The sequence below is a fragment of the Psychrobacter sp. CX21 genome, assembly GCF_057396255.1.
The window spans coordinates 1-57,671 of record NZ_JBXYJG010000006.1 but is presented as its reverse complement, the minus strand read 5'-3'; the positions used below and the strand labels follow the sequence as shown (position 1 = coordinate 57,671).

Annotated in this window: 46 protein-coding genes; 19 read left to right on the top strand and 27 right to left on the bottom strand. The window is 40.5% G+C overall.

Features of this window, described 5'->3' with window-relative positions:
* Positions 1-221 precede the first annotated feature (221 nt).
* Together AC2SLP_RS05220 and AC2SLP_RS05215 are read left to right on the top strand one after the other, a co-directional pair.
* Positions 222-1,082: a TatD family hydrolase gene (locus AC2SLP_RS05220; RefSeq protein ID WP_486535583.1), complete on the top strand. Its 861-nt coding sequence runs from the start codon at positions 222-224 to the stop codon at positions 1,080-1,082.
* An 81-nt stretch (positions 1,083-1,163) separates the two neighbouring features.
* Positions 1,164-2,084 (top strand): tRNA threonylcarbamoyladenosine dehydratase, encoded by a 921-nt coding sequence (locus tag AC2SLP_RS05215; protein WP_486535582.1) that lies wholly within the window; start codon positions 1,164-1,166, stop codon positions 2,082-2,084.
* Positions 2,085-2,123: 39 nt separating this feature from the next.
* On the opposite strand, the gene mnmC2 is transcribed toward AC2SLP_RS05215, so the two are convergent.
* The 4 genes from mnmC2 to AC2SLP_RS05195 all read right to left on the bottom strand — a co-directional run bounded on the left by mnmC2 (position 2,124) and on the right by AC2SLP_RS05195 (position 6,144).
* On the bottom strand, positions 2,124-4,295 hold the full coding sequence (gene mnmC2, locus AC2SLP_RS05210; protein WP_486535581.1) for a tRNA (5-methylaminomethyl-2-thiouridine)(34)-methyltransferase MnmC2: 2,172 nt from the start codon (positions 4,293-4,295) through the stop codon (positions 2,124-2,126).
* A 208-nt stretch (positions 4,296-4,503) separates the two neighbouring features.
* Positions 4,504-5,133 (bottom strand): hypothetical protein, encoded by a 630-nt coding sequence (locus AC2SLP_RS05205; RefSeq protein ID WP_486535580.1) that lies wholly within the window; start codon positions 5,131-5,133, stop codon positions 4,504-4,506.
* A complete protein-coding gene (locus AC2SLP_RS05200) occupies positions 5,090-5,386 on the bottom strand; it encodes a YciI family protein (RefSeq protein ID WP_486535579.1) in 297 nt (98 codons plus the stop codon). The genes AC2SLP_RS05205 and AC2SLP_RS05200 overlap by 44 nt, the downstream gene beginning before the upstream one ends.
* 194 nt (positions 5,387-5,580) lie before the next feature.
* Complete coding sequence (locus tag AC2SLP_RS05195; RefSeq protein WP_486535578.1) at positions 5,581-6,144, bottom strand: inner membrane-spanning protein YciB; 564 nt, start codon at positions 6,142-6,144, stop codon at positions 5,581-5,583.
* Positions 6,145-6,691: 547 nt separating this feature from the next.
* Here AC2SLP_RS05195 and AC2SLP_RS05190 point away from each other — a divergent pair.
* Positions 6,692-7,594: a PHP domain-containing protein gene (locus tag AC2SLP_RS05190; protein WP_486535647.1), complete on the top strand. Its 903-nt coding sequence runs from the start codon at positions 6,692-6,694 to the stop codon at positions 7,592-7,594.
* A 142-nt stretch (positions 7,595-7,736) separates the two neighbouring features.
* Here AC2SLP_RS05190 and truD read toward each other — a convergent pair whose 3' ends face one another.
* The gene (gene truD / locus AC2SLP_RS05185) at positions 7,737-9,002 is read right to left on the bottom strand and encodes a tRNA pseudouridine(13) synthase TruD (RefSeq protein WP_486535577.1); all 1,266 of its coding nucleotides are present in this window, start codon (positions 9,000-9,002) and stop codon (positions 7,737-7,739) included.
* 207 nt (positions 9,003-9,209) lie between these two features.
* Here truD and AC2SLP_RS05180 point away from each other — a divergent pair, with 207 nt between their 5' ends.
* Entirely contained in the window at positions 9,210-9,800 is a 591-nt protein-coding gene (locus tag AC2SLP_RS05180; RefSeq protein ID WP_486535576.1) for a GNAT family N-acetyltransferase, read from the top strand.
* Positions 9,801-9,834: 34 nt separating this feature from the next.
* Here AC2SLP_RS05180 and AC2SLP_RS05175 read toward each other — a convergent pair whose 3' ends face one another.
* The 5 genes from AC2SLP_RS05175 to lon form a co-directional block, all read right to left on the bottom strand.
* A complete protein-coding gene (locus AC2SLP_RS05175; RefSeq protein ID WP_486535575.1) occupies positions 9,835-11,220 on the bottom strand; it encodes a hypothetical protein in 1,386 nt (461 codons plus the stop codon).
* A gap of 422 nt (positions 11,221-11,642) precedes the next feature.
* Positions 11,643-12,692: a regulatory protein RecX gene (locus tag AC2SLP_RS05170; RefSeq protein ID WP_486535574.1), complete on the bottom strand. Its 1,050-nt coding sequence runs from the start codon at positions 12,690-12,692 to the stop codon at positions 11,643-11,645.
* A 28-nt stretch (positions 12,693-12,720) separates the two neighbouring features.
* Positions 12,721-13,770, bottom strand: coding sequence for a recombinase RecA (gene recA / locus AC2SLP_RS05165; protein ID WP_486535573.1), 1,050 nt, complete (start codon positions 13,768-13,770; stop codon positions 12,721-12,723).
* Between the two features lie 786 nt (positions 13,771-14,556).
* Positions 14,557-15,123: a superoxide dismutase family protein gene (locus AC2SLP_RS05160; protein ID WP_486535572.1), complete on the bottom strand. Its 567-nt coding sequence runs from the start codon at positions 15,121-15,123 to the stop codon at positions 14,557-14,559.
* Between the two features lie 604 nt (positions 15,124-15,727).
* Entirely contained in the window at positions 15,728-18,100 is a 2,373-nt protein-coding gene (gene lon, locus AC2SLP_RS05155; RefSeq protein WP_486535646.1) for an endopeptidase La, read from the bottom strand.
* Between the two features lie 440 nt (positions 18,101-18,540).
* Here lon and AC2SLP_RS05150 point away from each other — a divergent pair, with 440 nt between their 5' ends.
* The gene (locus AC2SLP_RS05150; RefSeq protein WP_486535571.1) at positions 18,541-19,977 is read left to right on the top strand and encodes a Na+/H+ antiporter family protein; all 1,437 of its coding nucleotides are present in this window, start codon (positions 18,541-18,543) and stop codon (positions 19,975-19,977) included.
* Positions 19,978-20,076: 99 nt separating this feature from the next.
* Here the strand turns inward: AC2SLP_RS05150 and AC2SLP_RS05145 are convergent, their stop codons facing one another.
* The 3 genes from AC2SLP_RS05145 to AC2SLP_RS05135 are packed head-to-tail and all read right to left on the bottom strand — an operon-like array spanning position 20,077 to position 21,432.
* The gene (locus AC2SLP_RS05145) at positions 20,077-20,508 is read right to left on the bottom strand and encodes a hypothetical protein (protein WP_486535570.1); all 432 of its coding nucleotides are present in this window, start codon (positions 20,506-20,508) and stop codon (positions 20,077-20,079) included.
* 25 nt (positions 20,509-20,533) lie between these two features.
* Entirely contained in the window at positions 20,534-20,821 is a 288-nt protein-coding gene (locus tag AC2SLP_RS05140) for a hypothetical protein (RefSeq protein ID WP_486535569.1), read from the bottom strand.
* A complete protein-coding gene (locus tag AC2SLP_RS05135; RefSeq protein ID WP_486535568.1) occupies positions 20,818-21,432 on the bottom strand; it encodes a 5-formyltetrahydrofolate cyclo-ligase in 615 nt (204 codons plus the stop codon). Before AC2SLP_RS05135 ends, AC2SLP_RS05140 begins: the two co-directional genes overlap by 4 nt.
* Before the next feature lie 246 nt (positions 21,433-21,678).
* Here AC2SLP_RS05135 and fumC point away from each other — a divergent pair, with 246 nt between their 5' ends.
* Positions 21,679-23,067: a class II fumarate hydratase gene (fumC, locus tag AC2SLP_RS05130; RefSeq protein WP_486535567.1), complete on the top strand. Its 1,389-nt coding sequence runs from the start codon at positions 21,679-21,681 to the stop codon at positions 23,065-23,067.
* Between the two features lie 92 nt (positions 23,068-23,159).
* On the opposite strand, the gene AC2SLP_RS05125 is transcribed toward fumC, so the two are convergent.
* The 3 genes from AC2SLP_RS05125 to AC2SLP_RS05115 form a co-directional block, all read right to left on the bottom strand.
* A complete protein-coding gene (locus tag AC2SLP_RS05125) occupies positions 23,160-23,519 on the bottom strand; it encodes a hypothetical protein (RefSeq protein WP_486535566.1) in 360 nt (119 codons plus the stop codon).
* A 204-nt stretch (positions 23,520-23,723) separates the two neighbouring features.
* On the bottom strand, positions 23,724-24,272 hold the full coding sequence (gene ybeY, locus AC2SLP_RS05120) for an rRNA maturation RNase YbeY (RefSeq protein WP_486535565.1): 549 nt from the start codon (positions 24,270-24,272) through the stop codon (positions 23,724-23,726).
* A gap of 122 nt (positions 24,273-24,394) precedes the next feature.
* Complete coding sequence (locus AC2SLP_RS05115) at positions 24,395-25,498, bottom strand: PhoH family protein (protein WP_486535564.1); 1,104 nt, start codon at positions 25,496-25,498, stop codon at positions 24,395-24,397.
* A 417-nt stretch (positions 25,499-25,915) separates the two neighbouring features.
* Here AC2SLP_RS05115 and AC2SLP_RS05110 point away from each other — a divergent pair, with 417 nt between their 5' ends.
* Both AC2SLP_RS05110 and AC2SLP_RS05105 read left to right on the top strand, forming a co-directional pair.
* The gene (locus AC2SLP_RS05110) at positions 25,916-27,274 is read left to right on the top strand and encodes a UbiH/UbiF/VisC/COQ6 family ubiquinone biosynthesis hydroxylase (RefSeq protein ID WP_486535563.1); all 1,359 of its coding nucleotides are present in this window, start codon (positions 25,916-25,918) and stop codon (positions 27,272-27,274) included.
* A gap of 65 nt (positions 27,275-27,339) precedes the next feature.
* Complete coding sequence (locus tag AC2SLP_RS05105; RefSeq protein ID WP_486535562.1) at positions 27,340-28,605, top strand: FAD-dependent oxidoreductase; 1,266 nt, start codon at positions 27,340-27,342, stop codon at positions 28,603-28,605.
* 55 nt (positions 28,606-28,660) lie between these two features.
* On the opposite strand, the gene AC2SLP_RS05100 is transcribed toward AC2SLP_RS05105, so the two are convergent.
* From AC2SLP_RS05100 to nadA, 3 genes are all read right to left on the bottom strand, one after another.
* Positions 28,661-29,587, bottom strand: coding sequence for a LysO family transporter (locus AC2SLP_RS05100; RefSeq protein ID WP_486535561.1), 927 nt, complete (start codon positions 29,585-29,587; stop codon positions 28,661-28,663).
* A gap of 167 nt (positions 29,588-29,754) precedes the next feature.
* Complete coding sequence (locus AC2SLP_RS05095; protein WP_486535560.1) at positions 29,755-31,809, bottom strand: L-aspartate oxidase; 2,055 nt, start codon at positions 31,807-31,809, stop codon at positions 29,755-29,757.
* Positions 31,810-31,900: 91 nt separating this feature from the next.
* Positions 31,901-33,103 carry a quinolinate synthase NadA gene (gene nadA, locus AC2SLP_RS05090; RefSeq protein WP_486535559.1) on the bottom strand — a complete coding sequence of 401 codons (1,203 nt, stop codon included), beginning with the start codon at positions 33,101-33,103 and terminating at the stop codon, positions 31,901-31,903.
* 298 nt (positions 33,104-33,401) lie between these two features.
* Between nadA and AC2SLP_RS05085 the strand changes: the two genes are divergently transcribed.
* From AC2SLP_RS05085 to AC2SLP_RS05075, 3 genes are all read left to right on the top strand, one after another.
* A complete protein-coding gene (locus AC2SLP_RS05085) occupies positions 33,402-34,514 on the top strand; it encodes an NUDIX hydrolase (RefSeq protein WP_486535558.1) in 1,113 nt (370 codons plus the stop codon).
* Between the two features lie 360 nt (positions 34,515-34,874).
* The gene (gene nadC, locus AC2SLP_RS05080; protein ID WP_486535557.1) at positions 34,875-35,789 is read left to right on the top strand and encodes a carboxylating nicotinate-nucleotide diphosphorylase; all 915 of its coding nucleotides are present in this window, start codon (positions 34,875-34,877) and stop codon (positions 35,787-35,789) included.
* Positions 35,790-36,017: 228 nt separating this feature from the next.
* The gene (locus AC2SLP_RS05075; RefSeq protein ID WP_486535556.1) at positions 36,018-36,668 is read left to right on the top strand and encodes a MarC family protein; all 651 of its coding nucleotides are present in this window, start codon (positions 36,018-36,020) and stop codon (positions 36,666-36,668) included.
* A gap of 261 nt (positions 36,669-36,929) precedes the next feature.
* Here the strand turns inward: AC2SLP_RS05075 and AC2SLP_RS05070 are convergent, their stop codons facing one another.
* The gene (locus AC2SLP_RS05070) at positions 36,930-37,523 is read right to left on the bottom strand and encodes a LysE/ArgO family amino acid transporter (RefSeq protein ID WP_486535555.1); all 594 of its coding nucleotides are present in this window, start codon (positions 37,521-37,523) and stop codon (positions 36,930-36,932) included.
* Positions 37,524-37,669: 146 nt separating this feature from the next.
* Here AC2SLP_RS05070 and AC2SLP_RS05065 point away from each other — a divergent pair, with 146 nt between their 5' ends.
* Entirely contained in the window at positions 37,670-38,257 is a 588-nt protein-coding gene (locus tag AC2SLP_RS05065; protein ID WP_486535554.1) for a hypothetical protein, read from the top strand.
* A gap of 117 nt (positions 38,258-38,374) precedes the next feature.
* Complete coding sequence (locus AC2SLP_RS05060; RefSeq protein ID WP_486535553.1) at positions 38,375-39,001, top strand: hypothetical protein; 627 nt, start codon at positions 38,375-38,377, stop codon at positions 38,999-39,001.
* 97 nt (positions 39,002-39,098) lie between these two features.
* On the opposite strand, the gene rluB is transcribed toward AC2SLP_RS05060, so the two are convergent.
* From rluB to trpS, 5 genes are all read right to left on the bottom strand, one after another.
* Complete coding sequence (gene rluB / locus AC2SLP_RS05055; RefSeq protein WP_486535552.1) at positions 39,099-40,061, bottom strand: 23S rRNA pseudouridine(2605) synthase RluB; 963 nt, start codon at positions 40,059-40,061, stop codon at positions 39,099-39,101.
* Positions 40,062-40,215: 154 nt separating this feature from the next.
* Positions 40,216-41,199 (bottom strand): alpha/beta fold hydrolase, encoded by a 984-nt coding sequence (locus AC2SLP_RS05050; protein WP_486535551.1) that lies wholly within the window; start codon positions 41,197-41,199, stop codon positions 40,216-40,218.
* Positions 41,200-41,285: 86 nt separating this feature from the next.
* On the bottom strand, positions 41,286-41,957 hold the full coding sequence (gene scpB / locus AC2SLP_RS05045; RefSeq protein WP_486535550.1) for an SMC-Scp complex subunit ScpB: 672 nt from the start codon (positions 41,955-41,957) through the stop codon (positions 41,286-41,288).
* An 88-nt stretch (positions 41,958-42,045) separates the two neighbouring features.
* Positions 42,046-42,915, bottom strand: coding sequence for a segregation and condensation protein A (locus AC2SLP_RS05040; protein ID WP_486535645.1), 870 nt, complete (start codon positions 42,913-42,915; stop codon positions 42,046-42,048).
* Between the two features lie 95 nt (positions 42,916-43,010).
* A complete protein-coding gene (gene trpS, locus AC2SLP_RS05035; protein ID WP_486535549.1) occupies positions 43,011-44,105 on the bottom strand; it encodes a tryptophan--tRNA ligase in 1,095 nt (364 codons plus the stop codon).
* A gap of 386 nt (positions 44,106-44,491) precedes the next feature.
* Between trpS and AC2SLP_RS05030 the strand changes: the two genes are divergently transcribed.
* Positions 44,492-46,366, top strand: coding sequence for a calcium-binding protein (locus tag AC2SLP_RS05030; RefSeq protein WP_486535548.1), 1,875 nt, complete (start codon positions 44,492-44,494; stop codon positions 46,364-46,366).
* Positions 46,367-46,644: 278 nt separating this feature from the next.
* Here the strand turns inward: AC2SLP_RS05030 and AC2SLP_RS05025 are convergent, their stop codons facing one another.
* Complete coding sequence (locus AC2SLP_RS05025; protein WP_486535644.1) at positions 46,645-47,634, bottom strand: LpxL/LpxP family acyltransferase; 990 nt, start codon at positions 47,632-47,634, stop codon at positions 46,645-46,647.
* Between the two features lie 294 nt (positions 47,635-47,928).
* A complete protein-coding gene (locus AC2SLP_RS05020; RefSeq protein ID WP_486535547.1) occupies positions 47,929-49,869 on the bottom strand; it encodes an ATP-binding cassette domain-containing protein in 1,941 nt (646 codons plus the stop codon).
* A gap of 340 nt (positions 49,870-50,209) precedes the next feature.
* Here AC2SLP_RS05020 and AC2SLP_RS05015 point away from each other — a divergent pair, with 340 nt between their 5' ends.
* From AC2SLP_RS05015 to AC2SLP_RS04995, 5 genes are all read left to right on the top strand, one after another.
* Complete coding sequence (locus AC2SLP_RS05015; RefSeq protein WP_486535546.1) at positions 50,210-50,488, top strand: SlyX family protein; 279 nt, start codon at positions 50,210-50,212, stop codon at positions 50,486-50,488.
* 245 nt (positions 50,489-50,733) lie between these two features.
* Positions 50,734-52,110: a hypothetical protein gene (locus AC2SLP_RS05010; protein WP_486535545.1), complete on the top strand. Its 1,377-nt coding sequence runs from the start codon at positions 50,734-50,736 to the stop codon at positions 52,108-52,110.
* 699 nt (positions 52,111-52,809) lie between these two features.
* Positions 52,810-53,172, top strand: a complete 363-nt coding sequence (locus AC2SLP_RS05005) for a hypothetical protein (protein ID WP_486535544.1) — start codon at positions 52,810-52,812, stop codon at positions 53,170-53,172.
* A 350-nt stretch (positions 53,173-53,522) separates the two neighbouring features.
* Positions 53,523-54,899, top strand: coding sequence for a hypothetical protein (locus tag AC2SLP_RS05000; RefSeq protein WP_486535543.1), 1,377 nt, complete (start codon positions 53,523-53,525; stop codon positions 54,897-54,899).
* Between the two features lie 381 nt (positions 54,900-55,280).
* Positions 55,281-57,671, top strand: a 2,391-nt coding sequence (locus AC2SLP_RS04995; protein ID WP_486535542.1) for a transferrin-binding protein-like solute binding protein, incomplete at its 3' end; no start/stop codon positions are given.

Genomic DNA, 57,671 nt, shown 5'->3' with positions numbered 1-57,671 from the left:
AAAACCATATCTAAGTTGAGCCAACAGTGTGATTTAACCAAATACGAATGAGGTGCTAATTTACCATTATCTTAATGTGCACCTGCTTGAATACTCAACTACCCGAATGTAAACAACAGCTTTTAAAATTGCAATTTTACAACCCCTTTATTTGCTTTACTCAATATTTTATTTTGTCGATAAATGACACCCAAACATATTAAGTTATAGGAGATGCACACGTGTATTATCCTCTCATAGATACTCACACTCATTTTGATGACTTTGTATTCGATCAAGACAGACTTGAACAAGCTAAAGCTGCCTATCAGTCTGGCGTTAAGCATTTATTGCTTATCGGATATCTAGCAAAATACTTTGATAGACTCAACCAAACGCAGCAGCAGTTAGAAGCGTATGAACAGTTGCATAAAGTACCTAAAGCTCATTTGGCATCAGGGTTGCATCCAGCTTATATTCACGATCATACCGAAGCAGATTTAGAGTACTTAACTGAATTTGTTAATGAACATCAGCAAATTGCGATTGGTGAAATTGGACTTGATACGTATACCGATGAGCTCAAAACGGAGGCGTCTGTTGAAAAGCAAAAGTATTTTTTCACCAAGCAATTAGATTTGGCAGTGAAGCATCAATTACCAGTGCTATTGCATATCAGAAAAGCGCATGCGGAGTGTTTGGCATTACTCAAGTCACATGATTATGATGCTCATAAATTTGGCGGTATTGCACATAGCTTTAGTGGCGGTGAGCAAGAAGCCAAAGCATTTGTGAAGCTGGGATTTAAACTTGGTATTACTGGACAGGTAACCAATCCGAACGCTAAAAAGCTGCGCCGTGCGTTAACAGAAGCTGTTAAAGAATATGGTATTGAGTGCTTGGTGCTTGAAACAGATTGCCCTGATATGACACCTGTATGTTGTCAAAAGGGGGATGAGCCAATGCGTAATGTGCCTGCTAATTTAAGCGCCGTACTGGATTGTTTAAGCAGTTTACTAGACATTGAAAAATCGAGTCTGGCAAAACAGTTATGGCAAAATAGCTGCGATGCCCTAAACGTAGATTGGCCTTATCCAGTTTAAATAGGATTAATACCTAACTTTTCCAAATAAACGCTATTATCATTATCTTGCTGTCAGGCAGTTATTAGGATGCCAACTTATATGTCAACACTTAATCAAGCTCAGCCCTTTGAACTACATCCCGATCCTAACTCAGACCAGATTTTAGACCAAAACCTAGATCAAAATTCAGACCCAAACTTAGATCAAAATTCAGACCTTAACTCTCCCCTAAATTCAGCTCAATACGATCGACGTTATCAAGGCACAATAACCTTATATGGTAAAAATAGCTTTGATAAATTTGAGCAGGCGCATGTCATCGTTATTGGTATAGGTGGCGTTGGTACATGGGTGGTAGAGGGTTTGGTGCGTACAGGTGTCGGTAAGATGACGTTAGTGGATTTGGACGTATTAGTGGCGTCAAACGTCAATCGGCAACTACCTGCGATGGACAGTACATTCGGACGTAGCAAGATTGAAGTAATGGCTGAGCGTGCCAAACAAATCAATCCCCATATTAGCTTAACATTAGTAGATGACTTTTTGACGCCCCAAAATGTGGCGACCTTATTACCTAATCGTCAACAAGCCAAGCAAAGATTGGCAGAGGGTGAACGCACGATTGTGCTTGATTGTACCGATGACATGAATGCCAAAGTCGCTATCGCATTGCATTGCCGATTTAATAAATTAAAGCTGATATGTGCAGGCGGCGCAGGTGGCAAAACTGATCCATTACAAATAACGGTCAGCGACCTAAAAGAGACGTATCAAGATCCCTTATTGGCCCGTCTACGTAGTAAATTACGGCACGAAATGGGTATTAATACAGACATGAAAGAAAAGTTCGGTATCAAATGCGTGTATTCAACCCAGCCTCCAATCGTTAATAAGTCAGCGGATGCAAGTTGCCATACTGGAGGATTGCATTGTGGAGGTTATGGTTCTGCAGTCGTGATTACATCTGTGGTGGGTATGATTATGGTCAGTGAGACGCTAACGCTGCTTAGCAAAAGTTGAAACAGTTTAACTATCCTGCTTTATTAAGTGCACAGTTTACTAAGAGCATGGCTTACTAAGTGGCTTTTTTAATACTTTACGATGAGGGGACAATTTGGCCAGTAATGCAGCGGGTAGGGGCGCAAACTGTCCTGTCATCATATCTGCCAGCACTTCAGCACATAAGGGCGCAAATGCATAACCCTTTGACCCCATGCCACTTAGTGTCCATATCTTTGCGCCCTCATCAATGTTACCTACCAGTGGGTGGTAGTCTGGCGTTTGAGCACGAATGCCTACTCGGGCCTGCCAGTTTTTGAATCCATTCTCTTTATCTGTTTCAAGCGTGCTTAAAAGCTCTGGTATGGCAGTCGTAAGCTTTTCATAATTTATAGCATGTTCAGTTTGGCGGATACCGGTATCAGTTTGATTACGCACAAAGCTTGCCCCCAACAAAAATGTAGGGGTATTGAATGACACAGGATTTACTTTATGATCATCATGCTGTGGTCTAAATATACTACAGTATCCGCCATATTTAAGCGGTAGCTTTGGTAAGTTCATAAGCTGAGCGGCGGTAGGTTCAAACCAAGACAGTTGCCCACGTATTTTACGATATTCAAAGATACGCGGGTCTAAATTTTGACTTTCATAAGCCGCTGCAATCACTACGGCATCGCAATGTATCATGCCAGTCGATGTGTTCAATTTAACAGTGCTTCTTTCTAAGTCACCGCGGGCACCGTTATTCGTTTCAATTCGCTCTACTGTTGATTGTTGAAATGAGATATTGGGATGCGCCAATATATAATCTGATAACGCTTTGGGATTTACTAAGCCTGCTTGAGGTAAATATAGATTATGCTTTAAATCATGATACGCCAATCCACTTATACGGTTAGCTTCCGCCCCTATCAGTGAGGTCGCCATCTCATTAGGGTAGGCTGCAATTTGTGCCTGATCCACATTGGTTTTTAGTAGCAAATCGAGTGTACCCGTCTCTTCAAATATCTTGATGTTTCTACTGATAATATGTTCGCCCTCTTCGCTATCTAAGCTGTCTCGTTTGGCATCGAATTGCTTATAGCGTCGTTGACTATATAAATAGCTCATGGTGTGTAAATGCTCAGCCACATGAGGCAGCGGCGTCATTTTTGGCGCAAGCAGCGCACGAGGATTGCCTGATGCGCCCGCCAACGGGGCTACTTTATCAATTATGGTCACTTTAATACTGCGCATGGCTAATGACCAAGCCGCCATCAATCCTGAGATGCCGCAGCCAATTACCGCAACATGAGCAATAGGGTATTTTACCGCATAATGATGTGTTGAAGTGCCACTAGGTTTGACAGCAGTGAGCATCTCTCTTTTTTTTCCAAATCCCTTTACTTTGGTAACTTCAAACCCTGCGTTTTTTAAACCCCGTTTTACAATACCGGCACTACTAAAAGTAGCCACCGTAGTACCAGGTTTGGACAAGCGCTCCATGTTTTCGAACACTTGCTGCGCCCACAATGCTTCATTGCATGAGGGAGCAAACCCATCAAGATACCATGCATCAACATATGGAGGGTTTAAACCACACGAGTCATTTTCATACGTTTGAATCAAATTTTGCAAACTTAAGACGGCATCGCCAAGCCACAAATCTAACGTCACATCATCGGCAAGTATTAAACGATTACAGCCATTAATTAGTACAGGATAATGTGCTAAGAATTCATCAATATAAGGACTCAAGCGTACGTCTTGAATTTTCCAACTTTCCAGACTGCGGTGCATATCTTCATGAATTAAAGGGAATTTTTCGGTACTAATAAAGTGTAGTCGAGGCAGGCTGGTTGTAGATGTTTTTGACGTATAATTATCACCAAACGCGCGATGTTTAACCTCATCCCATAGCTGCCATGTAGCTAACAAATTAAGACCTGTACCAAATCCTAACTCTATAATCGTGAAATTCTGTGTAGAATGATCGGCGCGCTCTTCTGCAGCAACAAATAAATCTTCAAAGCGTCTAGGAAGATTATTATTATCAATAAACACATGACGAGATTCAGCTAAGCCGTCTTTTAACGAATAGTAAACATCGCCAAACGTATTTGAAAATGGCACCATATTGCCCTGCTCATCTTCACGCCATACTAATGTTGCAGGTGATATGGTGTCATCGATATCTTTGAGGTTTAGCGAGGGAGGTAATTTGGGAGTGGAAGCAGGAGTGGGTGACATAATATTTAGTACTTAAATATAAAGGCATAGTGATTAGAGCGGGGTTTCAATTCATCAGAACATCAGTCTTACAACTGTCTTTAAATAGGTAAAATATATGTAAATCTTGATATACGGCCACTAATAATTTATCAACTAGTGCCTACTATCAAATATCAATTAACATTTATCAATTACAATTTATCAATTACCATTTATAAATTAAGTGTTACCAGCGATCACGGCGACTAAATACAAATACGCCCAATAAGAAGCCCAATAGTAGAGAGACGGCTACCGTTACCGCACCGTACATAAACAATTGACCACTATGTTCATTAACCAATACGTTGACACGGGTTTGTAACTCATTTACATCACGCTGAAGCTGCGCATTACGGCCCAACAACTCCTGATTGGCAGCGGTTAGCTCAGCTTCCGTAGGCTGCATGCTACTGGCTAAACTGTCAGGATTAGTGAGTGGGTTTGAGTTATTAAGCGCACCTTGATTGGATATTACCGAACTAGATTGTTCCGTATTTTCAACAAATGGCGTGTTTGGCTGCGGAGCGACTTGAGGATCTGTAGACTGCTGTCCATTTTGTTGCTGATTGTCTTGATTATGAACAATCACAGTAGGTTCATTTGCAGCCATCGCCGGTAATACATGCAATAACAAACCGTAGGCCAATGCAATATGCAGGGCCCGTCTGCGAGCCATTGGTAGTACTACAGAGTTATCGTTTTTAGATTGTGAAGCTGCAAAGAACATGACAGTCATTTCCAATAAATAGGGTATCTGGTTAACCAGTGAACTAATGGCTCGGTAGCGTCTTAATAAACGGCCTAATGTCCACATGGCTATATACGCCAGCTTTTAGATAGGGTTCTTCATTCGCCCACTGTTGTACCGCTTCTAAATCCTCAAATTCAGCCACAATAAGACTACCACACATGTCGTTGCTACCATGCTCTATAGGGCATGGACCTGCCAATAACAAACGATCTTCGGCTTCAAGAAGCTTTAACCTTGCAACATGATCATCACGAGTTTGCTTTCTAAGCTCCGTAGAATTTGCCACATCGTGACCCACTATCATAAATAACGACATGATAAATCCTTATAAAGTTTGGCTAACCGCTAATAACCGCTAATAACTGTAAATAAACGAAAGTATCGAGGAACGCTTTTAGTACCATTTGCTTTGAGTACTCTAGACTTTAGACTTAGGTGAATTAAGTATTAAATAAGATCAACAGGGTAAAGACGAGTATAAGACTTTTTAAAATAAAAACGTTATAACTATTACTGTTTGTCTTTGGTTGTGCTGTCTTCAGTAAGCTTGGGGTTTAAATGGTTTTTTAGTACCACAAATTGACCTATCATAAATACTAACATGAATGGAATCCAGCCGTAGGTTTTAAAGTCAATCCATGTTTGATCGCTGGTATAAAAAGCAAAGTAGTATTGCAATCCTGCCATTAATATAAAATATCCTGCCCACGTCAATGTTAATTTATTCCAGCCTGATTGCTTAAGTAAAAATACATTTTTCATCGCCATTTTTAGTAAAGGCTTTTTAATAATTACGCTAAATATAAGCGCAAAAGCGAAAATACCGTTAATAACCGTAGATTTCCATTTAAGATATATATCATCATTAAGCAATAAAGTGAGACCACACAACACAATAGTTAATATTAAGGTTATAGATTGCTGCTTATCGAGTTTACCCCGCTGGGTAACCATATGAACAATAGCCACCGCTACTGTCGCAATCAGAATGGCACCTGCACCCGCCAAAATACCATATTTTTTGGCAACATAGAAAAATGCAATCAAAGGAATAAAATCAAGCAATGCTTTCATAGATACCACTAAAGTTAGTTAAAAGTCGGTTAATAATTAATTTAATAAGTTGAAAAATATAAGATGCCATAGTTTACACGCCCTGACACTTAAAAAAAAGCGCTACGATTAAAAGCTCAGCTTATATTATAAGCTACACATAATTTTGTTAATCTCAAAACATTTAGTGAAGACCTAAACAGTGATGTTACTATAAACAGTGATGTCACTATAATGTATTCATTCAATTCTCTTATTAATAAATCAACCTTCAAACTAATTAACCTTTATAATAGTGCATATATAATAGGGCTTAGATTCTCATCATAGGTGCAATTACAGTTCTGTTATTTAATAGATTTTAATGCCTTCACTCGCACAAGACAATTTGCATATGACACAATCAAGTACAGCAGTATCTTCTACATCACGCTCCAAACATTTCAAACCAAATGCGTTTAACCATGTTAAAAATGCTAACAAAACTTCTAATGCTAACAGCGCTAACAGTGCTAACAACGCTAATACTGTCACTAATGCCACCAATCCTGATGCAGCAGTTAACGATATGAAGCCGTCTCGTACACTCGCCTATAAAAAGATTGACTTACACAGCCACAGTACCTATTCAGACGGTAGTAATGACCCCGAGCAATTGTTACAAAAGGCAAGCGATGCAGGTATCGATGTGTTCGCCTTAACTGATCACGATACGCTGTTAGGCATTGCAGAAGCTCGAGCGTTTGCCCAAAAGCACGGTATTACACTGATAAATGGCGTAGAAATTAGCTGCCAGCATACCTTAACTGGAGGGTATGGGAAAAATAAAAGCCAAGACAAAGTCATACATGTATTAGGGCTTGGTTTTGATAATTTTGAAGAAATGAATGAGAAATTAATTTATATCCAAGCAAGCCGCGGTGACAGAGGTCGAAAAATCGTTGAGAAAGTTTCAGAGCTCACCGGACAAGATTTTGAAAAGTTATGGGCCTCAGTGTTAGACAAAGCCAATGGCAATGTTGAGGCGGTAGGACGTGCGCACATTGCTAAAGTATTGGTTGAGCAAGATATTGTACCGACAATGCAAAAAGCCTTCGATAAATTTTTAGCAGATAACAAACCTGCATACGTGGCTATTGAGACTTTAAGTATGCAGCAAACAATCGAATTGATTCATCGCTGCGGTGGTAAAGCGGTATTGGCGCATCCTACTCGCTATAACCTATCTGCCACTCGGGTTAGAAAGCTCATTGCCGAATTTGCTCAACTTGGTGGTGATGGCTGCGAATTACCCAGTAATGATGAGCCTATTAGTAAACGTCGTATGATTGATCGCACAATTGCTGAGCATGGTTTACAAGTGTCGATAGGAAGCGATTTTCATGGTAGCAGTATGCCGTGGCGCAAGCTGGGTGATGTGCCAAGCTTAGCAGAGGGTCAGATGCTTGTGATAGAGGCGATAATTAACTAGTTAAATAGCCGTTTATATTTTATTGACCAATGACTAAGCGCGACCAATGACTAAGCGATTGATTGTCGGTTGAGTAATACTATTATCAAGCGCCTTTTTTACAGCCACTTTTATGATAATTTACCCTATTTATAATCTAGTCCTAGTTTTCCAATTGTTTTACCAAGCTTGCAAGTACGCTGGTGGCAAAGCTACCTGTTGTTAATTTAAAGTCTAATACCAATGTCGTGTCGTCTTTCCATGACCATGACAGGTTGGCAACTGGTAATCTGAGCGATCGGCGCATGGTTTTAATTTTCTTATCTTCAAGACCAGTCGCCAATCTACTTAATATCTGATCTTCCTTAATAGTATCCTGCTCGATACGTTTGGCCTCTGCTGCTACTTTATCATTCTTTATACCCCAAAGCGGACCAGTAGGGTGGATATCGCCAGAATCTAAACGCTGTTTTATCTCATCATCAATGGTTTCGGTAGTAAATACCGACCCCGAGCCATCTAAATTAAAGACATCGCCTTCTAGCCCTGTGTTCCAGTTAGTGGCTTTAACACGCTTATTGAGGATTTGATTAAATATGGCACTACGGGCAGCTGATAAATATATCGACTGAGTATCTCTCCCCTTTTTTGGATGAGGTCTGCGTCCATGAATAGTACCTTGTTCTAACCATTCAAGCGCCGTGATAATATTACTACCTTGATTGCCAAAGCGCTGTGAACCGAAATAATTGGGTACGCCTGCGGTTTTAATATGATGTAGTGTCGCATCCACTTCATCTATTGCTTCTTCGCGCTCTGGATTGAACTGAACATCTCGTAAGGTAATGATAAAGTGATTGGCTTTGTGGGCGCCTTTATGTAGTTTCTTGCTGTGCCACATTGAATCAAGTACTTCTAATTTCTCATAAGACTTAACCGAAAAGACTGTAGAGTCAGTAGAAGTAGGTCCAGATTTAGACTTAGATATTGGTGCAGCTATAGTATGAGACGATTGTGATTGTGATTGTGATTGTGAAGTAGTGGATTGATTATTAGTCACGAAATCTGCAAAGCTCATTTCTGGTAATTGACGTTTAGGTAATCTTAAGCTAAACCACTGGGTTGTGATCGCGTGTCGGTCTTTTAAACCCGAATACCCCACATCTCGATTTGAAATATCCGCCCACTTAGCCAATAGCTGCGCAACAAAAATCGTATTCATACCTGTTTTTCTTATCAGCATCCATAAATGCTCACCTTCTGCGCTTAGCTTAATATCAAGCACTTCATTAACTTCAAAATCTTCTGGGGCGTTTTTAAAGCCTGCACTTAATATGGGAGCAAGATAAGGTTGATTAAGTCGTTCGACTTGAGTTAATTTGGCAATGTGTTCTGATGTGATGTCTGTGTCAGTCAATAAGGCTGTCATATAAGGCTCATACAAAGAAAGAAACGACAAGGTAATTAAACCTCATCAATTATGTATTTGATAGTAACATGTTTTATCCAAGCTTTAATAAGCGGATGCCATATACTGAATAAAACATACCCTTTAATAACAGTTCGTTTAAAAAAGAATATTAATAAAAATGGTTAAAAACTATGGCTAAAACATAACGATGTATGGAGAACCTTTATGACCACGCCTACTAGAACTAAGCCTACTACGACTAAGCCTATTGTCACATTGCGTCAAGCCACCTTAGATGATATATCAGCATTATTAAGTTTATTGAACCTCTGCTATCGCGACGATGTAGGCTGGACAAATGAATCTGAATTGATAGGCGGGATACGTACAACGGAAGCTGAATTAAAAAAAGTAGTTGATGATAAGCGCCATTATTTATTCGTTTATCCTGAGCGAATCGATTCGATAGAGACTGGAAAGATATTGGGCAGTATTGCGGTGCAAATTCAAACCAAAATAAATACCGCCTACATAGGTATGTTTGCGGTACATCCCGATTTGCAGGGTCTAGGTGTTGGCAATAAGATGCTAGAAGCGGTAGAGACGTTTGCTAATCGTCATTTAAAATCTAATAATGCTAGCAAACCCATTCGGCTATCCATGAGTGTATTAAGCCACCGTCCAGAATTACTCGCTTATTACCAGCGGCGCGGATATGCTTTAACTGGCGCAAGCTTACCTTTTCCTGACGATGGTAACAATGGGGAACCCAAGCGCTCAGACTTAGAGCTGCTTGAGTTAGAAAAACGGGTATAAGAGCGTACCATTTCTATTAGCTATAACGTCATAATTACTCTTCTACAACCTTCAAACTGTAACTGCCAGTTTGTTCAGGCTCATACGTAGTTACTATAAGGATTTGTTGACCAGTACGATCCAAAATGACGGATAGCTTCGAATCTATGTCGTCAACTGATGCAATTTCTTCTACATAAGCTTCAGATGTCTCATAACTTTCAGAAGTCGTTTCATCGATATAGATATCTTCGTAAGCTTCTTCTGTTGCATAGATTTCATCAGCACTTACGTCATCGCTTGCATCATCATTTTCTTGATCAATGAGAAAGTTTCCGTTAACCATGCGGCCCCACAACAGTCGCGTGTCTAAATCATCGGAGGTTGTAGTAATACTATAACGTTGTCCTGGTGTTCCATTTATTTTATATGTATGGGCGTAATAATCACCTTGATACAAAGGATCAAGGGTTGTTAGCTGAGTTTTAGCAATTCGATTGGCTTCTAATTCATATACAGGCTTATAATCTGTCATAACGTTTAAAGAGGTATTTGCAATCAAATATTCACCCAAATCCCAGACTCTATCAGAGGACACTTTAGCCACAGCTCGACCCGTACTATCTAGCTTAAATGTCTTACGTTTATTGCCATCACTTAGGCTTAATGACCTTGAATCAGCGTCTTCAATTGAAACAAATTTTCCGTTTTTCATCTCACCAAGCCCAATAATGGCATCTAAATCTTCTGAGATGACCTCAAGTCTAACAACTTCACCCGGTTTCCCTTGCAGGCGGTAAAGATTGTAAAAATATCCTGAGTCATCTATCGTAGTAGTGGTCGAAAATACATTTGAAACAATGCCGTTTTTTGGCAGGTCAATCACTTGGGATGTTGAAGTTTTTGGAAGATAGTTAGCACTTATAATATAAGGGCCCAGCTCTTCTTCATAAGATCTGGCTTGAATATAAACGTTACCGCTATTTGGGACTTTATAAATGACTCGGCTATTTGTATCAATGCCACTGTCATCATCTTCTATACACTCGTTACAGTAGGAATTGAACTGTGCTAGAGATTCTCCTACCAATAGTTGTGGGTCAATGTGATTAGATATCATATCGATTTTTAGGTATCTGCCAGGACTACCTTTTAAGGTATATAAATTATGCAACTTTCCACTATACTCATCTACCATACTACTTTCTGTGAGCTCACCAGCATAAGATTGCTGAGGCTGTATAACTTGTTGGGCGTAAGCGGATAAGGTTAGTGTTGATGCTACAGTAAGCGTAAGCGCTTTGAGGGCGAATGTAGACTTGTTTGCTATTGTAGAAAGATACTGATTAACGATTTTATCTTTGTTGAAAGATGAAAGCGCATTGCGTCTCATAGATGTTGTTTTAGAGGCTTGATGAGTATTAGATGAGAAAAGTTCCATATTTAAAATATTCGTTAAGTTAATGTGTAAGATCAAAGTTATCAGGTTAGGTGTAGTAAAACTTACGACATTATATAGTTTATATTAAATTAATAAATTTAATCCATATGTCATTATAATTAATAGTGACTATTCAGATTGATAAAAAGACAGCCCCTACTTATTTAATAAAAATCACATTTGAATAGGGACTATTAGGATTAAAAATAAGGTTTAAACTCTGAATACGTTTATTAAAGCAAAAAAAGAAAATAGATGCGCGACTTTAGTGCGTAAAAAATAAGAATTTTGTATGAAAAATTTTAACACCTATAAATAGTTTATGATTCATAAGTATTCCACGATTTATAATTGTTCTACGGTTTATAAGTATCTTACAAAAATACTTTAGAATATAGTTAAACAGACTCTATTATCAGGACCTATTTCCAATATCTATTATCAATAGTATCAAGGTTGTAGTTAATAGCTTGAAAGCAAATGTCTGGTTTAAAGCCACGATATTGTAAAAATCTTAGCTGGCGCGCCTTGATTTTGGGATCTGTAGGAATGTCTTTACCATATTTTTTTACCCGAGCCTCTACCGCTAAGCGTAGCCAATCTACACCATCAACCATATCATTGTCTGATATCACGTCCACAAACTCTTCGTTGTCCTCCGTCGCCATATCAATTAATTCATCGATATTTGCAGGGACTTCTACCTTACGTTTATAAAAGTCATTCTTAATACGAACGCGGCCACGCCTTTTACGTATACCTTCACGAATCAGCATGAGTGCAGTACGGTAATCACTTTGATAGCCTTTTTCCGCAAACTCTTGTAGCAACGCATCAATTTTCTGCGGGTCTTGATCTTTATCAATTAGCTTTTGACGCAGCTCTCCTGCAGAGTGTTCACGGCGAGATAAGTAATAAAAGGCCAACCAACGCAAGCGACTGTTTGCCTTGATTTCTTCCTTTTCCGCTTGGCGCTGCTCAGGAGTTTTTAAATAAGCTTTTAGCGCAGTTGGCAAGTTATCTAGGTAAGTTAAGGACTCAAAAGTTTGATTGTTTACTTCTTCTGATGAATTATTAATGTCTGAATTGCGCTCATCAGTGACTTCTTCTTTGATTTGAGCCAATATACTTTTAATACTATTAGGATTAACTTCGTTTATCGGCTCGTTGATATGAGTTTTTGGTTGATAGGGAGAGGCCGGATGGAAGGTTTTTTTCTTTTTGCGTTTTTTAGTTGTTCTTTTTGGTGGCTCTCTAGTAGGTTCTCTAGTAGGTTTTATAGTTAATGATGCTTCTGATTTTTCATGATCTTCAGACACGTCAAAATCACGGGCAAAGCGATCCTTTACCCGCGATTGTTTTTTTTGGACGTAAGTTTGCTGATTTAAAGTTTTGCGTTTCGTCGAACGCTTTGAGGGGTTATCATCCTTGCTCGTTTCAGCAAGGATTTCAGCAAGTGTTTTTATCTGCATAAGATATCGTTTGCAAATCTATATAAGGTTAGGCATCTGCGCTTGGCAACTCTTCTTCAGAAGCTTTTTCTTTCCCTTCAGGATTAGCGACCGCTAGCTTTTCAGCACGAATTTTAGCTTCAATCTCTTCGGCAATAGCAGAATTGTCCTTTAAGAACAACACTGAATTGGCTTTACCTTGACCAATCTTTTCATCGCCATAGCTATACCAAGCACCCGCTTTACCCACGACACCAATATCCACACCAAGATCGATAACTTCGGCTAGATGGTTGGTGCCTTCGCCGTAAGTAATTTCAAATTCAGCTTGACGGAAAGGCGGTGCCATTTTGTTTTTAATAACTTTAACTCTTGTTTGGTTACCAATGATCTCATCACCGCTTTTTACTGCACCGATACGGCGGATGTCTAGTCGAACTGACGCGTAGAATTTAAGGGCGTTACCACCAGTAGTGGTTTCAGGAGAGCCAAACATCACCCCAATCTTCATACGAATCTGGTTAATAAAGATAACCATACAGTTTGAACGTTTGGCGTTACCTGTAATTTTACGCAGCGCCTGACTCATTAATCGTGCTTGCAGACCCATGTGACTGTCACCCATTTCGCCTTCGATTTCAGCGCGCGGGGTAAGAGCAGCTACCGAGTCAATAACGATCATATCAAGAGCACCTGAGCGTACCAACATGTCAGTAATCTCTAAGGCTTGTTCGCCATTATCAGGTTGAGAGACCAAAAGATCATCGGTATTCACACCCAGTTTGCGTGCATAAATTGGGTCAAGAGCGTGCTCGGCGTCGATAAATGCACAGGTACCGCCTTGCTTTTGACATTCAGCAATTGCTTGAAGTGTAAGCGTTGTTTTACCTGAGCTTTCAGGGCCGTAAATCTCTACGATACGACCTTTAGGCAGGCCGCCTATTCCTAACGCAATGTCTAAACCTAATGAGCCTGTAGAAACCACATCGACATCTAAAGTGGCTGAATTATCGCCAAGATGCATGATGGTGTTTTTACCGAATTGCTTTTCGATTTGACCTAGTGCCGCTTTTAACGCTTTGGCTTTGTTGTCATCCATAATGATGTCCTAATAATATATAATTGAAAAGTGTTTTAGATTATAAAGCTAAAATGAAAGTTTAGTAATGATAAATGATGGATTTAATCCATAATTATCTATTACGCGATAATTTATATTACTTAAATTGTGTTATTTAAATTGTGTTATTTAAATTGAATTTATAAAATGCTGTACATTGATCTGTAAGTAGTCATTCATTAATAAGATACGTTGTCGATACAATGATAATTAGATAAAGTGTCGTCTACAAATCTGTAAATAATGAAGAGAGTAAAGTTGATAGTCTGAGTATAAGGTTTAAATTAACAGTGTTGGAAAGAAAATATATAATTGGTAAGTCGTTAAAACGATCCTGATAGCTAATAATAAGATTTTGAAACTGGATATATTTAGTTTGTCTGTGCTTATTATAACAAATAGCTACCTAATGAATAGGGTAACGATGACAGTAAACGACACGTACTGTCGTTAGGTGTTCATGCTTTTATAAGGCTATATATAACGTTCATATCGTAGTCACTTAAATGATTTAAAGACTTAAAACCCTAAACATTTGAAGGTTTACAGATTTAAAACCTATAGACTTAAAGACTAAAGAAAATAAAGACCAATTTCTAATGATAGAAATTGGTCTTAAAATAGCCTAAGTGTTTTAGATAGAACTATTTAGCTAAATCTAACTTAGTAGTTTTGACTTAAATAGCTTACTTATATATATCATCACTAGGGTCTATTTAGCATTCTTAAAAAAACTACTCAAGTATATACTGACATAGCAATGGACTAGCGCGCCATAGCATAAGGTTCGATAATGCCACACGCTATACGGCTACCAGCATCACCTGACGGCTGGCTGCGGTAATCGTCTTGTCCTTCATGAACGATAAAGGCACGCTTGTAAACACTGTTAACGCCATTAGAAGATAGCGAAATACCTTGTTTAACAAAGTTCAAAGATGCCACACCATTCGCATTAGCTGTAATGTTTGGCAGGTCTCCTGCATGACTCTGTGCTAAATTTGGAATACCGTGTGGTTGGTTTGTAGGATTATAATGACCACCTGCATTTTTGCCCTTATTACCACAATTACCAAATTCGTGGATATGAATAGCCACAGTTTCACCCGGTGTTAATCCTGTAATGTCACCATATATTTGCACGCCGCTTTGAACAGGGCGTAAGTACATGTTGCCAATATGCGTTTGGTTTTGATCAGTAGTATGAATACTGGACGTGAGGACAGGGCTTATTGCGACAGGTGTCGGGGTAGGCGTTTGAGGTGTACTCTGACAGGCACTTAGAGTTAAGGCAGTCGCTAATGCTGCGGTAGTCGTAAATAGCTTTTTCATGAGTTACTCCTTATTATTTATAATAGATAGTTCAAGAGAAAATAAAAACTAGTAAAATAATATAAAATTCTTATTGGTGGTTCGCTCTATTGAGCATCTACTATTGACCTAAAGACAAAAAAAGAGTGAGGCCAATACTTCTAGCCAATACTCATTGCTAAGACTTCTTGCCAATACTTCTTGGGAAGTGACACTATTCAATATTCTTTGGATTGATCAATAATTTATTGTACTTCTATTAAATTATAATCAAACTTACAGTAAAGCCATTAGCCTATACGTTTCTATAGGTTATAAATTGTAAATTGACTAGTGTCTGTTTAATATTTATACCTATATTATAGTCAGCGAACTACTAAACAGTTACGGCGTTAACCTCGCTAAGCCCAAATGAGTAATACTTGCACTCGGCCGCCTAGTAACCATTTTAGACTTATTTGACTATAATTAGCCATTTAAGTTCAATGAAAATTTTATTTCTTGTGAAAACGAGCTAATTTTTGCCTAAGAAGATGAATGTTCAATGATCCCTTAGATATAAAAAAGGGCTACTCATTGAGCAGCCCAAATTCATTAAAAATAATTTACATGCGGTCTTTGAATATTAGCTTCGTAATACCTTTTTTGAATTTGTGGTATCAACCGTTACTTTAGAGGGCTTCAAAGGTTTTGGCATTTTTATCAATGCCACCTTTAAAACCTCATCTATACTTGAAACAGGCTGAATGGACAGTCCTTCTTTAACATTGTCAGGTATCTCATCCAAATCGCGCTCGTTTGACTCTGGAATCAGTACATGTTTGATACCACCACGATGTGCCGCCAGTAATTTCTCTTTAAGACCACCAATACGCAGCACCTTACCACGTAGCGTAACCTCACCTGTCATGGCAATATCTGGACGTATTGCAATACCAGTTAATGCTGAAACTAAGGCAGTGGTTAAGGCAATACCTGCAGAAGGACCATCTTTAGGCGTTGCCCCTTCAGGCATATGGACGTGTATGTCTTGTGACTTAATGCTTTCATAATCAATGCCTAATAGCTCTCCGCGGGCTCGTACTACGCTCAATGCTGCTCGGATAGACTCCTTCATCACATCACCTAACGATCCAGTATAGACAAATTCGCCTTTGCCTGGCATGGTGATGGCTTCGATGGTCAATAGCTCACCACCCACACTGGTCCACGCCAGTCCAGTCACACGGCCAACTTCTGGCTCTTCTTCAGCTAACCCATAATCGTACTGATGAACGCCTAGGTAATCACTGATGTTCTTATCGTCAACCACCACTGTTTCGATTTTGGTTTTCTTCGATGGGCGAATACCGTACTTCTCAATGGACTCACGGACTACTTTACGGCAAATTTTATTAACCTCTCGCTCAAGGTTACGCACGCCAGCTTCACGTGTATAGCGCTGTACAATACTATGTAGCGCTTCTGGTACGATTTCAATCTCATGGTTTTTTAAGCCATTTTGCTTAATGGCTTTAGGAACTAAGTACTTCTCAGCAATGTTGATTTTTTCATCTTCGGTATAGCCCGGTAGACGAATCACTTCCATACGGTCAAGAAGTGCAGGTGGAATGTCCATACTGTTAGCCGTACAGATAAACATCACTTGCGATAAGTCCAAATCCATATCTAGATAATGGTCGTTAAACTTATCATTTTGTGACGGGTCCAAAACCTCTAGTAGCGCAGAAGCAGGGTCACCACGGAAGTCTTGTGCTATCTTGTCAATTTCATCTAACAAGAACAGCGGGTTTTTGACTTCAACTTTCGCCAATGACTGAACAATTTTACCCGGCATCGCACCAATATAAGTACGGCGGTGACCACGGATTTCCGCCTCATCACGCACACCGCCTAATGCCATGCGCACAAATTTACGGCCTGTCGCACGCGCGATTGACTCACCCAGTGAAGTTTTACCCACACCTGGAGGACCGACCAAACATAGAATAGGACCACGTATTTTTTTAACCCGTGACTGCACCGCTAAATATTCTAAGATACGGTCTTTCACATCTTTTAACCCATAATGGTCAGCGTCCAATACTTCCTGCGCTTTGTCGAGCTTGATAGATACTTTGCTGGTCTTTTTCCAAGGCGTATCTAAGATCCACTCGATATAATTGCGCACCACAGAAGATTCACTAGAGGCCGGTGGCATCATTTTAAGCTTTTTAAATTCTTGTTCCGCTTTTTTACGTACCTCATCAGGCAAGTCCGCTTCTTTTAAACGTTTTTCAAGCTCCTCAATGTCATCATCTGCATCAAAAGCACCATCGCTTACTTCAGACAGCTCATTCTTAATGGCTTTGAGCTTTTCATTCAAGAAGTATTCACGCTGGTTACTCTCCATTTGACTGCGAACCGCGTCTTGAATGTCTTGCTCAATTGACTGCTCGGCACTTTGTCTTGCTAAGTATTCTGTCAGCGTATTGATATGCTCATTGATATCGTCTTTCTCAAGAAGCATCTGTTTGGTAGATAGCTCCATAGATACTCGAGTGGCAATAAAATAAACCAATTCAAGTAAGTCATCAATGCGTTCAGACACACGAATAAGCTCACGGCTATTGCGTAGACGCGCTTCAGCATATTGAGCAAATAGGCTACGTAACGCCTGCATGGTGTTTTCGAGTTGGTTGTCACTCATATCAATGGACATATCGCGACGGGTGAAAGTCGCGGTGAATACATTATCACGGCTGATGGTGTCGACCTCATCCATATGGGCGCGATATTCACCTTCAATTAGAACTTTGATACAGTTGTCATCGCTGTCATGCGGCATAGTGCTCACAATACGACAAACGGTACCATATCTATATAAGTTCTCTTCATAAATCTCTTCGGTAATAGAGTCTTTTTGCGCCACAACAAATACTTTGTCACCATACTCAGCTTGAGCCAACTCAATAGCGTTGACTGAATTTAACCGGCCTACAAATAATGCAATCTGCATGTGCGGATAAACCACCACATCTCGCAGAGCAAGTAGAGGTAGCTCAGTTGGCTCATCAATAACAGAAGCTGAGTCATCATCAGACTCTAAGATGGGATCGTTATCAGAGTCATCAGCAGATTGCGCACTGGCTTTAATTGTGTCAAAAGCGAATTGCTCAAGCTCACCTCGATCAAGCTCAGTTGGGGTAACGTCATCAATCTGCTCAGCGTCACTATTGTAGTTTTTATCTGATTTACTCATATATTTTCCTATTATCATGTGACATAAATCTTCTTTAGTCGAAGTTTTTTATGTTATGACTATCTAAATGGTGGTGAGTAGTGATAATTACAAGCGCATTTAGTAGTGATTTACGCTCAATTATAGTCTTAGCTTACTAAAATCGGTAAAATATACCTTTTGCGACTTTTTCATTGATCTTATTAATAGGGCATACAATGGTTAATGCGGTATTATTGGCAGTTATAGTCATGTTAGGTCTATCACTGGCTCGCGTGCATGTGGTATTAAGCTTGCTGATAGGGGCGATGGTCGGAGGGTTGGTAGGCGGACTAGGGGTCGATGCTACCCTTACTGCGTTCCAAGATGGTATAAAAAACGGTGCGCTGATTGCCTTATCTTACGCCTTGCTTGGGGCTTTTGCCGTGGCTATTGCTCATTCAGGATTACCGCAGACTTTATCAAATAAGGTCATTAACCAAATTAATAATCAACAAGGCTCTGGACTTGGTTCAACTAAGTGGGTGTTGTTTTTTGGTTTGGTGCTAATGAGTGTATTTAGTCAAAACCTAATCCCCATTCATATTGCGTTCATACCTTTGATTATACCGCCTTTGTTGATGGTATTTAATCGTATGCAAATCGACAGACGTGTCTTAACTTGCTTGATGACTTTTGGGCTAGTCACTACTTATATGTTTATCCCTTACGGCTTTGGTGAGATTTATTTAAAGCAGATCATGCTAAAAAATGTCGGTGAAGCGGGGTTGAATATCGAAAATATATCTGTGATGAAAGCGATGGCTATTCCTGCATTAGGTATGTTAGTTGGTTTGTTTACAGCGGTGTTTTTTAGCTATCGAAAGCCGCGTCAATATACTCTGACGGTGGAGGTTGCTGATTCTCAAACCCACGCTAATCAAAACCACGCTAATCAAAGCCACGCTAATCACGCTAATCAAAACCAATCTTCTCAATTACAAGCTACGAATACCCAGGAGATATTCTCCAATACCGCAACCAATATTCAATTACCGAGTACAGGGAAAACGATTGTAGCGCTGATGGCCATTATTACAGCCTTTGTAGTGCAGTTATACACGGATTCATTATTATTAGGCTCGTTATTTGGGTTTGGTATATTCATGGCAACCGGAGTAGTGAAATGGAATGAAGCTGACAGCGTGTTTAATGAAGGTATTAAATTGATGGCGATGATTGGCTTTATTATGATTACCGCCCAAGGCTTTGCAGAGGTTATGAAAGCAACAGATCAGATTGCACCTTTAATCGATGGGGCGACCAATTTATTTGCAGGTAATAAAGCAATTGCTGCGTTCGTGATGTTATCGATTGGATTGATCGTTACGATGGGCATTGGGTCTTCGTTCTCGACCATTCCCATCATTGCGGCAATTTATGTGCCCCTTTGTATATCTATGGGGTTTTCTCCTTTAGCAACGGTGGCGATTATTGGTACAGCGGGAGCATTAGGGGATGCCGGCTCGCCTGCTTCAGACTCAACGCTGGGACCTACTGCTGGTTTAAATGTAGATGGTCAACATGATCATATTAAAGACAGTGTGATTCCAACCTTTTTACACTTTAATATTCCCTTGTTAATCTTTGGCTGGATTGCGGCAATGGTATTGTAACCTGCTGTTTATGTAGTAAATTTTAAAATAAAAAAGCGAGTGTCAACTATTTGGCACTCGCTTTTTTGTGGATTGAGATTAGACGTGCTAGTGATGAAACTAATTATAAAAATAGCGACACACTTGCCAAATGCAGGTTAATAACAGATAAGCAAAAGAGAGTAATAGCCAAAATACAAGGTTAGCCAGTGGTGGCGATGCGTGCATAATAAAGAGTATAAAGAAGCTGAGTAGCAACAAAGTGATGGCTAACATCAGCAGGAACTTCCAGCGACTTTTTATATAATAATCAATCACCCCCAATACAGTTATATGAAAAAACATCACCGCATTCATATTGATAATTAAGTCGATAGGATAGCTGTTTGAATCAGAATCTTTTGAATAAAGTAAAGCGAATGGGTCAGGCGTATATCCCGCCATAATAATTTTATAAACGAACACTGCCCACAAAATGACAAAGACAACCTTAAACGGATGGGCTTTGATATAACCGATAACTGAAGGTAGATACTGCCTTGTATTTTTCATATTAGCCTTTATTTAAACGTTTTCCTCAGTCTTCAAACTTATCAATCTCAGCAGTTAGATAGCCCACTAAGTCATCCCCACTTTCCATTAGCAATTTAAGTTTATCAGGATTAACCAGGCGAGCAAGCTCCTCTTCGGTAAACAATTGCTCTTCTGGGGATAATTGGCGTTGAGGATTACCCATGGTATTGTTTTCAATCTGCTCCAAATGCTGATCGACATTTTCTGCACTTGAAACTGTGTGGTTTGAATCTGTCTGCATGGTATTGATTTTGGTAGCGTCTTTAATTTTATCTGATGAGTCGTTACTCATAAAAACCACCTAATTTTGGTAGGGGTAATTAATGCATTTAAAGGCACATCCCAAGGTCGAGTGTCAAGTTGCTTGACCACTTGAAACTCATAACACCAACCTACCCGAAGCGGATGTCTGCGTAGATTTTTAGAACTGCTGTATTGATAGGATTTAGTAAATGTCGTGTCATAAAAACCGCCGCCCATTCCCATTCTATTGCCATTTTCATCTGCGGCTACTAACGGAAAAAAAACCACATCCAAATCATCTGAGCGTACTAAATGACGCTGTTTAGGCTCCTTCATGCCAAATGCATGGCGTACCGTACGTACGTTTGTTAAATGAGTGTGCTTGATGCGAATAAAGCGCATCTGCCTACTATCTTTGCCGAGCGTATAGATAACAGGTAGGTAGGCATCAAATTTCATTCGCCTACACCAATCTAAAATGGGCTGTGTGGGCAGTTCACCAAAATCATCAATGTATAAGGCAACTTTAGCGTGCTTTGGCAGACGTGTATTAAGGCGATTTAAAAAAGGTTTGGCTTGGTTAGCGGCCGTCCGTCTTTGCGAGTCTGATAATGCTCGACGTTGACGGTTAATGGTACGTCTATCAACTTTTTGAGTCATCTTATTGTGGCCTTAAGGCTGTTTCATTCAATAAATTCGATGCGTATTTTGTGAATATTTAACTTTACACACCAAGTTCAAGGCAGCCTCATACATTAACATAAATGCGATTGCTCGCAACTCGTGCTATTATAATCGCACCATATTTATTAGAGTTTTTATAATAAAGACAAATCGAAACAAAGTATAAATCTCAATTATTTATACCATAATAAACTTCAAATTTTATAAAAAACAGGAGACATCATGTCAACTCGCATAGAAAAAGACACCATGGGTAACGTAGAAGTACCTGCTGACGCATATTGGGGCGCCCAAACCCAGCGTAGTCGTGAAAACTTCAAAATCGGCGGCGAAACCCTACCACGCCCAATGATTGAAGCGATAGCAATGGTTAAAAAAGCCGCCGCTATTACTAATGCAAACTTAGATCGTATTGACGCGGCGCAGCGCGACCTTATTGTACAAGCCGCTGACGAAGTGATTAATGGCGGTCTTACCGACCAGTTTCCGCTTGTAGTATGGCAAACGGGTTCAGGTACGCAGTCAAACATGAACATGAACGAAGTGCTTGCCAACCGTGCCAACGAAATCGCCGGTAGCGAGCGTGGCACATATAAGCCGGTACATCCAAATGACCATGTAAACCATGCCCAGTCTACCAATGACAGCTTCCCAACTGCCATTCGTGTTGCCGCTGCCCGCCAAATCAACAGCTTGCTTATCCCAGCGGTAAAAGCCCTGCGAGAAACGCTTAATGCCAAAGCCAAAGAGTTCGACAGCATTGTTAAAATTGGGCGTACTCACTTGCAAGATGCCACCCCGCTAACCTTGGGTCAAGAATTTAGTGGCTATGTTGCCCAGTTAGACCTCGCCCTAGTACGCATTGATAACGCCCTACAAGGGTTGTATCAACTGCCACTAGGCGGTACTGCGGTAGGTACGGGTCTTAACTCACATCCAGACTATGCGGTAAAAGCAGCAGAGCAGTTATCTGAGCTTACCGGTCTACCTTTTGTGACTTCTCCAAATAAATTTGAAGCCCTAGCGGCTCGTGACGCCGAAGTATTCGCATCAGGCGCACTAAAAACCCTAGCGGCCAGCTTAAATAAAATTGCGAACGACGTGCGCTGGTTAGCTTCTGGACCTCGTTGCGGTTTGGGCGAGCTAGAAATTCCAGCCAATGAGCCAGGCTCATCTATCATGCCGGGCAAGGTTAACCCAACTCAATCAGAAGCGATGACCATGGTCGTGGCACAAGTGATGGGTAACGATACCACCATCAGCATGGCAGGTGCTTCTGGCAACTTTGAGCTAAACGTTTATAAGCCTGTGATTGCTTACAACTTACTGCAATCTATCAAGCTGCTGGGCGATGCGTGCAACAGCTTTAACGAAAACTGTGCAAGCGGCATTCAGCCTGTGAAAGAGAAGATTGATGACTTCCTTCATAACTCTTTAATGCTCGTAACTGCCTTAAACCGCCATGTAGGTTATGAGAATGCAGCGAAGATTGCCAAGACTGCTTATAAAGAAGACAAAACTTTGAAGCAAGTTGCCGTTGAGCTTGAATTAATGACTGAAACGCAGTTTGATGAGTGGGTGAAACCTGAAGACATGGTGCATCCATCTTAAGCCTATAAGGATTTTTTAAAGTTCAGATTAGTTTAATCAATAATAAATTTAAACATCCTGTCATTATAATGGCAGGGTGTTTTTTTAATTAATTATTTAACACAGTATTCACTTAAGCCTTCTTTATGTTTGATATAAAGTATAGGTATAAGGTCAATTCTCATTTCACGTTTTATTATCTCTAAAGTTTGCCATTGCGTTTGATTTGGTAGTAATAAGTCTATTTTATTATCTTTCAAAAGACATTCGGTTGTTGCATTACAAGAGAATAAAGTATCACCGAGACCTACAGCGCCATTACAATACTTAATATGAGCATGATTCAGTATCCAATCATCATTGTGCAGCTGTAAATAGCGGATACTAAACAGAATGCCATAAGCGATAAGTGGAAATAAAAGTATCCCAATAATCAATGTATTAACTAAGTAGCCCTGTTTCGATTGAGTCATAATGCGTTTTCTTTTCTATTAAAATTTTTTGAAGCGTTGACTGGTTAGGGTACTATTAATCACAATCAACGTTTTGATATTATTCAACTTCTATCCTGACTTATTTAATTGTGTAAAGGTAGAGTCCTAATAAGTCCTAAAAAGTAGTAATACAGCCATGAAAACGTTGAGACCTTAGGTTTAATAAGCTGTTTATTTTGCACGTTATACGTAAGGATTGTTAATACCAAACTCAGTTAAAATGTCAATTTCAAACTTTTCCATCTCATCTTGTTCAGCTTGTCCAAGCTCATGATCAAAACCTAGTAAATGCAAAATACCATGTACCAGCAGATGGGTGACATGATCGGCAATGGTCTTATACTGCTCTTTAGCTTGTTGGGCTACCACTTCATGACAAATGATTAATTCACCAAGGGGTATTTCAGGTATCTCTAATAATATAAACCCAGGTAATTCGCTTGGATAGGAGAGGATGTTAGTCGCATAGTCTTTACCGCGAGCTTCTAAATTAAGTGCTCGACCTTCATTGCTGTCCGTCAGATATACCCCGAGTTGCTTGGGTTTTGATAGCCAAGTTGACTCATTAAGCTCTGCAAAATAGGGCAGGGTTACTAACTGTGTTTGTATATATTGCAAAGTGGTGTTTAGTACGGTTTGCAGGTGAGACTGAGGGTAGAACTTCTCCACCACCTCATTCTTAACAGCGTCAGAAGTGCTCACGTCTATGATGTGCGAAACAGAGTCAGTCATGATCAGTTTAATCCAATAAAAATAAGAGGGATAAGTTTATAGAAAATAAAAAGCCGGATAATGCTATCCGACTGGTTATAAAATTAAACCAAATTTAAAATTAAACCTAACCAAAAAAACAGTTAAGAGTTGCTATTAGCTTCAGCTAGTTTACGTTCATGTTCTGCTCTACGTGCCTGCTTACGAGATTCTTTAAGTACTTCTTGCTCTTCGTCCCAAACTCCATAAGCCTCAACAATTTTTTGTACTAATTGATGGCGGACCACATCTTTAGACTCAAATTTTGTGATGTGGATTTCATCAATTTTACCTAAAATTTGAATGGCTTGAGCCAATCCTGACTTGTGTCCACGCGGTAAGTCGACCTGGGTGACGTCACCGGTAATAACTGCTCGAGAACCAAAGCCTAATCGAGTTAAGAACATTTTCATCTGTTCAGGTGTGGTGTTTTGAGCTTCATCTAAAATAACAAATGAATTGTTCAAAGTACGACCACGCATATAGGCTAATGGTGCAATTTCAATGATCTGCTTCTCGATTAATTTACCTACTTTCTCAAAGCCAAGCATTTCATAAAGTGCGTCATATAAAGGCCGTAAGTAGGGATCAATTTTCTGGGTTAAATCACCGGGTAAAAATCCAAGCTTCTCGCCAGCTTCAACCGCTGGACGTACTAATAAAATACGCTCGATTTCATTACGCTCTAACATATCGACAGCGCAAGCTACTGCTAGATAAGTTTTACCCGTACCGGCAGGACCGACACCAAAAGACACATCAGAGGTCAAGATACGCTGCACATAGCGCTGCTGATTGCCACCGCGTGGGATGATTTTACCTTTTCGAGTCTTAAGTGCAATTGAATCATAATTGGCTTGTTCATCGTACTCATAATCATCTGAATCTTGTTTTTCTTCAGTCTTTTTAGGACTAGCAAAAGTATCAAAATCACGTGACATGCTGGCTTGGATAACCAAATGCAATTCTTGAGGGGTAATGTCTTTTTCAGACTGAGCCTCATCAGCAAGCTTATTAAGGATGAAATCCCCGCGCTCTACAGCAGTTAAATCTCCGGCTAAGATGAACTTGTGTTGACGTTGATTGATATGGATGCCAAGACGCTCTTCTATGTACTTAAGGTTGTTATTGTATTCACCAACCAGAATCTTTAGCTGAGAAGAAGTCAGAAAATCAAGATTAATTTTACGAGTGACGGTATCAGTCAAGTTAGAATCCTTTTGTAATGTATATTTTAAGCAATATATTTATTTTGGTTGCTTAATTATTATGGATGTTTAATAGGGAAATTCAAGCGAATGCGGCCACAGTGTTAGACGATTTTTGTAAATTATAAGTTTAGATGGCTTTTAATTTTGAAAAGCTGAACTTAAATTATAGATATGAGTAACCGTTAAATAAATCAGTTATCTTACGTAGAGTAGGCCAAACAAACTATACTATTTAAAGCCAGTGATAATAAAGCCAAACCTTAGGGTATCATGTTAAGATACTAATAAGACTAGCATAGAATAGTGCAATGAATCGTCCTTAAAAATTAAAGAAATTTAATAAAAATTAAATATAAGTCTTTCTTATTTATAAAAGCAAAAATTATTTAAGTGGAAAAATTCTAAGAGTAAATTATGACAAACCAATCACATAGTAATGCTATTACTCAATCAGCAAATAATAATCAAACCTTAAAGCAGCCTGAATCTACTTTAGATCATAAAAATGACACTGCTGTTAATAAAAATACCATAACTGAGCAAAAAGTGATTATCGCGGGTGGTGGGCATGTGGGCTTATCATTCGCTTTATTATTATCCAATCAAGGCATAGCCAGTACGATTGTTGAGCGTAATACGTATCCCAAGATCAGTCCCAACGAAGATGCTAAAAGAACCCATTACCTAGACAGTCGCAATACGGCTTTGTCCAGACGTACGGTACAAATTTATAATGAAATAGGACTTTGGGATGAGCTGCAAAGCCATGCTTGCCGTATTGACTCAGTGCAAGTAAGCGAGCAAGGTAGCTTTGGTTATGCTCAGCTCAATAAAGAAGAAGAAAACGTAGAGTCTTTTGGGCAAGTGATGGAAAACGCATGGCTTGGGCGCAAGTTACTATTAGCGGTACAACAAAACCCCTTAATAGTATTAATCGATGGTGCCACAGTAACTCAAGTTAAACAGTCATCAAAATCAGCAACCATCACTTATGATACAGACGATGAAAAACAACAGACCTTAACCGCTGAGCTGATAGTAGCTTGCGATGGACGTGATTCAACAGTACGTAACTTATTAGGCATTTCTACTAAGGATTATGATTATGGTCAGTCTGCTATTGTTGGGGTAGTTCAGACCGATAAGCCGCACGAGCATATTGCCATTGAACGCTTTAGTCCGGCAGGTCCATTGGCAGTATTGCCATTAACCGATGCGGATGGCGATGGTAATAATCCCGTTCAAGCGGGCTATCGTCGTTCAGTAGTGTGGGTCTGTCCTAGAGGTGAAGAGCAACAATATTTGGACGATGATCAGCTCTTTATGAAGACCCTACAGCAAGCCTTTGGTCAACGTGCTGGTACTTTTGTAGAAACGGGAAGACGTGGTGCTTATCCGTTGACTCGAGTATTGGCAGAGCGTCAGGTAGAGGGCCGTGTGGTGATTATGGGTAATGCCGCCCATACCTTACATCCTGTTGCTGGGCAAGGGTTTAACTTATGTATGCGTGACGCTCACGTGCTGGCAAAGATGCTAGGTAATCAAGTCATGCGCGGCGAAGACATTGGCGATAACCAAACGTTAAAAGCTTATGAGCAGGCGCGTCAAAAAGATCAAAAACGGGTGATTCGTTTTTGTGATGCGGTAGTGCATGGCTTTACCCATCCTAATCCAGCAGTAAAACTGGCAAGAAATGTGGCATTGATTGCCTTTGATAAGCTACCCAATGTAAAACCTTTGGTAGCGAATTATGCAATGGGGCTTAAGTCCTAAATTATGCAGATTTGGATGGCAGCAATTTTGATTTTAACTGATTGATAAAAACTCTGGACTGCTTTATGGCAACACCTACTTCAACACAAACTCTAATAATTGGTGGTGGCATTGTCGGTGCCACTTTGGCTTTAAAATTAGCCTTACAGCAACACAAAGTTATTTTGATTGATGCGCGTCCCAAACTTACTGCGGCTCAATGGCAACAAAAACTGCAGCAACGGGATGCTCGTGTATTTGCTTTAAGTTTGGCCAGTATTGAGCTATTAAAGCAGGTCGGTGCTTGGCAGATTATTGCTCAGTCTAAACGCAAAGCAGATTACACCCAAATGCAAGTCTGGCAGCAAGATGGTAAAGGTGAGCTGAATTTTGGCGATGAAAAAGTGCCACAATTATTGGGTTCAATGGTCGAACCTTTTGTGATTGAACAAGCCCTATATCAAAGGTTAGGCGAAGAAGATGTGGCTAAATACTTAAACTTAGTAGCAGGTCATAAAGTGACTATGCTGGATTGGTTAGGCAGCGAACAAGGCTATCAAGTTCACTTAGATAATGGCGATAAGTTACAAGGTAAGTTGTTGGTTGGCGCGGATGGTCGTGGATCCCTGGTCAGACGAGAGGCGGGTATCGGTCTAGACACTTTTGATTACCATCAAACGGCTATATGTTGTGCGATTAAGACTCAAAAGCCACATCGTGCTACAGCTCGTCAATTGATGTTGCCTACTGGGACTTTGGCCTTATTGCCATTGGCAGATGTTAATGAGGAAGATAAAAGCAATCCACAACACTGGCAGTCGGTGGTTTGGAGTTTACCGCGTAATAGAGCCATTGAATTACTACAGCTTAATGAACAAGATAGCGATACTTTACACAGAGAGTTGGCAGCGGCGAGCCAATATGCTTTAGGCGATATCGATCAGCTTGAATCCATTGCAAGCTTTCCATTAAACGCTCAGCAAGCCAAACACTACGTGAAATATAATTTAGTGCTGATTGGAGATGCCGCACATGGGGTACACCCTTTAGCCGGTCAAGGTCTGAATTTGGGTATGCTCGATGTGGCAGCTTTGGTTGAGATATTAGGTGAGGATTATCAGCGTAGTGGCGGTAGATGTTGGGGCGAGCATGCGACCTTGCGTCGGTATGAGCGTACGCGCCGCCCTCATAATAGTGTAATGATGCACAGTTTCTCAGCTATTAACGGATTGTTCGCTGGTGACTTTGCGACTTTGCGTCCGGTACAGCAGTTGCGAAGTGAAGGCATGTATCAAGTTGGTAAAATTAAGCCGTTAATGCGGTTTTTTACTCAGAAGGCGAGTGGGATATAAAAGAACTAATTTTTGGGAAACATTAAACTATAATCTTTGTAGTATAGATGTACCATTATCCAAAAGAGGCGAAAATCACCATCAACACCGGCGCTACTATATTAATAATAAAACCAAAGCTAATCGCTAAAGGGACAATACCTAAGCCGCCAGATTGTTGAATAACCGGTAACGTAAAGTCTAAGCTTGTGGCGCCGCCTAGCCCAACAGCGGCTGAGGGATAACGTCTCATAAAAAAAGGAATAAATAATAAAGCGAAAAATTCACGAACCAAATCATTAAATAAAGCGATACTACCCCAGACAGCACCATAAGCATCGGTCATTACAATGGCTGATAAAGAATACCAACCAAAACCAGACGCTAAAGCCAGACTTTGAGTTAAGCTTACTTCATCGATGAGTAACCAAAATAAAACGCCGCCTACCAATACCGACAGGGTGAAAATGATACTGGTCTGCATACCGCGTTTACTAAGTAAGACTTCTTTTAATGTAATGCCTGAGCCTTTAAGACCGATACCTACTAGCAAGATCAGTAACATCAAAAGACCGGTCATGGTGGTCTCTGGAGGGGTCATGCTTTGTGGTAATATTCCGCCAATCAGAAATCCAAATAACACACAAAATACTTGAATCAGACTACCACGGATACTAATTTTATGCTCAGTGGTAGTAGTCTTAGATGAGGGGTGCCAAGGTATCAATCGATCAAATAGCATCAAGCCAGCTAGACCGCAACCAATAGTGAGTACTGATAAAACCCCAACATAAAAAATAATATCGCTAATCTGACTGCCCAAACCTTCCACCTGTGCCAACTCTATACCGATTAAAGTTAGGATAATATAGACCAGATAGCCGAGCATTTTTTCTGAATAATGGACCAAGGTTTTATTTAACGGTAAGGCGAATCCGATAAATAATGGGGTTAATACCAGAATTAAGGTGATCAAATTGTCTATATTATGGGGTGTTTGCATGAGGGGTAATATTCAGGCACAGTAGAGTAGATTACGTCTTGGCTGCTCGATTCAAAGTAGTTAACAAACTAGCCTTTGAGTCACGCAAGCCAAGACAAACAGACAGCGATTTTACCATAGCTATATGGATTAGGGGCAATCCTATTCCTATATAGTTGTTAAGGATTCTAGGAAGCTTGAACTATTGAATCATAAGGGTATGGTTTAAATTTCTTTGTAGTCGCTGATTGCTCATTATCATCATCATTATTAGATGATGTTTTGGTATGTTCCTTGTTTTTATAGCGGTTTTTAATGTAGTTTTCATTGGACTTTTCACTGTATCTTTCACTGTATCTTTCATTGTATTTTTCAACAGTTAAAGGCGCGATAATACTGGTACTAGCAGTTTCGTTAAGAGTGGGAAAGTCCTCTCTATAATGACCACCACGACTTTCAGTACGAGTAAGGGCAGATTGCAACATGAGCGATGCTAAAGTTAGTAGCCGTCGTAAGCGGAATAGCTCTAAATGACTAGGCTTCGATAATTGGTTGGTTGAAGGTAGATACTGCAACTGCTGCTTAGACATCATAACTTCACGCAAGGCATGCTGTAAATCGCTTTTATTGCGTTGTATGCCCATATTAGAGGTCATTAATTGCTTTGTGTCAGTTAATAGGGACCTTAAGTTCAGGGGAGTAGGGTGCTGTTTATTAGAAGCTGACTCCTCACTATTGAAATTGGATTGAGTCAAATAGTCTAAAGAGACATTAAAGTGTGGCAGTTGCAAGGACTCTGTCTTCAACTCAACTAACGCATCAGAGTCAGATATATTTGATTTAAAGCGTGTAGCCAGTTGCGAAGCTATGGCGCGACCAACGACCACACACTCTAGTAGTGAGTTACTGGCCAAACGATTGGCACCATGCAAACCGGTATTGGCAACTTCCCCTGCTGCATACAAACCTTGGACATCCGTTTGTCCCCGAGCATTGGTTAATACCCCACCACAGGTATAGTGGGCGGTGGGTGCTACAGGTATTGGATGCTTAGTTATATCTATACCTAGACTTAAACACTGAGCATAAATATCAGGAAAATGTTGTTTGATAAATTGAGCTGGTTTGTGCGAGATGTCTAAATGCACATAACCTAAGCCATTTTTTGCTATCTCATTAGCAATGGCTCTTGCCACGATATCTCGTGGGGCCAACTCTTCACGAGCATCATAGTTTGGCATAAAGCGTTCATGAGTTAATGGACAGCTGAGTAGACCGCCTTCCCCCCGAACAGCTTCGGAAATTAGAAAATTACTGCTGCCATTTTTATCCTCATAGAACAAGCCTGTCGGATGGAACTGAATAAATTCTAGATTGGCCAAACGACAACCCGCTTCCCAAGCCATCATTATGCCATCACCGACGCAGACATTAGGGGCGGTAGCTCGTCTGAATAACTGGCCCAAACCACCGCTGGCTAGGACGACGGTTTTACTGATAATACTTAATAATTCATTGGTCTGGGTATTTATAACTTCTGCGCCTACACACTTTTTAACCTCGTTGACATGACCTTCAAGACATTCATGACCTTCTAAGTTGCTAGCACTACTATCAAAATCACTCTTAATATTAACGTCGTCCTTAGTAGTAACAGTAATTAATTGTAGCGCTTCAGTGTATGGCAATAGATTAATGTTTTCAGCAGCTTGGGCTTGCTGATGTAACTGAGTCATAATATGTCTGCCAGTTGCATCATCGGCATGGGCTACGCGGCGGCACCCATGTCCCCCTTCTTGAGTCAGATGTAAATCTGCTAAAGTAGCGTTATTTGATAAATCTGAATTATTATTCCTGGAGCATGAGTCAGAAAGTACATGAGCATTGGTAGTAAAAGCTACGTCGCGTTCGAGTAACCACTCAATGGCATAGGCGCCCTGGGTTAAAATTTGTGTGGTTGCATCAGCTTCACACAAGCCATCCCCAGCGATTAAAGTATCGCTTACATGATCGCAGACCTTATCATCACTATCAATCACTGCGGCTATACCGCCTTGAGCATAATAGCTTGAGCAGTCGCTGAGTGCTTCTTTAGCCAATACCGTCACTTTTAAATGCTTCGGTAGTGATAAAGCGGTTGCCAAACCTGCCAAACCTGCCCCAATAACCAACACATCACAGTGTGAATCCGATTGTGCATTATACGATGGGTTATCTATTTTAGCTGTTTGACATATTGTCATAACTTTTATCTCGTAAAGGTTTAAATTAGATCTGCTATAAACTGAATCAGTAGTATCTTAGGCAAATTTATAAATTAAGCGGTATGTACAATTACGCTGCGCCTACATTTTTAAATAGCTCACGATCCTTAATAAAATCTCCACTAGCAGCCACTCGGCGTTTTTGTTCAGCAGCGAAATCGAGCATACGCTGCAAAGGTCTTAAGGCAGCTTCTGCTAATTTGGGATCTAGATGAATTTCACCTGTGCCTTCTTCTAAGCATTGTTCAATACCTTTTAGACCATTCATTGCCATCCACGGGCAGAAAGCACAGCTTTTACATGTAGCGCTCTCACCAGCAGTCGGTGCTGCCAAAAATAGCTTATCCGGTGACTGCTTTTGCATTTCGTGCAATATCCCAAGGTCAGTACCGACGATAAAGGTTTTAGCGTCCATTTCTTTGGTAGCATTTAATAATTTACTGGTTGAGCCAACCACATCTGCCAATTGCACCACACTGTCAGGTGACTCTGGGTGTACCAAGACTATCGCATCGGGGTAATCGGCTTTTAATTGATGTAACTCTTTAGCTTTAAACTCATTGTGAACAATACATGAGCCTTGCCATAGCAACATATCAGCGCCGGTTTCTTTTTGGATGTACTTACCTAAGTGGCGGTCAGGACCCCAAATAATTTTTTCACCACGTTCATGCAGATGAGTGACAATCTCTAAACCAACTGATGATGTTACGACCCAATCAGCACGCGCCTTAACTTCAGCACTGGTATTGGCATAGACCACCACAGTGCGGTCGGGATGTTGATCACAAAATGCACTAAATTCATCAATCGGGCAGCCTAAATCGAGCGAACATTCTGCCTCTAAATCAGCCATAAGTACTGTCTTTTCCATACTTAAAATTTTTGCCGATTCGCCCATAAAGCGAACGCCAGCAACTACTAAGGTATCGGCTTCATGCTCTTTACCGAAACGGGCCATCTCTAAGGAATCACCAACGCAGCCACCAGTCTCAAGGGCTAAATCTTGAATATAAGGATCGACATAATAATGCGCTACTAGTACCGCATTGTGTTGTTTTAATAAACGTTTGATATTAGCGACAACTTGTTGACGTTCACTACGAGAAAGCTCTGCGGGTATCTTAGCTTGCGCATACTCGATTGCTATATTATTAGCCTTAGACGGATGGTTACTTTGCGAAATAGTAGGGGCGTCATAGGCAAAGAGCTCTACTTTTTCTGCTGTTCTTACTTTATCTATGAAGACTGGACTGGCTTGAGAGGCTGTCATAATAATCCCTATTACACGGTTAAAATTTAATAGATAGCTATTTCCAAAAGGTGTACTCTAATTATGCTCATCTTGAGCATAATTACAAGAATTTTTTTATCTAGAGTTTAAGGTGATGTTTATCAAGTAGTGTTTAAGTTAGTCGTAGTGTAATTGTAAAGATTAAACGATATACTAATAGATTAGGTTTTATGAACTGCAAAACCCTCAAAATAGCAGCACTAAAATAGCATCATCTAAATTGTCAGCAACGCTTTATTTAGATTAATAATAAATATTATTTAGATTAATAATAAATATGACTTTGTCTTTTTCACACGCCCACAGCGAAGGTAGTGGTACCACCGAGGTGGTAGCGGTACTTATTGCAATAACCAATAATCGGGCCCGAGTTCTTACCGTAGATGGGGGTAAGTTATTGCCTAATGGGCCGCTTATGCCATTGCACCGTTCATTGCAAGCAGGGGTGCGTCAATGGGTAGAAGAACAGACACAACAACCTTTAGGATATATTGAACAGCTTTATACCTTCGTCGATACCAACCGTCGTAACAAAGACGGTCATGCTTTAGTGTATGTCAGTTACATGGGCCTAGTACAAGAGGCCGTACAAGAAGCAAGACAAGAAGCAGTTCAAAAAGCTACGTCTAAAAACAGCGATGACTATCGCTCAAATGCTACTCAATATTCCTCTCAATTGAGTTCTGAAAATGGGGCGCGCTGGCGAGATTGGTACGATTACTTTCCTTGGGAAAACCATCTACAACCACAAAATAATAATACTCAAATCATCCAAAAGCTTAAAAAATGGGCGGAATCAGCAAAAATCAGTACAGAGCGAACCAAGCGGTTACAGCGTATTTATTTATGTTGGGGTGGTGATTGGGAGCAAGATTCAGATTTTAAAGAGGTGATGGCTAGTAAAGACAGTCATAGCAGCTCGGCCAAAGAGATGTTTAATAAATGGGTGGCCGAACACGCGCTTCTGCGTTATGAGATGTTATATGAAGCTGGGTTATTGCCAGAGTCTCCAGAATATAATGCCACCAAGCTTCCTAATAATTGGCAACAAGTCATCGGCGAACCTATGTACTATGATCACCGACGGGTGATTGCCACTGCGATTTCAAGATTACGAGCAAAGATTGAGTATCGTCCTCTGATTTTCGGGTTAATGCCCGAAGAGTTCACCCTGTTACAGCTACAGCAAAGTGTCGAAGCTTTGTCTGGCGTCCCGTTACATAAACAAAACTTTAGACGGCTGCTTGAAAGCCAAGATCTACTACAGCCCACAGGTAATAGTAGCCAAACAGGTCGAGGAAGACCCGCTAAACTGTATCGTTTCCGTTTTGATATAGGTTTACAGAGTTTACTGATGGACAGTAAGCTGCCTAATAGTAGCTATCGTTAAATAAATAGGCATTAAATAAATAGGTCTTAAATAAATAGGTCTTAAATTATTATGCCCTCAATAGGTAGGGATATTAATATATATAGCTATTGCAATGATAATTTGCAATGCAAAATGGGCTGCAACTAAGTATGTATAAACGGCTTTAATCGACCTTTGCAGTAATTAATAAAAGATAATATATTGCTAATCTCTTTTATCTCCGTTATATTTATGCTCATAATGAGTATTATTAAAACAAGTTTAAATATGATATGTGAGTTTAAAGTTTATTTGTTTTTAGTATTTTTAGGTTATATTTAAAACTGACTACCATAATAATCTATATATACCAATCTATATAACTGCTAAGGACCACCTATGCCTGCTTCTATTGATAACATCGCTAAACTTGACAATAAAGGTAAGAATACCATTGAGCCCCCTTTAAATGATGTCATATTAGCGCCTTTAGTTGAAGCTGCACTCATAGAGGATTTAGGTCGTAGAGGAGATGTCACTTCACAAGCGACTATTCCAGCAGTTAAGCAAGCAACGCTGACATTGACTGTCCGCGATGAAGGTGTAGTGTGCGGTATAGATCTAGCAAGACTGGCATTTGCTCAAGTGGATGCCTCTATCGAATTTACAGCACACACTCAGGATGGTGCTTGGGTTACAGCCGGTCAGACTCTGGCAACCATTAGTGGTAATGCCCGCAATTTATTAACCGCTGAGCGTACGGCGTTGAATTTTATGACCCATTTAAGCGGTATTGCTACGGCAACTAAAAAAGTAGTAGATTTGGTTGCCGATTATCCGGCACAAATAACTTGTACTCGTAAAACCATACCTGGTTTAAGAACAGTGCAAAAGTATGCGGTGCGCTGCGGTGGTGGCCGTAATCATCGTTTAGGATTAGATGATGCCATCTTAATTAAAGACAACCACATTGCGATAGCCGGTAACATTGCTAATGCTATCGCTCAGTCAAAACAATTGGCAGGTCATTTAATACCTATTGAGATTGAGGTTGATACTCTAGAGCAGTTGCAACAAGCTATTGATGCCGGTGCAGAGCTGGTACTATTGGACAATATGAGTCCTGAAACATTAAGTAAAGCGGTAGCAATATGCAAAAATCATCCAAGTGGTCGCATTAAGACCGAAGCTTCAGGGGGCATCACCCCAGATAAAGTGGTAGAAGTCGCCAAAGCTGGGGTTGATTTTATAGCTATGGGATATTTAACTCATAGTACTAAAGCGCTAGATATTGGTATGGACTTTTCTGCATAAAGTACTAATTAATATCTATTTTTGGGTACAATGTTGTATTTTATTTATGCGATTTGAATATTCGATATTAATTATATGATATTACCTATGCGATAAGGTCTCACTTGGTTTATGCTGCAATATGATACATTGAAGATACACAATTGGCTGATAACCTTATAAGCTAGGGTTTTTACAATTTAATGTATGTGTTAAAATCGCCACTTTTTGTAGGCTGAGGCGCCCATTATGGACACCGAAATTGTCAAAATAATTTTGGCATTTGTGGTACTAATTAATCCATTTAGTGCCTTGACTTTATTCCTAGATTCTACTCGTGGGTTTAAACCCGACGATAGACGTAGCTTCGCTAGAGTTGCGGTAGCTACTGTGTTCATTACCATCACCTTTTTTACTATAGCCGGTGAATTGCTTCTTCGTGCCTTAGGGATTTCGATAGGGTCTTTCCAAGTAGCGGGCGGTATCTTGGTATTTTTAATTGCCATTAACATGATGAATGGTGAGGGTAACCCGGTTAAACCGGATCAAGATAATGTGGAATGGGATGAGTGGACGGACTGGACGCCTATGGAGGGTAATATCGCTGCTGCAGTTGTTCCTCTAGCTATACCTATGATTATCGGACCTGGGGGTATTTCTACGGTAATTATTTATTCTTCTCAAGTGACATCTTGGAAACAAAAACTTGCTATTATCGTATCTGGTCTTATTATCGCTATATTTTGTTATATTTCTTTAATGGCTGCAGGTAGACTCAGCCGCTTTTTAGGCGATACGGGTCTAAACATTATAAGCCGGGTGATGGGGATGTTATTGGCTGCAGTATCTATTGAGATATTAGTCAGTGGTTTAAGAACTATTTTTCCTCAGCTCATGTAGGATTACAATCTTTAGATGTCCCTCTTGATTGCATCTATCATGGTATTAATAAGGTCTCAGTAGATTTGCAGAGACCTTTTTTATACCTCACTTTCAACTCTTGACGTAGGCTGGGGTTTTAGCCCAGCATATCTGGGTAAAAATACATTACGCTAGGCTTGAAGCACCAGCTTACATCGATTTGAAATAAGTTGTGTGGGGTTTTTAAGTAAAAAATAAATAAATCAATCAACCAAATAGTTCTGTTACTAACTAGACGAGTCAACTACTGTATAAATGCCATGCCAAATAAAGCATTAATATCCCAACCATGGCGTCTAATATATTCCATGCTTTAGGTTTAGTAAACAGAGGGGATAATAGTCTTGCCCCATAGCCCAAGCAAAAAAAGAACACGAACGATGCACTCACTGCACCTAATCCAAACCACAGTTTACTGTCTGCGCCAGTAGATACCATTCCCACTAAGACTAAAGTGTCTAAATAAACATGCGGGTTGAGCCAAGTAAATCCAAAACATAAAAGAAGGGCTTTTTTTAGACTCGCTACATTTTGGGTATCTTGAGTTAAGGCATGAGATTTAGTAATACTGGCATAAAGACTTAGTAATCCATAGACTAATAAGAATAAAGCGCCGCCCAGTTTTGCAATATTTACCACATCGGGATATTTAGCGGTAATACTCCCAAATCCAGCGACTCCAGCTGTTATTAATAAAGCATCTGATACCGCACAAAACAAACATATAGCGAAAACATGCTGTCTTTTTAAGCCTTGTTTTAAAATAAAAGCATTTTGTGAACCAATTGCTAATATAAGTGATAAGCCCAGGGCAAAGCCTGATACATAATCCATCTAGTTATCTCAGGGTAAATTATTAAAATAGGGTCATGAAGTTATAAATTTGACTAAAAAATTTAATGGAAGCTTAATTATAATGGAGATTAGCTTAAAATGAGTTTAATTCCTCAAATAATTGTTAAAAACTTAAGGATGGTAATATGACTCAAGCAACGGCAATGGTACTGATGTTTATACTATACGGTTTGCTACCAGCAACTGGAATATATTTAGGCTATCGTGGTATCAAAAAATTTACTCAACCAAAAATGCTTGAGTATAAATCGATGCCAGAGTTGGGTTATATCCCTGAGAAGAGTCTACCTACTGACGTAAGGCAGAAGTTAGATGTCATCAATGTCAAAGGTGAGAAGTTAAAAACGCTTTATGGAGATACCAATAACGACGGTGTGATTGATGATACAGATGCGGTAACTGAAACTTATATCATGATAAAAAAAGTTATGGACACTCACATCCCTGAAGCTGTGGCTGATTATCGACGCCTTCATGACTTAGATAGCAAACCCAATAAAACTGTTGTGCTTTCTGCAGAAAAAAGCAGTGAAGAGAGCCGCGCTGATACCACTAAGATCAAGAATTCGAATATGACTGGTAGAGAAGCTTTAATGGAAGTATTGAATACAGTAGACAGTCAGTTTGATGGATTGTTAGATGCTGCATACCATCAAGATGGTCAAAAGCTATTAGCAACCAATCGCTATTTACAGCAACGTTTCGAAAACTAAACTTTAAAAAGTTAAACTCAAAAGTTTTTTTATTTTTTTATAGCATTATTATAAACAGCAGTATAGTTAGAAAAGAGAGTATACAGATAAATCAACAGGTAGGAGTATAGGGTTTTAATGAGTGTGCTTATCGGGGCTGGCATATTGGCAATAGTAGCTACAGGCTATGTTGGCCGAAAAGGATGGCTGGCTTTCCACCGCGCGGTAGGTATTACACCGGGCAAGCTTGAGTATGTGGACCCTGCACAATTACCACCACCGCCTATGTTGCAGCTTACTTTAACTGAAGATCAAATTAATGGCTTACCGACTGTCGTGGTTCAGCAGCTTTTACGTATTGATGGCAAAGCGGATATTTTTCAGCAGTGGCGTAATGAAGCAATTGCAGCCAGTAAAACGCCTGCCATTTCTGAAGATGAGTTTGTGGTGAGTAAACTGCTACAAACCCGATTGCCAGAACTAATAAACAGTTATCAACGTATTGCACATCACGAGCAAATGCTGCAACAAACAGAGCATATGGCTAAAAGTAAAAGCAAAACAAAGTCTATATCATCCGCCTCAAAAAATAGAGCTCTAATCAGTGAAATCCAAATCAGTGATAATGAGGCACGTGCATTAGGATTGCTTGAGGAAATACTGGTTAAAATCGAAACCAAACTTGATGGCTTGTTAGAGAGTTGTCAAAGTTACGCTTTGCAAGACATGCAAGTGATGCAACGTTATTTAGAACAGAGAAAGTAAACGCTTAAATGATCAATTATATAAACTCAAAATTAAGCCCTTAGTCATAAACTAAGGGCTTTTTAGATCTAAAACATTAACTTATACAAAGTCAAATTTAGCGTTTGCTACCGCGGTTGCCAGAACTTATATTAGAAGTATTATTACGAGTTCTAGAGTTGCTGCGAGCTGGGCGAGCTTTGAGCGGTTTCTTTTTAAAGCGCTCTTTTTTCTCTTTCGCTTTGCCGTGCACGCCCATGTCTTCACGAGGGCGTAGACCTACCAAATCAATCAAACGGTGAATCTCTTTTCTATCGAGTTCAATAAAACGTCCCGTACGCAATTCTTTCGGTAAATCCACTGAACCATAACTGGTGCGTAATAAGCGACTCACTTTAAGACCTTGAGATTCGATTAGGCGGCGTACTTCACGATTACGGCCTTCTTTAAGCTTAACGTGATACCATTTATTAACGCCTTCACCGCCACCTTGCCTAATGTCTTCAAACTTGGCCAAGCCATCTTCTAAGGTAACCCCATCAGTTAGGTTTCTCATCATTTCAGGGGTCAATTCGCCCAATACACGTACTGCGTATTCACGAACAATTTCATTAGACGGGTGCATTAAACGATGCGCTAATTCACCATCGTTAGTAAATAATAATAAACCCGTAGAGTTAATGTCCAAACGGCCAACCATAATCCAGCGATCATGGGTTAGCTTTGGTAGACGTTCAAATACTGTGGTACGTCCCTCAGGGTCATTAGCCGAACAAATTTCACCTTCAGGCTTGTAATACGCCAATACACGGCGACGTTTTTCACGCTCAGATTTATACTTGATTAAACGGCCATCAACACGAATTTCATCACCTTGTTCTACGCGGTCGCCAATAGTTGCAGGCTTTTGATTTATAGAAACTCGACCTGACTTAATGACTTCTTCCATTTGACGACGTGAACCAAGTCCCATACGGGCTAAGGCTTTTTGTAGTTTTTCCGTACCAGCTGTACTGGTCTGAGTGGTTGAAGGCGTTGATGTGGTTTGAGGATTAATATCGTTTTGATTTGAATGAGGCATAGTATGCATCCTTGAATCGGTGAGTGGCTACATTTCACAATGTAGATAAATTTTTAATCAGGATTGACTGATTTTAGAAGTGCATTATACGTCAATTAAGATATTGTAGGGTTAAATAAAATATAAGTAATGTTATTGGTTCTTAAATAAGAATCTAACTGTGCTTAGTAACCCAGTCCAAAACCGTTGGCCAGACCTCTTTAGCAGCATGACGACTTAAAAATACACTTGTATGGTTATAATCGTTTAAATCTCCCTTAGCCACTGCAAACTCTCGGTACCGGTTTTTGGATTTTTTAAAAGCCTGTAAGTATTGAAGACAGCCGTTAGGAGGCGCGATCGTATCACCTGCAGCACATATAGTATAGATTGGCGTAGTAATGTTTGGCATAAGACTGCGATAATCGAGAATCTGAGAGGTTGTTATTGTATTAGGAGCTTTAAGGTTACGTCCTTTGTAGCACAAAGCAGTCGAACGTAATAGCTGCTGTTTAATAGGGGTAGGTGTATAGCTGTTGAAGTTCTGATTTAAATTCCAGTCCATCCATTGCGACAGTAGATAATAGCTTTCATTCATGGTACCAAGCTTAAGAGATTTGCCTTTGACAACCCCAAGCTTGCGAGTAATGGCCTTTAGAGTCATTAACTTTACGAAGTGTAATGGAGTGCTTGCGGCAGCAAAGGCTTGGCAAGCAAACATAGTAATGCTATTTATTTTGTCAACAAACTGAGGATATTGAGTTAAACATATCGTCAAACAAATGCCACCACCACTATGAGTCACGCAGTGAAGGTTTTCTACTTTTAGATCGTTCAATAAATAGCTTAATGTGGCTTGCACATCATAAAGGCCAATATCTTCCACATTATAATCGGTTTGCGGTTTGCTGCTACTGCCATGACCGCGCCATTCCATGATGTAGCACTGAAACCCTAACGAGGCAAAATAACTGGCAATCCCTAAGCATACCCCTTTATCTGAGAACGCACCATGCACAAACAATATGGTTTGCTTTTGCTCATAATAAAGTTTGTTTTCAGCTTGATCAGCGACGACATCTGCATCGTTTATTTTCCAAACCGCTATCTGTTGATTGTCAGTCGTAGTTACTAAGTTTAGGGTTTTATTTATGGTCATCAAGTATCTTATATCCTTATAAGTAGTGGGCTGTACTCCATGTAACAGGATACCCTATAGTAGTATCAACTAATAAGAAGTATCAACTAATCACGTGTCAGATTCAATTCTGGCAAAGGGGGAAGCTGAGCCAAACCCTCTAACCCAAAAGCGTCCAAAAACTCAGGCGTTGTATAAAGTAGAGCAGGGCGACCTAAAGTTTCGCGATAGCCTTTCTCAATTATCCAGCCTTTATCAAACAGTTGTCTTAAGATATTACTTGAGACAGTAACGCCGCGCACCTGTTCAATATCACTACGGGTGACTGGCTGCTTATAAGCAATGACACTCAAGGTTTCAAGCAACGCCTGACTTAAATTCTCCAACCGCTGCGGGAAAACCTCTTGAATAAGCGCGCTATACTCACTGCGTATTTGCAGTCGATATCCACTGGCTGACTCGCTTAAAGATAACACCCCTGTGCTCAGTCGCTGCTGCAAAACTACCAGTGCAGTCTCTAATTCATGCTTAGACAAGGATAAAAATTTTCTAAGCTGGCTGGCAGTTAGTGGCGTTTCTGAAGCGTGTAATAGTACCTCAATCCGGCGGCTTAATAAATCATAACGATTGAACGTCGTTAACTCAGTATTATTTGCAGACTGTTTTATTGAGGGTATTTCTGATGGGGTTTCAGCTTCTTCTGCTTTTTTAACTGCTGAATCAAGAGTGCTATCTGCTTCTGCTTTGATATTCATAGGGTCATTGGTTAATTTCGGCATTAAAATTTACTGGCTATTAAAATATAAAATTTGAAAAGGTGTTGAACTTAAATAGGATTAGAAAGTAGCTAATGGGCTAAGACTTAAGTTAAGCCACCCAGCGCAGTTTTAAAGTCGATAGGGTGTCGCTGTTATCGGTTTGGTTATCTAACTCAAGAATCACGGTTTTATTGTCTATAACGTCTTCATTAACACTTATGTTTTCAATTACTTCTATAAACTGTCTTTTCATCAGTTCAAGTACAGCGACAAAGCTGACCACTACGCCCAATCGTCCTTGACGGTTATCAAGTAGTTCTACAAATGAGCCTTCACCGCGTGCACTCAGCTGACGACTAATACTAGCGATACGATCCGATAATGGCACTGGGTCTACTTTAATATTATGCATCTGATAATCAGGCTTTAATTGCATCTTAAGCAGACTCTCTACTAACATCTCGGCAGGATAGCTGGGTAACTGTGCAGCCATAATTTCAGGCTCAGGCAAGCTAGTCATGGCTAAGAAAACGTCACGCTCAAGGCGTATTAAGGTATCAAGACGACGAGCGGCTTCTTTGATTTGAGCGTAATCCTCTAAACGTGAAATCAATTCAGCTTTTGGGTCACGCTCATCATCAACCTTCTCTGGAGCAGGTAATAGCAGCTCAGTTTTAATAGCAATTAAAGTAGAGGCCATCAGCAGATAGTCACCTGCCAACTCAAAATGATCGGCATCTAGCTCATCTATATACGCTAAATACTGCTCAGTTATCGGCAAGATAGCGGTATCTGTAATATCAAAATTATTCTTTTTTACCAGATACAGTAAAAAGTCTAGTGGTCCTTCAAACTGCTCTAACCAAATTGCAAACGCTTGAGGTGGGATATATAAATCCTCAGGCAATGATTGCACAGGCGTGGTATAGATCCGAACACTAAGCTCGTTTGCAGGAGTAGATTCAGAGTCGTTATCAATCTGTACTGCCTGCTGCTTCAAGTTCCCTGAGAGCGTATTCAAGTCCTTATTTACCTTAATTTAAGTGAGTGGAGTCGCTAATGATCACCCAACATTTACTTTAGCTTTGCCAATGGCTTAATACCAATAGCTCGGCGGGTCTTGTCCAGTTGTTTACGACTATAGCGGCGAGCTTTATCCGCCCCCATCTGTAGTATTTCTTCAAGCTCTTTGGGGTTGGCCATTAGCTCAAAATAGCGCTCTCGGAAGGGCGCAATTTCGCCATTGATCTTTTCAAATAGGATTTGCTTGGCATCGCCCCAAGCAATACCGGCTTCAAACTGTGAGCGTAAGTCGGCAACTTCTTCAGGTGTCGCAAATGCTTTATAAATCTCAAATATCACCGAATCGTCGGGGTCTTTGGGTTCCTCTGGTGCTTGTGAGTTGGTGACAATCTGCATCACCGCTTTGCGAAGCTGCTTTTCAGCGTCTATTTGAGGGTTGTATTCCCCAAATAAAGGAATGGTATTGCCATAACTTTTGCTCATTTTGCGACCGTCAAGACCTGTCAACAGGGGTATGTCATCATCAACGACTGCTGACGGTAGGGTAAATAAGTCTTTGTACTTATGATTGAAGGTGCCGGCAATATCACGCGCCATTTCAATATGTTGGATTTGATCGCGTCCGACAGGCACATGAGTAGCATTGAACATCAAGATATCTGCAGCCATCAAAACAGGGTAGCCAAATAGTCCCATGGTAATATTATGGTCAGCGTCGACATTGGCCTTCTCTAAGTTGGCATCAACCGCTGCTTTATAGGCATGAGCACGGTTCATTAGCCCTTTTGAGCAAGAACAATTTAAAACCCATGCAAGCTCAGGTATTTCGGGTACATCAGATTGACGATAAAACACGACTTTTTCTGGATCTAGACCGCAAGCCAGCCACGTTGCCGCAATCGCTTTGGTTGACTCATGAATTTGCTTGGGGTCATAGCATTTAATTATGCCATGATAGTCTGCTAAGAAGAAGAACGACTGGTCTTGCTCATTCAGGCGATTTTGTGAGGACTTGATAGCAGGGCGGATAGCGCCGACATAATTTCCCAAATGCGGGATACCCGTTGTTGTGACTCCAGTAAGAACACGTTTAGGTTGGCTGTCTGCTGAGGTTGTTTGGGTTTGATTGACGTCAGTGTGGCTCATAATGTTCCCGATTTATATAATAGCTTATTTGATTTATTATGGGTAAGGAGTTAATGAATTAAGGTTGATAGATAACTTTCAACGGATGAATAAGTTACTAAATATGTAATGCAACAGTATATCAAATCTTTGTAGTTTCCCTGAAAGAGAGTTCGAAAATTATCAAGCATAAGAGGTTTTTATCATCTTTCAACCCATTCCTAATTACTTATCTATCGATATTAATCTGATCTTTATGAAATTTTTAAGTTGATTATTTGAAATTTTTACATAATAATTGAGTGATATGGCGTACTTAAGGATAAAACGCTATTGCATACAAGCTATTACCTCTTCCTTCACCAACTCAATTATCATACTCCCTCAACTACGTAAGGATACACGTTATGGGCATGTTCGACTATAAAAACTACTCTATTGAAGAATCTACAAAACTTGTAGAAGATACCAGCAAACTGGCTGCATATACCAATTCATTTAGCTTTTTTAATTTCATTCCTGGTGTAGATGCCCTAAATTCACTTGGTGGATTATTAGGCGACTATTCTGCAAATACTATTGATGTCAGTGTTCCTGATGGATGGCGTGAGTTAACCTCTTCAGACTTTGGTGTCAGTAAAGATAGTGTCGATAATGCCGGCTATTTTACCATTCCAAGTCTTTATACGGGCACCGCATTGCCAGGACCTCAAGCCAAAATCTTTGGTCAGTATAATGATGCTGGAGAGTTAGTCCGTATTAATTTTAATGTAGCAGGCACTAATGCTCTAACAGACATACTTGACTATTTTAACCTGAATACGCGCGAGGGTGTTGAGCTGTATGAGCCTATTTTAGAGATGGTCCGTGATTTTGCCCTTGATAATGGGTTAGATGCTACTGATGTGGTATTTAGTGGCTATAGTTTAGGGGCATCTGTTACCAATGTGTTGGCAGCAGAGCGAGAAAATATTGTCGATGGCTTTTTTACCGATTCTGATTATATTGCGCATGCCGTGCCAACAATCTATGATAATGGTGATGTGGTCTTAAACGTCGGTTATGAAAACGATGTGACTCACCGTGTGACTGGTAACGAGCCTGATTTTATATCTGCCATTCAAGCTGCAGACCCTGGCCTTGTTAATCCGGATAAAGAGTTTAGTAGCTCTACTGACAACTTTGTGCTCTATAATGACGTATACGCGTCTTCTATATGGGATGTCAGCCCATTCTCTTTTATAAACATAGCAACCGGTTGGTATGCACATGTTAATGGCATTACTTCCGATGCCATTTCACGTGTTATCGACTCTTCATTTTATGATGATACTCAGCAAGATAGCACCGTGATAGTGTCCCAGTTGTCTGCCTCAAAACGAAACAGAGTTTGGGTAGAGGACGATTATGCGCCTACAAGCTCAAGCCACTTTGGCACCTCAGCTTTTTTAATTGGCACAAAGTATGGCGACAAAATAGCGGGTGGCACCAACTATGACTATATAGATGGTGGTCAAGGTGATGATATTATCAGAGCTGGCATCGGCGTTGATCATATCGATGGCAATACGGGTAATGACGAAGTACGAATAGAAGGGCGTAGTCGTGACTGGGACATGTACAAAATGTCCGATGACACCTTATTCTTTGTTGATAAAGATGGCATTAACTTAGTTGAAGCAGACAACGTGGAATCTGTCAGCTTCCAAAATGAGATATTCAGTCATTATTCTAATTACGACATTACCAACAGTGGCTTACAAGACAGTCGTTTCTTTATGAAGTGGTTTAAACGTGGTCAAAAAAGCTTTTTAGATCACGAAGAAGGCACTATCGGAGATGATGAGCTAGCTGGTCAAACTGTTTTCGCTCGTGAAGGTAACGATACTGTCACCGGTACTAGCCAGGCCGATATCTTACATGCAGGACGTGGCGATGATGTCATCGTGGCGATGGGTGGTAATGATCGTATCTATGGCGCTGAAGGCAATGATATTATTGATGGTGGTGCGGGAAATGATACCTTAGTCGGTGGCGTTGGCAGTGATACCTTTGTTTTCGATTCCCTATCTGGAAATGATGTCATCAAAGATTTTAACAATGATGCAGGTTATACAGACATGCTACAGTTCTCATCAGACCTATTTAGTGATGCCAGTGTGCTTAGCACTCAAACCAGTCAAAACGGTGACAATGTTTCAGTAGCGCTTGGCAATGACTATGTGTTGACGGTTGAAAACTGCATGGTTGATGACGTGTTAAGCTGTGCTGTCGTTATTTAAGACATTCTTATTTAAGTCAGTGTGGTTTAATTCAGAGGTTTAATCAGGTGTTAACTAACACGACACTATATGTTTAAACGTCCTTAATCTCATTAAATAAATAGTTTTATGATAATTTTATAGGGTCGCTGCTGATTAATTAGCAGCGACTTTAAAATTTAAAGGCTATACATAAAGACAGGTTAAACTAAACATGTAAAGTTAGACTAAAAAGATAGGTCAGTTGATGGGTGCTTATGTAGCCAACCGGACTGATACTGTCTGTTTATATTAGCATCTTACTTATAATAGTCAGTTCGTCCAGTTTCAGAATGTTTAAACCGTTTATGGAACCACATCCACTGCGTGGGCGCAATACGAATTAGGCCTTCAAGCATCTCATTAATGCTCGTGGCATCTGCGACTTCATCCTCTGTTGGATAATTTTCAAGTGGTGGGGTAAGCGTTATATGATAATGCGGACGTTTACCACGAGGTAATTTGTCAGGCGTTTGCCGATAACAGTGCATACCAATAAGTGCAGGTTCTAGATCAGAGCTTTTACCGATTTCAGCCAAGCGGCGCGGGGAGGTGATAGTAGCTGCAGGCACCCCAAAGAAGGGCGCCATAACCCCATGTTTTAAACCAAAATCTTGATCTACAGAGTACCACGCAATATTGCGTTCCCACAGACTCTTAACAAGACCGCGCATGTTGCGATAGCTAATCTGCTCTTCACACATATGACGCCGTGCATTGAAGACAAACCAATCCAGCAACGCATTATTTTGCGGACGATACATACAATGAAAGGGGGCAAACTGAGCGAATAATCGACCGCTTAGATCAAGCATGGTGTAGTGAGCACCCAATAGCAGAACACCGCGACCTTCTTTTTGAGCCTTTACGATGTGCTGAAATCCTGATATTGAAAAAGTACGTGTGAAGACATTAGGACGAAACCAAGCGCATAAGGTCTCAAAAATACCAATACCTTGATTGACAAAAACCTGCTTTGCCATGCGTTCACGATCTTCTGCTGACTTTTCTGGAAAAGCAAGTTTAAGATTAACTAACGTATCACGCTGTCTGCGCTTAGCAACTGTATAGACTAAAATACCCAGTTTACGACCTATCCAAAATTGAAAACGTAAGGGTAGATAAATCAAAGGAAGTATAAGTCCCAAAATTAGCCAAGTACTCCAATACTTTGGATGTAGGAATGACCATTCAAAAGGACGTTTGTTAGTCACGTAGGTTTGTTTGTGGTTTTCAGTGATACTTGGCATACCAGAAGGGATTGGTATAGGCTTTGGCTGACCTTGCCCAAAATTTTGACTGTTAATCGCACTCCCAGCTTTTGCTGATTCAGTATGCTTTTTTGTATCTTTTAAAGTGACTGTATTAATTTTGGTATGACCCGAACCTGTGTTTGACGGTTTAAACTGCTGAACAGCATTGTCCTCAGACGTTTTTGACGTCTGATTGGTAGTTCTTGATGCGGTGTGCTTAGCGTCTGTCATAATAAATATAATATTCAATATAGGGGTAGGAGTGACTAAAAATGCCTAATAGAAAACGATTTAACTATCTAGTTCATCCCACCGTTCCAATTTGCTCATCAATTCGTCATCAATCTTAGCGAGTCGTTCACTAGCCGCCGTTGCGGCTTTTAAATCAGTAGTAAACCAAGATCCATCTGCCAGTTTTTGCTGTAGTTCATTTTGTTCTTGCTCAAGCTTAGAAATCTGATTAGGTAAAGCATCGAACTCACGTTGTTCATTGTAACTTAGCTTGCGTTTAGCAGGTGTTGCTTCTTTGTCTTTAGAAACAACAGTGGTGTTCGTATGTTTCTTATTTTTTGACGCATTCGGTTTATTCAATTGAGCGGTTTCACGCAGCTTTTGAACTAAGTAATCTTGATAGCCGCCAACATACTCTTTAACAATGCCATTGCCATCATCATCTTGATCAAACACCCAAGTTGACGTAACCACATTGTCCATAAAGGCACGGTCGTGACTAATGAGTAAAATAGTACCATCAAAATTAGCCACCGCTTCTTCAAGTAACTCAAGTGTGGCCATGTCTAAATCATTAGTTGGCTCATCAAGTACCATAATATTGGCAGGTTTTAACAACTGCTTAGCTAGTAGCACTCGGTTTCTTTCACCACCTGATAAGGCTTTAACTGGTGTTCGGGCGCGCTCTGGTGCAAATAAGAAGTCTTGTAGGTAGCTCATTATGTGGGTTTTTTTACCACCAATCTCAATAAAGTCAGAACCTTCAGAGACGTTTTGAGCCACACTCGCTTCTAGATCTAACTGATCGCGCAGCTGATCAAAAAAGGCAATCTGTAAATTAGTACCTAAAGTGACGCTACCTCTTTTGATCACCTCATCATCAGACTCGCCTAAAATGGCTTTTATCAGAGTGGTTTTACCCGCACCATTAGGGCCAATAATGCCAATTTTATCACCACGAATAATAGTAGTACTAAAGTCATTAACCAGTACATTACCATCGTATTCAAGATGCAGGTTTTTAACTTTACAGACTAGCTTGCCACTCTTATCGCCGCTGGTCATGGTGATATTGACATTACCGACTTGTTCACGACGCTGCTGACGTTCTTCACGTAGTTTCTTTAAATCTCGAACGCGGCCCTCATTACGGGTACGACGCGCCTTTATCCCTTGACGAATCCAAACTTCTTCTTGGGCCAGTTTTTTATCAAAATTAGCATTATTTTTCTCTTCAGCCAAAAGCTGCTGTTCTTTAAGCTCTTGATAACGGGCATAACCGCGAGCCCCCTGAGTCACATCATAGCTTGAAAGCTTACCACGATCTAATTCGATTATGCGGGTCGCTAACTTGTCGACAAAAGCTCTATCATGGGTAACAAACAACAAGGTTAAACCTTGCCAGTCTTTTAAAAACTGCTCTAACCATTCGATACTGGCGACATCTAGATGGTTGGTTGGCTCATCAAGCAAAAGAATATCCGGCTTAGTGACTAATGAGCGGGCGAGTAACACACGGCGTTTTCGTCCGCCTGACAATGAAGACAAATCATCTTCAGGGTCAAGTCCCATAGTAGTTATGATCTGACGAGCTTCTCGCTCTAAATCCCATCCATGAGCGGCATCAATATCATGTTGCAGATGCGACATGTCTTCACAGGCATCCATATCGCCTGAAGCACAAGCATCCGCTTTTTGGTTATAGGCAATTAATAAGTCTGCTATTTTTTTATCTCCGCCCATAACGATGTCTAAAATACGTCCGTTAGTTTCAGGTACGTCTTGTTCGAGCATGGCCACTTTGACGCTGCTATTGATGATAACTTCACCACCATCAGGTTGGATTCTTCCATCAATAAGTTTAAATAGCGTAGATTTGCCTTCGCCATTACGTCCAATGAGACAAACACGCTCCCCAGCTTCAATACTTAGATTGATACCATCAAGTATGGGGGCAATGCCGAAAGCCAGATGTACATCTTTTAAGTTAATAAGTGCCATATATATAAAATTACCACGGTGTATTTAATTAAGGATTACATGTTAATATTGGATACAGTATATCATGCGGCTATACATTGATTGCTTTAGTTATATTAATATAACGTATACCTCACTCTCAACTTATTACAATCCATTGTAGGCTGATGCTTTTAGCCCAGCGAAACGTATCTATTAATTTTATATGCTGGTCTAAAGCTACAGCCTACGCAATGTGTTGAGAGTAAGGTAATATATTGTGTTCGCATAGAAATCATTGAAAGCCGGGGCGGTGAATTTATTTCAGCAACCGTGTATTAGCTTTAAACCGAGAAGCCATCATTTATGAGTAATGTGCCTTATGAGTAATGTACCTAGCCTACCATCTAGCATCAACTTAGCTAGTACTGATTCAACCAGCAACGATTCAGATGACCGTAATACCATTATGGATTTGCAGTCTAAAGTCGCGCATTTAGAATTATCTGTTGATAGCTTAGATGAGGTTATCGCTCGTCAAGACAAACAAATTCAAGACATGCAGCGACAACTGCAATTATTATATGGTCAGATAAACCGTCAAAGCGAATCAAGCATTGCGCATTTTGATCCTGCATCTGAAGTACCCCCTCACTATTAGGGTCTGATCCGAATAGCTACCTTTATCTTCACTGCTATGAATAATCACTAAGTTAAAGGAGTTTAATGATAAGTTTAATTGTATCAATATGTTGCAATTGAATTAACACTTGAGTAATATTAGCGTTAGCTTAAAAGCCGAGATTAATATTTCTATATTATCTATTTTTTGAGTGTTCCTATCTTTATTATTTATTCACTATTTAACACCTATATCCGTTCTTAAAATGGACTTTGGAGACATCTATGTCGATAAACTCAAATATTAAATTGCTAGTGACTGCTATTGCTACATTTTCTGTTGCAAGCGTTGCATCAGCTGCAGGATTAGATCGTTCAGGTCAAGATACTACTGCATTTTTTCAAGACGGTACGTATGCCGAAGCCAGTTATGCTTACATTGATGCAGATATCACTGGTAAAGATATTTATGGCAATAAAGTTAAAGATATTGCTGAAGATTATGACTTCTTCCGTTATGGTGTAAAAGCAGACATCAATGATACCTTTAGTATTGGTATTTTATATGATGAGCCGTGGGGCGCTGCTGCTGATTATCAAGGTGATAACGCCTTTATCGCCCCGCCGTCGATTTATGCAGATAAGGTCATTCAATCTCAAGGGCTAAGCCTTGGTAATACACCAATCACTAATGTCGCTGGGTTCAAACAATATGTAAATGTGGTAGCAAGTTCTGTTGGACAGCCAGGTGGCGCAACTGTTGCTGATGTTACTCGTTTAAGAGGGCTTGAAGCTGTACTTGATGGCGTGTTATCTAGCAATGATGAAACCAATGTGGAGGTACGTTCTGAAAGTATTACAGGCATTTTAGGCGTGAATTTTGGTCAAAATAAAGAGTTTCAAGTTTATGGTGGTCCCGTTGCTCAGCGTTTAACTGCAGAAGTACATTTGCGTGGGGATGCTTATGAGACTGCAACGGCTTACGACTTAAACGTTAATCCAGATACAGATTATGGCTGGATTGCAGGTTTTAAATACAGCAAGCCAGAAATTGCGCTAAAAGCAGCTTTAACGTATCGCTCTGAGATCGATCATGATGTCACGGCGGCTGAAACCTTTCCTTTAGCGGCATTAGTGGGTACTTCTCCTATCCAAACCAATGATATGAAAATTACGACGCCAGAGTCCGTTAACTTCGATTTCCAAACGGGTATTAATCCTACTACCTTAGCTACGGCAAGAGTACGCTGGGTGCCATGGGGTGATTTTGCTATCACACCGCCTTTATATAATGGCGTAACCAAAACTTCGGGTCGATTCGGTCCATCAGGATTGAATCTTGTAGATTATGAAGACGATCAATGGCTAGTTGAATTAGGCTTAGGTAAACGTGTTGCCCCTAATTTAGCAGTTTCAGGTTCAATAGGCTGGGACAGTGGCGCAGGCAATCCGACCACTTCTTTAGGACCTATTGAAGGCTATTATAGTGTGGGACTTGGTGCCAAGTATGACCTAAATAAAAACTGGGCCTTATCAGCAGGTGGTAAATATTTGATGTTTGGTGATGCAAAAGGCAGAATACCTAGCGGTTCAATTGTTAGTAAATTCGATGACAATGACGGATTCATAGCGGGTGTTAAATTGTCTTACCAAGACAAATAAGCTTTTAGGGCAAGGTTGCCTAAATACGCTTATAAATGTAGACATTTAAGTCACTACTTATTGATTTTATCAATTTCAATGTCTTATCAATGTTTTATAAAATAAGCGGCTCTGGGGCCGCTTTTTTTATGGACAAATACAAATGCTTTGATTGATATCACTCCAAACTTTAACTATGATGACAACAGTTGTCAGATTTAAACTCATGTTTAAATCAGTTTAAATGGTTAGCCTTTTTATTGTTTTAAACGCCTTATATAAGGTGTCTTAATTTGGACCGCTGGATTATCAAGTACAGGATGTACCTAATTCTTTACTACAAATGTTTATATACATGAAATAGAGAATAATTTTTCATAGAGAGTTCCAAATGTTCAAAAAATCCCCTTTATCAAAACTTACCTTAGTGCTTATTGCACTGTCTTTGGCATCATTGTCACATTCTGCTGGTCGAGATCGATCAGGTTAGGATACAAGTGCTTTTTTCCAAGATGGTACCTATGCTGAAGCCGTCTATACGTATTTAGATGTTGATGTCAAAGGTGTAGATACTTCTGGTAATAAAACTGGTGATATTGCCGATGAGTATGACTTTTTCCGTTATGGGGTTAAGACTGATCTTGATGACACCTTTAGTATAGGGGTATTATATGATGAGCCCTTGGTGTAGAAGTTGCCTATCGCGATTCAAGTAACTTTGTGGCAAATGGCGCTAGCGATGCGGCTGGTTTTCAAGATCGTATAGATGCTATTGTCGCACAGGCGGGTAGTCTGCAAAATGTAGTAGCCGCTGGATTTATAACTGCAAGTCAAGCTGCTCTACTCCAAGGCAGCGCGCTTGCTGCTAGCCAATCAACAGCGGGTAGCGGCACGGTTGTCAGTGTGCGTACCTATGGGTTAACTGGCATATTAGGAGCTAAGTTTGGTCAAAGCAAAGAATTTCAGGTATATGCTGGGCCAGTCTTTCAACGTGCAGAAGGCGAGGTTGAGCTTCGTGGTATAGCATATGGACCATTTAATGGCTATAACATGACCACTATGCCCGATCGTTCAACAGGCTGACTCGCAGGTTTTGCCTATACAAAACCTGAAATAGAGGGAGCACAAGTATGCTACCTTTTATATTGACCAGTACTTTTTCATTGGGCAACACCTTTTAATTGAAAGGTAATTTAATTGATACTTATAAACACTAATTATAGACAGTATTAACCATCATCAACGTGATAATAAAGCGTTCATTGTTATAATGACTTTTGACTATGGTGTATTTTTATATTATAAGTAGATAGCTTAATTAAGTTATATCACTAGGGACACGCCCTAGTATTACGGCAAAGGAATGCCACACACTGAAATGTTTATGTTTTATACATGACGCATTCGGTGACTATTTTTAAGGAGGAACACAAATGTCTCAAAATTTTCCAATCTCTAAACTTACTCTTGCTATCTTATCCTTACCCGTAGCTTCTTTTACTCATGCTGCCGGCCTTGATCGATCTGGTCAAGATATCAAAGGATTCTTTAATGATGGTACCTATGCAGAAGTTGACTATGCCTATATAGATACTGATATTTCAGGCTATGATAACGATGCTAATATTTATGGGGTATCGGCAGACGAAGATTATATAAAAGGTGGCCCAACTGGCAACATGACGCAAGATAGTTATACCTTTATGCGTTATGGTGTTAAAACAGACATAGATGATGCTTTTAGTATTGGTGTTTTTTATGATGAGCCTTGGGGCGCCGAAGTTGAATATGAAGGCAATAGTAAGTTTGTTGGACAGCCTGGTAAGCAAAATATAGTCAGTGGCAAACTGCAGATTGGCTTTCAAAGTGATCTTATAAACCCTCAGCTTAATAATCCTAATTATAAAACAAACTCAAAAGTGTCTGTACATACAGAGTCATGGACGGGACTACTTGGCTATAAAGCAGACGGCTTACAAATTTTTGGTGGACCCGTTCTTCAAAAAGCCAAAGCGAACGTCAGACTCAGCGGGCAAGCTTACGGACCCTTAACTGGTTATGATGCAAGTATTAACACTGATTCGGCAGTCGGTTGGGTGGCTGGTGTGGGATATAGTGTTCCAGAAATTGCATTAAAAGCGAATCTTACCTACCGCTCTAAAATTGAACATGAAGCGCCTGTTGCAGAATATTTACCAATTGCAGGTAGTGCTATTAGTGGATTAGTTGTGAGTCAACTTCCGCCATCAGTAAGTACATCACCTTTGATCACGGATGCGGTTGCAAATGGAGGTAGAGGGGTTAATGAAGCAAACGTTAAAACCCCTGAGTCTGTTAATCTTAATTTCCAAACTGGATTGAGCGAGAAATACCAGCTTCTAGGTACACTTGATGTACGCTGGGTGCCGTGGAGTGACTTTTCTATTGTGCCACCATTATATAACGCCTTATCAAAAGCCTCTGTCGATGATCCAGATGGATTACCATTAATTGCATATGGCGAAGATCAATGGAAAGTTGATGTTGGGCTGGCTAAACGATTTAATGAAAGGTTGGCAGGCTCTATAGTTGTTGGTTGGGACAGCGGCGCAGGTGATCCAACGAGCACATTAGGAACCATTGATGGTTATTATAGTATTGGCGGTGGTATGAAGTTTAATATGACCCCTGAGTGGGCTATTTCTGCCGGTGGTAAATATTTGAACTTTGGTGATGCAACGGGTGCGTTACCTAATGGAAGTACGGTAAGTAAGTTTGAAGATAACGAGGGCTATATAGCTGGCGTTAAACTGTCTTATCAAAGTTTATAACTCATACAATATTATAATTTTATTTTAAAAAGCTTACTTATGAACATTAGTGGGCTTTTAGTTTAAAGAGTTGCCTGTTAAATTCTATAATTCTGAATTAAAATTAATCATTGTGCTATTATGCGGTTAAGTTACTTTAACCTTTTAAAAATCAATACATAACACGTTTAGATGGATAATAATTTTGTATGTATTAAATAAAATATGTTACAAATTAAATGTCCTAACGGGGCATTATTTTCAAAAAACTTTATAAACTATTGTATTAACTGTTATATTAATATTTAATAGTACTCAAATTATCAATTCCATAATTTAGTTTTGAGCTTTAAGAACCAATTATTTTAATGGACTATTATCATCTTTCATGGAGGAAGACTAATGTCATTTCAGCAAACTTCTATTGCACCTATCTCATCGCTTTCATCAGCAAAAAAAATCAACACGCCTTTAAAAGCTAGTGTGGTACTGATTACGTCAGTTCTCTTAGCTGCTTGTGGCGGTTCAAATAGTGACCCCTATGTCAATCCACCTACAACGACTATTCCAGGTGGTGGTGGTGAAAACGGCGGCGGTGAAAACGGCGGCGGTGATAACGGTGGCGGTGATAACGGTGGCGGTGATAACGGTGGCGGTGATAACGGTGGCGGTGATAACGGTGGCGGTGATAACGGTGGCGGTGATAACGGTGGCAATGAAAACAGTATCAGCGATGAAGAACTACAAGCCTTAAAAGCAGAATTAGAGAGTGCTAAACAAGAAGCAGCTGCACAAAAAGAACAAGCGGCAGCAGAAAAAGCGAAAGCGGACGCCGCGGCAAACGAAGCGGCGCAAGCTAAAGAACAACTAGTAGCGGCGCAAGAAGCGCTTGAAGCAGCAGAACAAGCCTTAGCAGATGCTCTAGCAGGCGGCGGTAACACAGACGCCCTACAAGCAGAAGTAGAGCGTCGTCAAGCAGCTCTAGAAGCGGCGCAAGCAGACCAAGCAGCAGCCGAGCAGGTAGCAGCAGCAGCACAGCAAGCCGCGGAAGAACAAATAGCGTCAGCGAATCAAGCCACGACAGAGGCACAAGAAGCACAGACAGCCGCACAGATTAAGAATGATCCAGAAGCTGATAAATCTGGTGTGCAAACTCTGAACGTTGATGTCGTACCACTTAACAAAGTATTTAACACCACAACTCGTGATTTTAGCGCTGATGAGAATAGTGTCGTTGCACGAGCAGATTTAGCATCGGAATCAGCGCCAGGTGCAGCAGATGGTTTACTAGGTGCACTAACAATCACAACCTCAGGAGAGAGTGACACAGAAATAGCTGGTACCAATGGCTTTATGAGTCATGAAGACAATGCAGTAGTAGGCGCACTAGGCCAAGAGCTGCCGCTAACCTATACCTCAACGTATAAAGACTTTGGCGATGACATGCGCATTGGTCATATTGATGGTAAAGCGGAATTTAGTGGTTTAGAGCTACCTGTCAATGGCGCAGCAGTGATTGGTAATGCCACCCAAGAGGCGAATGTACCAACAGAAGGGACAGCAGGTTATACCGGTGATGCGACGCATCGCATGCTTGGCATAGGCAATGCTATTGAATTTGGATCATCAGTATTTACCGCAGACTTTGTCGCGAAGACGCTTGATGGCACCTTAAGCTTTGATAATGTAGGGGATATCAACCTAACTGCCAACATAGCAGGCAATCAATTCTCAGGCAGCGAAGGAGACTATACGACTGACGGTGGGTTCTACGGCGGTGATGCTCAGTACCTAGGCGGTGTATATACCAGTGCAGACGCCCAAGGTACTTACGGTGCTAAATCAGACACCCAAACCGCAGCAGAAGCAGCCGCGACAGCTGCGCAAGACCAAGCAGAAGCTGCGCAAGCAGCAGTTGCAGCCGAACAAGCCAAAGCAGAAGCTGCGCAAGCAGCAGCAGAGCAGGCACAAGCCGAGGCAGCAGCCGCGCAAGAAGCCTTAGCAAGAGCCGAAGACGCCTTAGCCAATGCAGGCGAAGGTGGAGACGGTGGACTTGCAGCTGCATTAGAACGAGCAGCGGCAGCAGAAGCGGCGCAAGCAGCAGCCGAGCAAGCTGCGCAAACAGCGAAAACAGCGGCGCAAGCAGCGACAGAAGCACAAGCAGCAGCAGAACAAGCGCTTGAGGCTGAGAAAGCAGCAGCAGAGCTTGCCATAGGGGAAGCGCAAGAAGAAGCACAAGCGGCAGTAGCAGCAGCAGAAGCAGAGGCCAAGGCAGCTCAAGAGCAGGCAACAGCAGCACAAGCGCAACTTAAAGCGACTCAAGCAGAAGCCGAAGAGATAAAAGCTCAAGCAGACGCAGCCGTAGCCGAAGCAAACGAACAAACACAGTCAGCGCAGCAAGAAGCAGCAGCAGCGCAGCAAGCAGCCCAAACTGCACAAGAACAAGCGGCAGCAGAAAAAGCGAAAGCGGACGCCGCGGCAAACGAAGCGGCGCAAGCTAAAGAACAACTAGTAGCGGCGCAAGAAGCGCTTGAAGCAGCAGAACAAGCCTTAGCAGATGCTCTAGCAGGCGGCGGTAACACAGACGCCCTACAAGCAGAAGTAGAGCGTCGTCAAGCAGCTCTAGAAGCGGCGCAAGCAGACCAAGCAGCAGCCGAGCAGGTAGCAGCAGCAGCACAGCAAGCCGCGGAAGAACAAATAGCGTCAGCGAATCAAGCCACGACAGAGGCACAAGAAGCACAGACAGCCGCACAGATTAAGAATGATCCAGAAGCTGATAAATCTGGTGTGCAA

Bases quoted from the DNA above. Each gene is read 5' to 3' on its own strand.
- AC2SLP_RS05215 (WP_486535582.1), top strand. From the start codon at position 1,164: ATGTCAACACTTAATCAAGCTCAGCCCTTTGAACTACATCCCGATCCT.
- mnmC2 (WP_486535581.1), bottom strand. From the start codon at position 4,295: ATGTCACCCACTCCTGCTTCCACTCCCAAATTACCTCCCTCGCTAAAC.
- AC2SLP_RS05205 (WP_486535580.1), bottom strand. From the start codon at position 5,133: ATGTGGACATTAGGCCGTTTATTAAGACGCTACCGAGCCATTAGTTCA.
- AC2SLP_RS05200 (WP_486535579.1), bottom strand. From the start codon at position 5,386: ATGTCGTTATTTATGATAGTGGGTCACGATGTGGCAAATTCTACGGAG.
- AC2SLP_RS05195 (WP_486535578.1), bottom strand. From the start codon at position 6,144: ATGAAAGCATTGCTTGATTTTATTCCTTTGATTGCATTTTTCTATGTT.
- AC2SLP_RS05190 (WP_486535647.1), top strand. From the start codon at position 6,692: ATGAAGCCGTCTCGTACACTCGCCTATAAAAAGATTGACTTACACAGC.
- truD (WP_486535577.1), bottom strand. From the start codon at position 9,002: ATGACAGCCTTATTGACTGACACAGACATCACATCAGAACACATTGCC.
- AC2SLP_RS05180 (WP_486535576.1), top strand. From the start codon at position 9,210: ATGACCACGCCTACTAGAACTAAGCCTACTACGACTAAGCCTATTGTC.
- AC2SLP_RS05175 (WP_486535575.1), bottom strand. From the start codon at position 11,220: ATGGAACTTTTCTCATCTAATACTCATCAAGCCTCTAAAACAACATCT.
- AC2SLP_RS05170 (WP_486535574.1), bottom strand. From the start codon at position 12,692: ATGCAGATAAAAACACTTGCTGAAATCCTTGCTGAAACGAGCAAGGAT.
- recA (WP_486535573.1), bottom strand. From the start codon at position 13,770: ATGGATGACAACAAAGCCAAAGCGTTAAAAGCGGCACTAGGTCAAATC.
- AC2SLP_RS05160 (WP_486535572.1), bottom strand. From the start codon at position 15,123: ATGAAAAAGCTATTTACGACTACCGCAGCATTAGCGACTGCCTTAACT.
- lon (WP_486535646.1), bottom strand. From the start codon at position 18,100: ATGCAGATTGCATTATTTGTAGGCCGGTTAAATTCAGTCAACGCTATT.
- AC2SLP_RS05150 (WP_486535571.1), top strand. From the start codon at position 18,541: ATGGTTAATGCGGTATTATTGGCAGTTATAGTCATGTTAGGTCTATCA.
- AC2SLP_RS05145 (WP_486535570.1), bottom strand. From the start codon at position 20,508: ATGAAAAATACAAGGCAGTATCTACCTTCAGTTATCGGTTATATCAAA.
- AC2SLP_RS05140 (WP_486535569.1), bottom strand. From the start codon at position 20,821: ATGAGTAACGACTCATCAGATAAAATTAAAGACGCTACCAAAATCAAT.
- AC2SLP_RS05135 (WP_486535568.1), bottom strand. From the start codon at position 21,432: ATGACTCAAAAAGTTGATAGACGTACCATTAACCGTCAACGTCGAGCA.
- fumC (WP_486535567.1), top strand. From the start codon at position 21,679: ATGTCAACTCGCATAGAAAAAGACACCATGGGTAACGTAGAAGTACCT.
- AC2SLP_RS05125 (WP_486535566.1), bottom strand. From the start codon at position 23,519: ATGACTCAATCGAAACAGGGCTACTTAGTTAATACATTGATTATTGGG.
- ybeY (WP_486535565.1), bottom strand. From the start codon at position 24,272: ATGACTGACTCTGTTTCGCACATCATAGACGTGAGCACTTCTGACGCT.
- AC2SLP_RS05110 (WP_486535563.1), top strand. From the start codon at position 25,916: ATGACAAACCAATCACATAGTAATGCTATTACTCAATCAGCAAATAAT.
- AC2SLP_RS05105 (WP_486535562.1), top strand. From the start codon at position 27,340: ATGGCAACACCTACTTCAACACAAACTCTAATAATTGGTGGTGGCATT.
- AC2SLP_RS05100 (WP_486535561.1), bottom strand. From the start codon at position 29,587: ATGCAAACACCCCATAATATAGACAATTTGATCACCTTAATTCTGGTA.
- AC2SLP_RS05095 (WP_486535560.1), bottom strand. From the start codon at position 31,809: ATGACAATATGTCAAACAGCTAAAATAGATAACCCATCGTATAATGCA.
- nadA (WP_486535559.1), bottom strand. From the start codon at position 33,103: ATGACAGCCTCTCAAGCCAGTCCAGTCTTCATAGATAAAGTAAGAACA.
- AC2SLP_RS05085 (WP_486535558.1), top strand. From the start codon at position 33,402: ATGACTTTGTCTTTTTCACACGCCCACAGCGAAGGTAGTGGTACCACC.
- nadC (WP_486535557.1), top strand. From the start codon at position 34,875: ATGCCTGCTTCTATTGATAACATCGCTAAACTTGACAATAAAGGTAAG.
- AC2SLP_RS05075 (WP_486535556.1), top strand. From the start codon at position 36,018: ATGGACACCGAAATTGTCAAAATAATTTTGGCATTTGTGGTACTAATT.
- AC2SLP_RS05070 (WP_486535555.1), bottom strand. From the start codon at position 37,523: ATGGATTATGTATCAGGCTTTGCCCTGGGCTTATCACTTATATTAGCA.
- AC2SLP_RS05065 (WP_486535554.1), top strand. From the start codon at position 37,670: ATGACTCAAGCAACGGCAATGGTACTGATGTTTATACTATACGGTTTG.
- AC2SLP_RS05060 (WP_486535553.1), top strand. From the start codon at position 38,375: ATGAGTGTGCTTATCGGGGCTGGCATATTGGCAATAGTAGCTACAGGC.
- rluB (WP_486535552.1), bottom strand. From the start codon at position 40,061: ATGCCTCATTCAAATCAAAACGATATTAATCCTCAAACCACATCAACG.
- AC2SLP_RS05050 (WP_486535551.1), bottom strand. From the start codon at position 41,199: ATGACCATAAATAAAACCCTAAACTTAGTAACTACGACTGACAATCAA.
- scpB (WP_486535550.1), bottom strand. From the start codon at position 41,957: ATGCCGAAATTAACCAATGACCCTATGAATATCAAAGCAGAAGCAGAT.
- trpS (WP_486535549.1), bottom strand. From the start codon at position 44,105: ATGAGCCACACTGACGTCAATCAAACCCAAACAACCTCAGCAGACAGC.
- AC2SLP_RS05030 (WP_486535548.1), top strand. From the start codon at position 44,492: ATGGGCATGTTCGACTATAAAAACTACTCTATTGAAGAATCTACAAAA.
- AC2SLP_RS05025 (WP_486535644.1), bottom strand. From the start codon at position 47,634: ATGCCAAGTATCACTGAAAACCACAAACAAACCTACGTGACTAACAAA.
- AC2SLP_RS05020 (WP_486535547.1), bottom strand. From the start codon at position 49,869: ATGGCACTTATTAACTTAAAAGATGTACATCTGGCTTTCGGCATTGCC.
- AC2SLP_RS05015 (WP_486535546.1), top strand. From the start codon at position 50,210: ATGAGTAATGTACCTAGCCTACCATCTAGCATCAACTTAGCTAGTACT.
- AC2SLP_RS05010 (WP_486535545.1), top strand. From the start codon at position 50,734: ATGTCGATAAACTCAAATATTAAATTGCTAGTGACTGCTATTGCTACA.
- AC2SLP_RS05000 (WP_486535543.1), top strand. From the start codon at position 53,523: ATGTCTCAAAATTTTCCAATCTCTAAACTTACTCTTGCTATCTTATCC.